The organism is Williamsia sp. D3, assembly GCF_000506245.1.
GTDB lineage: Bacteria > Actinomycetota > Actinomycetes > Mycobacteriales > Mycobacteriaceae > Williamsia > Williamsia muralis.
Map to the genome: position 1 here is coordinate 115,344 of NZ_AYTE01000031.1, position 57,117 is coordinate 172,460.

At 64.8% G+C, this 57,117-nt stretch carries 62 protein-coding genes and 2 pseudogenes (1 of these 64 cut by a window edge); 53 read left to right on the forward strand and 11 right to left on the reverse strand.

Going from position 1 to position 57,117, the window contains the following annotated elements; genetic code table 11:
* Window positions 1–7,996: pseudogene (locus W823_RS48645) on the reverse strand (fatty acid synthase subunit beta domain-containing protein) (it extends 1,225 nt beyond the left edge of the window).
* Between the two features lie 456 nt (window positions 7,997–8,452).
* Here W823_RS48645 and W823_RS48650 point away from each other — a divergent pair.
* Together W823_RS48650 and W823_RS48655 are read left to right on the forward strand one after the other, a co-directional pair.
* A complete protein-coding gene (locus W823_RS48650) occupies window positions 8,453–8,887 on the forward strand; it encodes an HIT family protein (RefSeq protein ID WP_023960493.1) in 435 nt (144 codons plus the stop codon).
* Window positions 8,880–9,650, forward strand: a complete 771-nt coding sequence (locus W823_RS48655; RefSeq protein ID WP_023960495.1) for an NAD-dependent deacylase — start codon at window positions 8,880–8,882, stop codon at window positions 9,648–9,650. The genes W823_RS48650 and W823_RS48655 overlap by 8 nt, the downstream gene beginning before the upstream one ends.
* Here the strand turns inward: W823_RS48655 and W823_RS48660 are convergent.
* From W823_RS48660 to W823_RS48670, 3 genes are all read right to left on the reverse strand, one after another.
* On the reverse strand, window positions 9,647–13,810 hold the full coding sequence (locus W823_RS48660) for an AAA domain-containing protein (protein WP_023960497.1): 4,164 nt from the start codon (window positions 13,808–13,810) through the stop codon (window positions 9,647–9,649). The genes W823_RS48655 and W823_RS48660 overlap by 4 nt on opposite strands.
* A gap of 127 nt (window positions 13,811–13,937) precedes the next feature.
* Complete coding sequence (locus W823_RS48665; protein WP_023960499.1) at window positions 13,938–14,279, reverse strand: rhodanese-like domain-containing protein; 342 nt, start codon at window positions 14,277–14,279, stop codon at window positions 13,938–13,940.
* Window positions 14,280–14,504: 225 nt separating this feature from the next.
* A complete protein-coding gene (locus tag W823_RS48670; protein ID WP_031332837.1) occupies window positions 14,505–16,283 on the reverse strand; it encodes a DEAD/DEAH box helicase in 1,779 nt (592 codons plus the stop codon).
* 187 nt (window positions 16,284–16,470) lie between these two features.
* Here W823_RS48670 and W823_RS48675 point away from each other — a divergent pair.
* Window positions 16,471–18,260 (forward strand): annotated as a pseudogene (locus tag W823_RS48675) (long-chain fatty acid--CoA ligase).
* A 106-nt stretch (window positions 18,261–18,366) separates the two neighbouring features.
* On the opposite strand, the gene W823_RS58190 reads toward W823_RS48675, so the two are convergent.
* The 7 genes from W823_RS58190 to W823_RS48700 all read right to left on the reverse strand — a co-directional run bounded on the left by W823_RS58190 (window position 18,367) and on the right by W823_RS48700 (window position 22,564).
* Window positions 18,367–18,534: a hypothetical protein gene (locus W823_RS58190; RefSeq protein WP_161634031.1), complete on the reverse strand. Its 168-nt coding sequence runs from the start codon at window positions 18,532–18,534 to the stop codon at window positions 18,367–18,369.
* 287 nt (window positions 18,535–18,821) lie between these two features.
* Window positions 18,822–19,148 carry a hypothetical protein gene (locus W823_RS48680; RefSeq protein WP_023960505.1) on the reverse strand — a complete coding sequence of 109 codons (327 nt, stop codon included), beginning with the start codon at window positions 19,146–19,148 and terminating at the stop codon, window positions 18,822–18,824.
* Window positions 19,149–19,398: 250 nt separating this feature from the next.
* Window positions 19,399–20,541: a site-specific integrase gene (locus W823_RS48685; protein WP_023960507.1), complete on the reverse strand. Its 1,143-nt coding sequence runs from the start codon at window positions 20,539–20,541 to the stop codon at window positions 19,399–19,401.
* 9 nt (window positions 20,542–20,550) lie between these two features.
* Entirely contained in the window at window positions 20,551–21,261 is a 711-nt protein-coding gene (locus tag W823_RS48690) for a hypothetical protein (RefSeq protein ID WP_152538115.1), read from the reverse strand.
* Window positions 21,258–21,485 carry a DUF3263 domain-containing protein gene (locus W823_RS57410; RefSeq protein ID WP_081729867.1) on the reverse strand — a complete coding sequence of 76 codons (228 nt, stop codon included), beginning with the start codon at window positions 21,483–21,485 and terminating at the stop codon, window positions 21,258–21,260. The genes W823_RS48690 and W823_RS57410 overlap by 4 nt, the downstream gene beginning before the upstream one ends.
* Window positions 21,486–21,494: 9 nt before the next feature.
* Window positions 21,495–21,869: a hypothetical protein gene (locus tag W823_RS48695; RefSeq protein ID WP_051406617.1), complete on the reverse strand. Its 375-nt coding sequence runs from the start codon at window positions 21,867–21,869 to the stop codon at window positions 21,495–21,497.
* A gap of 140 nt (window positions 21,870–22,009) precedes the next feature.
* Window positions 22,010–22,564, reverse strand: a complete 555-nt coding sequence (locus W823_RS48700; protein WP_023960513.1) for a hypothetical protein — start codon at window positions 22,562–22,564, stop codon at window positions 22,010–22,012.
* 222 nt (window positions 22,565–22,786) lie between these two features.
* Here W823_RS48700 and W823_RS48705 point away from each other — a divergent pair, with 222 nt between their 5' ends.
* The 50 genes from W823_RS48705 to W823_RS48920 all read left to right on the forward strand — a co-directional run bounded on the left by W823_RS48705 (window position 22,787) and on the right by W823_RS48920 (window position 56,961).
* Window positions 22,787–22,993, forward strand: coding sequence for a helix-turn-helix transcriptional regulator (locus tag W823_RS48705; RefSeq protein ID WP_152538116.1), 207 nt, complete (start codon window positions 22,787–22,789; stop codon window positions 22,991–22,993).
* Between the two features lie 52 nt (window positions 22,994–23,045).
* Window positions 23,046–23,273 carry a helix-turn-helix domain-containing protein gene (locus tag W823_RS48710; protein ID WP_023960517.1) on the forward strand — a complete coding sequence of 76 codons (228 nt, stop codon included), beginning with the start codon at window positions 23,046–23,048 and terminating at the stop codon, window positions 23,271–23,273.
* 103 nt (window positions 23,274–23,376) lie between these two features.
* Complete coding sequence (locus W823_RS58195) at window positions 23,377–23,544, forward strand: hypothetical protein (protein WP_023960519.1); 168 nt, start codon at window positions 23,377–23,379, stop codon at window positions 23,542–23,544.
* A complete protein-coding gene (locus W823_RS48715) occupies window positions 23,541–23,828 on the forward strand; it encodes a hypothetical protein (protein ID WP_023960521.1) in 288 nt (95 codons plus the stop codon). The genes W823_RS58195 and W823_RS48715 overlap by 4 nt, the downstream gene beginning before the upstream one ends.
* Window positions 23,825–24,031 (forward strand): hypothetical protein, encoded by a 207-nt coding sequence (locus W823_RS48720; RefSeq protein ID WP_023960523.1) that lies wholly within the window; start codon window positions 23,825–23,827, stop codon window positions 24,029–24,031. The genes W823_RS48715 and W823_RS48720 overlap by 4 nt, the downstream gene beginning before the upstream one ends.
* Before the next feature lie 171 nt (window positions 24,032–24,202).
* Window positions 24,203–24,442 (forward strand): hypothetical protein, encoded by a 240-nt coding sequence (locus W823_RS48725; protein ID WP_152538117.1) that lies wholly within the window; start codon window positions 24,203–24,205, stop codon window positions 24,440–24,442.
* The gene (locus tag W823_RS48730) at window positions 24,439–24,759 is read left to right on the forward strand and encodes a hypothetical protein (RefSeq protein WP_023960529.1); all 321 of its coding nucleotides are present in this window, start codon (window positions 24,439–24,441) and stop codon (window positions 24,757–24,759) included. The genes W823_RS48725 and W823_RS48730 overlap by 4 nt, the downstream gene beginning before the upstream one ends.
* A complete protein-coding gene (locus tag W823_RS48735) occupies window positions 24,756–25,130 on the forward strand; it encodes a hypothetical protein (RefSeq protein WP_023960531.1) in 375 nt (124 codons plus the stop codon). The genes W823_RS48730 and W823_RS48735 overlap by 4 nt, the downstream gene beginning before the upstream one ends.
* Complete coding sequence (locus W823_RS48740) at window positions 25,127–25,312, forward strand: hypothetical protein (protein ID WP_023960533.1); 186 nt, start codon at window positions 25,127–25,129, stop codon at window positions 25,310–25,312. Before W823_RS48735 ends, W823_RS48740 begins: the two co-directional genes overlap by 4 nt.
* The gene (locus W823_RS48745) at window positions 25,309–26,205 is read left to right on the forward strand and encodes a YqaJ viral recombinase family protein (RefSeq protein ID WP_023960535.1); all 897 of its coding nucleotides are present in this window, start codon (window positions 25,309–25,311) and stop codon (window positions 26,203–26,205) included. Before W823_RS48740 ends, W823_RS48745 begins: the two co-directional genes overlap by 4 nt.
* A complete protein-coding gene (locus tag W823_RS48750) occupies window positions 26,202–27,164 on the forward strand; it encodes a hypothetical protein (protein WP_023960537.1) in 963 nt (320 codons plus the stop codon). Before W823_RS48745 ends, W823_RS48750 begins: the two co-directional genes overlap by 4 nt.
* 125 nt (window positions 27,165–27,289) lie before the next feature.
* Window positions 27,290–27,646 (forward strand): hypothetical protein, encoded by a 357-nt coding sequence (locus W823_RS56760; RefSeq protein ID WP_152538118.1) that lies wholly within the window; start codon window positions 27,290–27,292, stop codon window positions 27,644–27,646.
* Window positions 27,643–27,939 carry a YegP family protein gene (locus tag W823_RS48755; protein ID WP_023960541.1) on the forward strand — a complete coding sequence of 99 codons (297 nt, stop codon included), beginning with the start codon at window positions 27,643–27,645 and terminating at the stop codon, window positions 27,937–27,939. Before W823_RS56760 ends, W823_RS48755 begins: the two co-directional genes overlap by 4 nt.
* A complete protein-coding gene (locus W823_RS48760) occupies window positions 27,936–28,436 on the forward strand; it encodes a hypothetical protein (protein ID WP_023960543.1) in 501 nt (166 codons plus the stop codon). Before W823_RS48755 ends, W823_RS48760 begins: the two co-directional genes overlap by 4 nt.
* Before the next feature lie 180 nt (window positions 28,437–28,616).
* Window positions 28,617–29,657, forward strand: a complete 1,041-nt coding sequence (locus tag W823_RS48765) for a site-specific DNA-methyltransferase (RefSeq protein WP_023960545.1) — start codon at window positions 28,617–28,619, stop codon at window positions 29,655–29,657.
* A 796-nt stretch (window positions 29,658–30,453) separates the two neighbouring features.
* Window positions 30,454–30,609 carry a hypothetical protein gene (locus W823_RS58200; RefSeq protein WP_161634032.1) on the forward strand — a complete coding sequence of 52 codons (156 nt, stop codon included), beginning with the start codon at window positions 30,454–30,456 and terminating at the stop codon, window positions 30,607–30,609.
* Window positions 30,606–30,911: a hypothetical protein gene (locus W823_RS48775; RefSeq protein ID WP_023960547.1), complete on the forward strand. Its 306-nt coding sequence runs from the start codon at window positions 30,606–30,608 to the stop codon at window positions 30,909–30,911. The genes W823_RS58200 and W823_RS48775 overlap by 4 nt, the downstream gene beginning before the upstream one ends.
* Window positions 30,908–31,501 (forward strand): hypothetical protein, encoded by a 594-nt coding sequence (locus W823_RS48780; protein ID WP_023960549.1) that lies wholly within the window; start codon window positions 30,908–30,910, stop codon window positions 31,499–31,501. Before W823_RS48775 ends, W823_RS48780 begins: the two co-directional genes overlap by 4 nt.
* Entirely contained in the window at window positions 31,498–32,457 is a 960-nt protein-coding gene (locus tag W823_RS48785; RefSeq protein ID WP_152538119.1) for a hypothetical protein, read from the forward strand. Before W823_RS48780 ends, W823_RS48785 begins: the two co-directional genes overlap by 4 nt.
* A gap of 237 nt (window positions 32,458–32,694) precedes the next feature.
* Window positions 32,695–32,985: a hypothetical protein gene (locus W823_RS48790; protein WP_023960553.1), complete on the forward strand. Its 291-nt coding sequence runs from the start codon at window positions 32,695–32,697 to the stop codon at window positions 32,983–32,985.
* Window positions 32,982–33,131: a hypothetical protein gene (locus W823_RS58205; protein WP_023960555.1), complete on the forward strand. Its 150-nt coding sequence runs from the start codon at window positions 32,982–32,984 to the stop codon at window positions 33,129–33,131. Before W823_RS48790 ends, W823_RS58205 begins: the two co-directional genes overlap by 4 nt.
* Complete coding sequence (locus W823_RS48795) at window positions 33,128–33,442, forward strand: hypothetical protein (protein ID WP_023960557.1); 315 nt, start codon at window positions 33,128–33,130, stop codon at window positions 33,440–33,442. The genes W823_RS58205 and W823_RS48795 overlap by 4 nt, the downstream gene beginning before the upstream one ends.
* A 485-nt stretch (window positions 33,443–33,927) precedes the next feature.
* A complete protein-coding gene (locus W823_RS48805) occupies window positions 33,928–34,428 on the forward strand; it encodes a phage terminase small subunit P27 family (RefSeq protein WP_031332842.1) in 501 nt (166 codons plus the stop codon).
* Complete coding sequence (locus W823_RS48810) at window positions 34,400–36,133, forward strand: terminase large subunit (protein ID WP_023960562.1); 1,734 nt, start codon at window positions 34,400–34,402, stop codon at window positions 36,131–36,133. The genes W823_RS48805 and W823_RS48810 overlap by 29 nt, the downstream gene beginning before the upstream one ends.
* 9 nt (window positions 36,134–36,142) lie before the next feature.
* Window positions 36,143–36,466: a hypothetical protein gene (locus tag W823_RS58980; protein WP_023960564.1), complete on the forward strand. Its 324-nt coding sequence runs from the start codon at window positions 36,143–36,145 to the stop codon at window positions 36,464–36,466.
* On the forward strand, window positions 36,466–37,764 hold the full coding sequence (locus W823_RS48815) for a phage portal protein (RefSeq protein ID WP_023960566.1): 1,299 nt from the start codon (window positions 36,466–36,468) through the stop codon (window positions 37,762–37,764). The genes W823_RS58980 and W823_RS48815 overlap by 1 nt, the downstream gene beginning before the upstream one ends.
* Window positions 37,761–38,582, forward strand: a complete 822-nt coding sequence (locus W823_RS48820) for an HK97 family phage prohead protease (protein ID WP_023960568.1) — start codon at window positions 37,761–37,763, stop codon at window positions 38,580–38,582. The genes W823_RS48815 and W823_RS48820 overlap by 4 nt, the downstream gene beginning before the upstream one ends.
* 19 nt (window positions 38,583–38,601) lie before the next feature.
* On the forward strand, window positions 38,602–39,915 hold the full coding sequence (locus tag W823_RS48825) for a phage major capsid protein (protein ID WP_023960570.1): 1,314 nt from the start codon (window positions 38,602–38,604) through the stop codon (window positions 39,913–39,915).
* Window positions 39,916–39,992: 77 nt separating this feature from the next.
* A complete protein-coding gene (locus W823_RS48830; protein WP_152538120.1) occupies window positions 39,993–40,268 on the forward strand; it encodes a hypothetical protein in 276 nt (91 codons plus the stop codon).
* Window positions 40,265–40,801 (forward strand): hypothetical protein, encoded by a 537-nt coding sequence (locus W823_RS0130080; RefSeq protein WP_023960575.1) that lies wholly within the window; start codon window positions 40,265–40,267, stop codon window positions 40,799–40,801. Before W823_RS48830 ends, W823_RS0130080 begins: the two co-directional genes overlap by 4 nt.
* Window positions 40,798–41,127 (forward strand): hypothetical protein, encoded by a 330-nt coding sequence (locus W823_RS0130085; RefSeq protein ID WP_023960577.1) that lies wholly within the window; start codon window positions 40,798–40,800, stop codon window positions 41,125–41,127. Before W823_RS0130080 ends, W823_RS0130085 begins: the two co-directional genes overlap by 4 nt.
* The gene (locus W823_RS48835) at window positions 41,127–41,456 is read left to right on the forward strand and encodes a hypothetical protein (RefSeq protein WP_023960579.1); all 330 of its coding nucleotides are present in this window, start codon (window positions 41,127–41,129) and stop codon (window positions 41,454–41,456) included. Before W823_RS0130085 ends, W823_RS48835 begins: the two co-directional genes overlap by 1 nt.
* On the forward strand, window positions 41,453–41,905 hold the full coding sequence (locus tag W823_RS48840) for a minor capsid protein (protein ID WP_023960581.1): 453 nt from the start codon (window positions 41,453–41,455) through the stop codon (window positions 41,903–41,905). Before W823_RS48835 ends, W823_RS48840 begins: the two co-directional genes overlap by 4 nt.
* A gap of 1 nt (window position 41,906) precedes the next feature.
* A complete protein-coding gene (locus tag W823_RS56765) occupies window positions 41,907–42,707 on the forward strand; it encodes a phage tail tube protein (protein ID WP_152538121.1) in 801 nt (266 codons plus the stop codon).
* Window positions 42,708–43,445, forward strand: coding sequence for a hypothetical protein (locus W823_RS48850; protein WP_023960585.1), 738 nt, complete (start codon window positions 42,708–42,710; stop codon window positions 43,443–43,445).
* Entirely contained in the window at window positions 43,429–43,863 is a 435-nt protein-coding gene (locus W823_RS56770; protein ID WP_023960587.1) for a hypothetical protein, read from the forward strand. The genes W823_RS48850 and W823_RS56770 overlap by 17 nt, the downstream gene beginning before the upstream one ends.
* Window positions 43,856–47,461 (forward strand): phage tail tape measure protein, encoded by a 3,606-nt coding sequence (locus tag W823_RS48860; protein WP_023960589.1) that lies wholly within the window; start codon window positions 43,856–43,858, stop codon window positions 47,459–47,461. Before W823_RS56770 ends, W823_RS48860 begins: the two co-directional genes overlap by 8 nt.
* Window positions 47,461–47,655: a hypothetical protein gene (locus W823_RS48865; protein WP_023960591.1), complete on the forward strand. Its 195-nt coding sequence runs from the start codon at window positions 47,461–47,463 to the stop codon at window positions 47,653–47,655. Before W823_RS48860 ends, W823_RS48865 begins: the two co-directional genes overlap by 1 nt.
* Window positions 47,652–48,020: a hypothetical protein gene (locus W823_RS48870; RefSeq protein WP_023960593.1), complete on the forward strand. Its 369-nt coding sequence runs from the start codon at window positions 47,652–47,654 to the stop codon at window positions 48,018–48,020. Before W823_RS48865 ends, W823_RS48870 begins: the two co-directional genes overlap by 4 nt.
* Window positions 48,020–48,850, forward strand: coding sequence for a hypothetical protein (locus tag W823_RS48875; RefSeq protein WP_023960595.1), 831 nt, complete (start codon window positions 48,020–48,022; stop codon window positions 48,848–48,850). Before W823_RS48870 ends, W823_RS48875 begins: the two co-directional genes overlap by 1 nt.
* A 2-nt stretch (window positions 48,851–48,852) precedes the next feature.
* Window positions 48,853–50,409 (forward strand): hypothetical protein, encoded by a 1,557-nt coding sequence (locus tag W823_RS48880; RefSeq protein WP_031332849.1) that lies wholly within the window; start codon window positions 48,853–48,855, stop codon window positions 50,407–50,409.
* Window positions 50,410–50,519: 110 nt separating this feature from the next.
* Window positions 50,520–51,611: an N-acetylmuramoyl-L-alanine amidase gene (locus W823_RS48885; RefSeq protein WP_023960601.1), complete on the forward strand. Its 1,092-nt coding sequence runs from the start codon at window positions 50,520–50,522 to the stop codon at window positions 51,609–51,611.
* A gap of 30 nt (window positions 51,612–51,641) precedes the next feature.
* On the forward strand, window positions 51,642–52,046 hold the full coding sequence (locus W823_RS48890; RefSeq protein ID WP_023960605.1) for a hypothetical protein: 405 nt from the start codon (window positions 51,642–51,644) through the stop codon (window positions 52,044–52,046).
* Window positions 52,046–52,435 carry a hypothetical protein gene (locus W823_RS48895; protein ID WP_023960607.1) on the forward strand — a complete coding sequence of 130 codons (390 nt, stop codon included), beginning with the start codon at window positions 52,046–52,048 and terminating at the stop codon, window positions 52,433–52,435. The genes W823_RS48890 and W823_RS48895 overlap by 1 nt, the downstream gene beginning before the upstream one ends.
* The gene (locus tag W823_RS48900; protein ID WP_023960609.1) at window positions 52,432–52,839 is read left to right on the forward strand and encodes a LapA family protein; all 408 of its coding nucleotides are present in this window, start codon (window positions 52,432–52,434) and stop codon (window positions 52,837–52,839) included. Before W823_RS48895 ends, W823_RS48900 begins: the two co-directional genes overlap by 4 nt.
* 34 nt (window positions 52,840–52,873) lie before the next feature.
* A complete protein-coding gene (locus W823_RS48905) occupies window positions 52,874–53,566 on the forward strand; it encodes a hypothetical protein (RefSeq protein ID WP_023960612.1) in 693 nt (230 codons plus the stop codon).
* A complete protein-coding gene (locus tag W823_RS0130095; RefSeq protein ID WP_023960613.1) occupies window positions 53,514–54,392 on the forward strand; it encodes a hypothetical protein in 879 nt (292 codons plus the stop codon). The genes W823_RS48905 and W823_RS0130095 overlap by 53 nt, the downstream gene beginning before the upstream one ends.
* Entirely contained in the window at window positions 54,392–54,658 is a 267-nt protein-coding gene (locus W823_RS48910) for a hypothetical protein (protein WP_023960614.1), read from the forward strand. Before W823_RS0130095 ends, W823_RS48910 begins: the two co-directional genes overlap by 1 nt.
* Window positions 54,658–55,305: a hypothetical protein gene (locus tag W823_RS48915; RefSeq protein ID WP_023960615.1), complete on the forward strand. Its 648-nt coding sequence runs from the start codon at window positions 54,658–54,660 to the stop codon at window positions 55,303–55,305. The genes W823_RS48910 and W823_RS48915 overlap by 1 nt, the downstream gene beginning before the upstream one ends.
* 12 nt (window positions 55,306–55,317) lie before the next feature.
* The gene (locus tag W823_RS48920) at window positions 55,318–56,961 is read left to right on the forward strand and encodes a polysaccharide deacetylase family protein (RefSeq protein ID WP_023960616.1); all 1,644 of its coding nucleotides are present in this window, start codon (window positions 55,318–55,320) and stop codon (window positions 56,959–56,961) included.
* The last annotated feature ends 156 nt before the right edge of the window (window positions 56,962–57,117 follow it).

Consider the following 57,117-nt stretch of genomic DNA (forward strand, 5'->3'; position numbering starts at 1 on the left):
TGAGTGTTGGCGACCAGGCCTGGATGCACCCACCGCATCAATTCCGACGGTTCGAATCCGGAAGCGAGGAAGGCGTCGACGGTGGCGATCAGGTTCCACAGCGCGACCCGATCGATCGACTCGGCCATGTCGGCCGACACACCCCAGCGGGTGGGATCGAACCCGGTCGGGATCTGACCACCCACGGTGCGGGTGAGCTTGAATCGACGCGGTACGCGGATCTCGGTACCGGCCTGACGTGTCACCTGCCATTCGCCACTGTCCGGGTCGACCTTGATCTTGGTCTTGTCCGGCGCGGCCGAGAGGAAGGAGCGTGCCTCACCCTCCGACGCCACCGAGAAGGTCAGATCGTTGTCGAGGTACACCGAGGTCAGCAACGGTGACGAGTTGTCGATCATGTCGCCGTCGTCGGCGTACCGGCGGATGCCGCAGCGTTCGACCACGGCGTCGTGGTAGCGATCGGCAATCTCCGATTCCGCCACAGGATCACCCGACTCGGCGTCGTACCAACCGGGCTTCGGTGTGGCCTCCCACGTGATCAGGCCTGTGCTCCAAGCCAGTTCGAGAACACCGGCCGCCGACAGTTCGTCTTCGACCTCCATCTCGAACCGGGTCCGTGCGCTGCCGTACGGTCCGAGTTCACCGGCACCGACGATCACGACCAGGTCCTCCGGGCGCGCGTCGATCTTGCCCCACGCAGGGGTGGTCGACTCGGGCGCCCGCGCCGGGGCAGGAAGGGCGGCCAGTGTCGGCTCGTGGGACTCGTCCTCGTCATCAGCTGCGGCCAGCGCGTCAGCCTGGGCCTGTGCCAGCGCCTTCATGTCGAGCGTCGCGTCGGCGAGTCCACCGGTCAGGTCGAGGTGCAACGGTTCGGTCCTGGCCTGGACCCGACTCTCGGGCGTCACCGCCGTGAGCAGCTCGGTGGCCATCTCGTGGGTTGACCAGGTCTTCACACCTGCGGCCTCGACAGCCTCGACGAGTCCATCGTTGTGGCCCATCAGCCCGGTGCCCGTGACCCACCCGATCAGCGCGTGCGCCAGGGTGACCTTGGAGTTCCAAGAATCCTCCGCGGCCCAGCGCTTCACCAGTGCGTCGAGCGCGGCCTTGGACTCGCCATAGGCGCCGTCGCCACCGAACATCCCGCGGTTCGGCGAGCCTGGCAGCACCACATGCAGCCGAGCCGCCAGATGATGGTCGGCCGCGATGTCGCCGAGACCGGCGATCAGCCGCTCCACCGACCAGAGCAACACCTTCATCTCCAGTTCGGCGCGGCCGCCCGCGTCGGTGAGGTCGCCAGCGACCCGCGGTGCGGCGAACGGGAACAGCAGGGTCGGCTTGAGCGCCGGCTTGAGCACTCCGGTCTTGCCGCCGAGGTTCTCGGTCTGCTCGCTACCGATCCACTCGACCAGCTCGTCGACGTCGGTGTACGACGACAGGTTCGCCGGGACAACCCAGAGCGCCGCGTCCCCGCGGGCACTACGGCGGTAGAGCGACTTGAAGAACGCCAGCCGATTGTCGTCGAGGCGCGAGGTCGTCGCGACCACAGTGGCCCCGCCGGCGAGCAGTTGCTCGACCACTGCGGCAGCGATCGAACCCTTGCTGGCTCCGGTCACCACGGCGATGTCGTCGGCGTAGGTCTCGGGCTGCGGATCTTCGGCCGCGTGGGCGATCTGCGCGTAGACCCGGGCGTGCACCTGGTGTCCGTTCGCGAGCGCCTTGCCCTGCCACCAGGTGGCCTGATGGCAGACGGTCTCGCCCGCGCCGACAAACTTCGCGCTGATGTCGTAGAACTCGTTGTCGATGACGTGCTCGTCCTCGAGCCACAGCCGTGCCAGGTCCTCGCGAGCACTGGCCCATCGGTCATCGATGAGCACCGCGCGGCGCTCGTCGAATGCCGGGGCCACCACACGCAGCCAATCCGAACCCAGTTCGGCGCTGACACGTTCGAGCACCGCGGTGTTGTCCTCGGCAGGTGCAGCGAGCTCGGGCTCGTCCGCCAGGCCGAGCTTCTGCAGGATTGTCTGCGCGGCCGAGGCCAGAGCGCCGGTGCGTCCGGTGAACTGCTGGGTGAGCTCCCCGAGAGCAGCAGCGTCGACCATTCCGCCTCCGCCGCCCCCGCCGACGGCAGGCTTGCTCACCGAGATGCCCTTGTTGGAGCCGACTTTCGCAACCGCGGCATCGATCAGAGCGTCGATACCGTCGGCGTTCGAAGGCGCCTCCGAGACCAGGTCGCCCAAGTCGCCACCGCGGACGCTGACGCCGTCGCGGCTACCGAGAGCGACCGCAACGCTGGTGTGCAGCGCCCAGCCGGGGCCGAGTTGCCACACCGAGGTGACGCGGTCTTCGATGTACGACGCGCGCTTGCCAACCGGTCCGAACACCTTGCGGATCTGGTCGCCGACGGCGTCGGTGAGCACCGAGCCGAGCGGCTTGTAGCCGCGGGCCAGCGCGTTCACCGTCGAAGCGAGCGCGGGCATCTCGGCCTCTGCGGCGCCGTCGATGGCACCGAGGCCCAGTTCGCCGCCGATGTCGAGAAGCAACTGGTTGCGTCGAGATGACACACCGTCACACAGTGCCTCGATGGTGTCCGCAGCGCCGATCTGATCGATGCGGATCTTTGTCCACAGCGCGATGACAGCGTCGACCGCGTCGGACGGGCCGAACGAGATGTCCTCGGGACGGGGACCCGAATCCGCGGGGGCCGCGACGGGAGCCGGTGCCGCGACCGCTGTTTCGGCGGCAGGCGCCGCTGCGGCAGCTGATGCCTCGACGGCAGGTGCTTCGTCTTCCTCCACATCCGGTGCGCTGTCCTTCGCCAGGATGACGTCGGAGTCACGCTCGATGTTGAGCACCTGAACGGCGGACTGAAGGTAATCGTCCAGCTTGAGGGTGTTGCCGGCCAGGCCACTGAGTGTCGGAGCCGACTTCACGCCCACCTCGACGAACCGCTCCACTCCGGCTCCGCCACGCTCGACCGGGGTGAACAGCAGGTCCTGTGTTTCGATCCAGCGCACCGGGCTGGCGAACTGCCAAGCGAGCAGCTCGATCAGCAACACGCGGGTCAGCTCACCGGGCTTGGCACTCCAGGTGTCCCAGTCGGCCAGCACATCGTCGAGCGGTTCGGACGGCACCAGGTCGGCGATCTCCTGGACGAAGTCGCGGCCCAGGTTGAACATGCGTGGGACCAGGTTCGGTACGTAGCGACCCACGAGGATGTCGGGGTCGATGTGCTCGGGAAGCAAGTCCTGCAGGCGATGCCGGAAGTCGGGTACACCCGCACGCAACACGGTGGAGTGGAACGGGACGTCGATCCCGGGAACCAGGATGAACGAGCGCTTGCCGCCCGCCTTGGCACGGAGTTCTTCGATCTCCTCCTCCAGCACCTCGAGTCCTCGGACCGTGCCTGCGATCGCGTATTGCGAGCCGAGCAGGTTGAGGTTCACGACCTCCAGGAACTCACCGGCGCGTTCGCCGACCTGCGAGACCCAGTCCATGACATCGGCGTCAGCCAGTCCGAACTGACTCGGCCGGATCGCAGCCATGCGATAATCGCTGCGGCCCTTCGCATCTCGCGGGACCAGGTGGTGCATGGCCTCGCCACGCTGGAACACGACCTCGAGGACAGCCTCCAACGGCAGCACCCCGGCGCACGCGGCGAGCGCGTTGTACTCGCCCACCGAGTGACCACAGGTGATGGCGTTCTCGACGAAACCGCCCGACTCCTTGAGTTCGGCGATCTGCGCGACGCCCAGAGTGGCCATGGCCACCTGTGTGAACTGCGTCAGGAACAGCACCCCGTCAGGGTGGTGGTAGGTGGTGCCGCCTGCCGAGAGTGTGGTCGGGTTGTCGCGGACCACGGCCAGGATCGAGAAGCCGAGAGCATCCCTGGTGTGCTTGTCCGCCCGGTCCCAGACCTTGCGGGCAGCCTTGGACCGCGACCGTGCGTCGAGTCCCATGCCCTTGCTCTGGATGCCCTGCCCGGGGAACGCGTAGACGGTCTTGGCAGGCGCCAAAAGACCGGTCGCGTTCATCACGAGCAGGTCGCCGACCTTCGCGCTGACCTCGATGACATCGCGGCCGGCGTCCATACCAACGCGGTCGACGCGGATGGTGACCTCGTCACCGGGGCGCACCATGCCCAGGAAGCGAGCGGTCCAGCCGAGCAGTGCGCGAGGCACCGGGACGGGGTTCTTGGCGTCGGTGGCGGTCACGACGTGCTGTGCAGCCGCGGACAGCCACATGCCGTGAGCGATAGGGCTGCCCAGACCGGCCATCTTCGCGGCCGACATGTCAGTGTGGATGGGGTTGTGATCGCCTGAGACGAGGGCGAATCCGTGCATCCGCGACGGGGTTGCGATGGTGACTTCACGGATCTTCTTGCGGGTCGCCTCGCCTGACTTGGCGCTCAGTGCACCACCGGCCCGGCTCGGATCGGTCAACTCGCCGTCGCCGGTGCGTCCGCGTACGGCGAACCGTTCGGTCATCTCGGCAATCTGGCGGTCGGCGTCGGAGATGGTGACCACCACGGTGACCACTCGGCCCAGGTCGGTGTCGACAACACCCGACAGCGCTGCAGTGACCGTCAAATCTGCTGCCACGCGCGGCAGTTCGCCGACGGTGGACGCAACATGATCGAGGTGGACCAGATCGAGCAGGCCTTCGACCACAGGCTCGCCGGACTGGGTCGTCGCTGATCCGATGACACTGAAGACGGCAGGCCAGCACAATCCGACCAGCGTGTCGGGGTTGGCGAACCCGGTGACGCCTTGCGGGACCGAAGCACTCAGATGCTCGGGAAGGGTGTACGCGGTGACCGCGGCGTGGTCGGCGACCAGGTCCGGGTCCCACGTGACGTTGCGTGTGGCCGCGCCATCGGTTACCGACGCCAGGGATCCACCGGCTGCGACCGCCAGGATCTGGCGCATCGCGCTGCGGCACCTTCGATGGTGACCTTGGGTGACCCACCGTCGAGGATCGACTCGTCGACGGTCATCGGGATGGCAACGGTCGCCTTGCCGATCGGCACGGTCAGGACGACCCCGTCGGAGGTGCGCTCCAGGACGGCCCCGGTCGGTTCGTGCTCACCACGCTCGGTGGAGGGGAACTCCCACGCATCCCGGTCACCCAGCAAGGCAACAGGATTCGCGACGAGACGCCCGGACCACTGCACGCTCAGCGACTCGACGACGGTACCGAGCACGCCTTCCACGTCGACCAGGCCCGCACGAAGTCGCGCGCTGACCGGGAAGGGCTCTACGCCGATGCCGTGGAGATCGGTGACCACCTGGGCTTCGAAGCGGTCGAGCAACTCGCCGACCGGTTCGTCGACGCGGGTGATGCCTGCGACGGCGACAGGTCCCGGGATGATGCACACCTCGTCTGCGCCGTAGCGCGGATCGTGGGCCTGCCACAGGGAGTCGCTGCGCCACCAGCGACGCACGTCTTTGTCGATGACCGGGACGAAGTTGACCGGCTTGCCGGGCGTACGGCACAGATCGAGGAAGAAGATCAGGTCGGCCGGGTGCAGAACGTCGGTATCGGCAGCCGGATACACCGCGACCAGTGCATCGATCGCTGCACCGGCATTGTCGGTGGCCGACGTGTGACCGAACAGCGTCGGGATCTGACCGCGGTCAGCGTCGTTGAGGCGGGCCTCGGCGCGCTGCAGCATCTCGATGAAGCGTTGACGCCAGGTGACATCGACCCATGTCGCCGGCCCGGTGGCCTCACCCACGGCGAGCTCGACATAACGCTCGAGCCACTGGCGGTAGGTCATCTGCGCCACATCGCCGAAGTACGGCTTCGCCGTTCCGGTGAGCGCCTCGATGATCTCGTCGCGACGAGCCTGCACGGCCTCTTCGTCACCGGCCACCTCGTCGAGCAGTCGGCCACATCGCGACGCCGCGTTGTCGACCTCGTGGATGTCGGCGCCGAGCTGGCTTCGGCCCGAGGCCATTCCGGCTGTTGCGTAGCCTGCGCCGATCCACTCGTCGCAGCCCGGGGTGTTGACCAGGAGTTCTTTGACCGCCGGCGACGTGGTCGCCTCCTTGGTGGCCATGGCGGCGGTCCCGATCAGGATGCCGTCGAGCGGCATGAGCGGGTAGTCGTGGGCAGCTGACCAGACTCCGGTGAGGTATTCGCTGGCCCGCTCGGCTGTCCCGATTCCGCCGCCGACGCAGATGACCACGTTGGGGCGGGCGCGCAGCTCGGCGTAGGTGGCCAGGAGGAGGTCGTCGAGATCTTCCCAGGAGTGATGGCCTCCTGCGCGGCCCCCCTCGATCTGGACGATCACCGGGTAGTGCGGTACCTCGGCAGCAATGCGGATCACCGAGCGGATCTGTCCGATGGTGCCGGGCTTGAACGAGACGTACGGGATCTGCGCGTCGGCGAGTTCGGACACCAGCGCCACGGCCTCGTCGAGCTCCGGGATGCCAGCCGAGACGATGACACCGTCGATCGGCGCGCCGTTTGCACGTGCCTTCTGCACGAGGCGTTTGCCGCCGATCTGCAGCTTCCACAGGTAGGGGTCGAGGAAGAGGGTGTTGAACTGCGCCTGACGGCCCGGCTCGAGGAGTTCGGTCAGCTTGGCGACGTTGTCGGCGAAGATGCCCTCGGTCACCTGTCCGCCACCGGCCAGCTCGGCCCAGTGCCCGGCATTGGCGGCCGCGGCCACGATCGCGGGGTCGACCGTTGTCGGCGTCATTCCGGCGAGGAGCATCGGCGATCGCCCGGTGAGACGGGTGAACGCGGTCTCCACCACGTGGCGACCGTTGGGAAGCTGAACGATCTTGGGGCTGTAAGTACTCCACGGGCGCTGGACGTCGGGGATGCCTCCGGGCGCGAACAGGTTGCGCTGCCCACCGCGTTGGCTCACCGAGATCAGGCCGACGCCCTGCCCGCGGACCACGGGAACGCTCAGCCGGGTGGCGACGTCGCCGGGGCCAAGGTCGAGGATCCACTTGGCGCCGGCACTGACAACGTCGTCGAGGGCGTCGACCCAGTCGACCTTGTCGACCAGCACTGCCGCGGCGAGTCGTCGTGCGGCCACAGGGTCGATGCCGCACACGGCAGCCCAGTCGGCGACGAGATCGCAGGCGGCCTCGAGCGCCGGATGGTGGAAGGCGATCGACACCGACAGCGGATCGAAGACCGGCGCGAAGGCGGTGCCGCCGGTCGTCTTCTTCTTGCGTTCGGCGGCTTCTGCGGCGGCGAGCGTCTCGCACTGGCTGACGAATGCCGACAGGTGGCGCGGAGCTCCTGAGAGGACCACGGAGCGTCGTCCGTTGACGATCGAGAGCACAGGAGCCGATTCACGGTCCGATTCGCGCAGCGTCAACGCGTAGTCATCGACGAGTGTCTGGATGCGGGCCGGATCGACCTGCGCGACCGACAGCATCGGGCTTCCGGCAGCGTCGGAGGTGAGGCCTCGTCGACGGGCGATGAAAGCACCCGCCGCGCCGATGAGATGCGCTACGGCCAGTAGCGCGCCGTCGCCCAGACCGCCGTCCTCGGCTGCGGCCTTGATGGCCTCGGTGCCCAGCACACCCTGCGAGTGACCGATCGCCGCAACAGGGGTCAGTTCGCCGAGATCGAGTCCCTGCTTGCGAGTGGCACTGATGGCCGCCAGCTGAGCAAGCAGGATGCCCGGCACCGACACCGGCGCCGCGGCGAGAGCATTGTCGGCAGGTACCGATTCTTCGGCGTTGTGTGCGTGCACCCAGCTGAGAGGATGGAAGCCGTCGGGCCGGACCGCGGCGAGGCGGTCGGCAACCGGCTCGATGAGCCGCTCGGCGGCATCGACGATGTTGGCGATGCTGCGGTCGAGGTCTGCGTCGATGACCAGTTCGGCAAGAATCGGCAGCCAGGGTCCGCCTTGTCCCCCGAAGCTGACCGCGTACGGCTCACCTTCTCGCAGTCGGTCGATCAGGATTCCGTCGGGGCGTGCGGCCCACGCTGAGTTTTCTTCGGATCCGGTGCGGAACTGGTGAATCGTCACGAGGCTCCCTCATGTAGCTGTGGTGTTCGTCGGTCGGCGGGCGTGACACCGCGGTAGGTCTTCGTCGGCCACTCGATGTCTGTGGCGGCGCGTGGACGTCTGGAGTCCACCCGTTGGCGGTCGCGATGACCCGATTCTCGAATCACGCTGCGACGCACTCCTTTTCATCCCCGGACGCACGGCGTCGATGCCGCGGTCTCCTGATGCGCACGATGACCATGTTTGCACACGAAAATGAGGTTTTCCTCATGTTTCAATGTGACCCGTGGGTATACCGGCGAGTAACCCCCGAGGCCGCCACATCGCCGCTTCCGCCCTTTGTGCCGACCTGCCGCCAAACACCTGCTCAGACACCCCGAACGAGCGCTCACCCGGGCTCTGAGCAGCCAATTCAAGTCGTTATTGAATTGTTACAATCAAATTTGCCGACTCTCGCGCGCCCACTAGGCTTGGCGCATGAACGAGTGCATCTTCTGCGCCATCGTCGCCAGGACGTCCCCGGCCCACGTCGTCTACGAGGACTCCGAGATCTTGGGGTTCCTCGACATCCGCCCGGTCCGGCCCGGCCACACTCTGCTGGTGCCCAAGCGCCACGCCGCCGACCTCTCGGAACTCGAACCCGAACAGGGCGCCAGACTGTTCCGGGCCGGCCAGCTCGTGGCAGCCGCTCAGCGAGCATCCGCGATTGCCGCCGACGGCGTGAATTTGCTGGTCAACGATGGTCGCGCCGCATTCCAGACCGTGTTTCATTCACATCTGCATGTGGTCCCGAGGCATTACGGCGACAAGTTGACCTTGGCAAAAGGCCTCCTGACCAGGCGTGACAATGATCTTCCCGGGACTGCGGCAATCTTGCGCGCACAGCTGAAAGACCACGCCGCCGATGAGTGACCTCCACCTGGACAGCGATCTGGTGGCGTTGGTGCGAGGCGCCGAATGGGTGACCGTGTGCTCCGGCGCGGGGATGTCCGCCGAGAGTGATGTACCGACGTTTCGCGACGCCGAGACGGGCCTGTGGGAGCGTTTCGACCCGACCACGCTGGCCACCCCGGAAGCGTGGTCGGACGACCCGGCTCTCGTGTGGGCCTGGTACCAATGGCGTGCTCATCTCGTGCGGCGTGCGTTTCCCAACCCCGGGCATCATGCGGTGGCCGAGTGGGCCCGGCGCAGAACGGTGATGGTGGTCACCCAGAACGTCGACGATCTACACGAACGGGCCGGCAGCGAAGTGACCGCCCATCTGCACGGCAGCCTCTTCGAACCCCGGTGCTCGCATTGTGGACTGCCCTACGCCGGTACCGACGCCGATCCTGACAGCGCCACCGAGTCCCTCCGGGTGGAGCCGCCCATCTGCCCCAATTGCCTCTCCCCTGTCCGACCCGGAGTGGTCTGGTTCGGCGAGTCGCTGCCCCAGGACGCGTGGGAGCGTGCCGCAGACGCGAGCGCCGGTTGCGATCTCCTCATCGTGGTGGGCACGTCGAACATGGTGTATCCGGCAGCATCACTCCCCGAACGCGCACTGGCCGCGGGAATACCGGTGATCGAGATCAACCCTGAGCCAACGCCGTTGAGCCGCAACGTCACCTATTTCCTTCAGACCACCGCGGCGGTCGGGCTGCCCGCGCTACTGAACGTGATCGCAGACGACGCCTAGTCCGCGCCGGATAAGGTCACCGGAGTCCAGGGCTCAGCAGACTCCTGGCCCGCCAAGTCCGGACCGACCGAGTTCGGCTGCACCCCTCGCCGTTCGAGTTCGTCCCACAGACCGTCGAGGGCATGTATCGGGTCGAGCAGGTACTCCGACTCGCGAACCCTCCAGAAACGCCATCCGCACCGGCGGAGCTCCCGTTCCCGTTCCATGTCTGCGCGGGCCTGCTCCGGGGTGCTGGTGAACTCGTCGCCGTCGCACTCCACGGCCAGCCGTGCGTCGCTACCGGTGACCACCAGATCGATCGTCCGGTTGTTCACCACCACCTTGGGGTTCACGTAGTACCCGCGATCCACCAGTTCGACAAAGATCTGCTGCTCGAACAGCGAATCGAACGGTTCGGTACGAGACGTGGTGCTGACCTTGGTGGGGACCGGGTCCACCAGCGCGCCTTCGGTTTTCTGCATGTAGGTCAGCAGCGAGTACCGGAGATCGTTGGCCTTGAGGTCGTCGGGTTGTACAGAATGCACAAGCCAGAGTTGCTCCATGGCCCGTGACGCCGCGACGTTGATGCGTCGCTGGGACTCGCTGCGCGTCAACGCGTTCACATTGGTGTCGGGACAGACCACCATCGACAAGAAGATGACGTGCCGTTCGTCTCCCTGGAAGTCCGGGGGTGTTCCGACGCGCAGATTGCGGTCACGCCAGACCTGCGGATCCAGCGCCTCACGGAGGGCCTGCGAGATCAGCTCCACCTGACGTTGGCCCTGCAGCACCACCACCCCGAATGACATCCCGTCGTACCGCGGGTCCTCGATGCATCCGGCCAGCAGTCCCACCAATGCACCGGCCTCGTCGGCATTGACCAGCGACGAGTTCGATCCTGCACTGCGTGCGCCTTCGACGAAGTGGGTACGCAACGGCGCCAGACGGTCCGCACCGAATTGACGTACCGGGATCAGTGGCGAATCGGGGTAGAACTGCCGGCTGGAGAACTCGATGATCTCGGGCATCGACCGGAAGTGCTCGCGAAGCCGGACCACATGTCCGAATCGCGTCCGGAGCATCGAGAACAGACTCGACCGCGGCGTGAGACTGTCCCGCATGTACTGCGGGATGTCCGGCAGGTAGGTGTCGAGTTTGGTGAACACCTCGTCCATCCCGGAACCACCGAAACCTCCGGGTGCACATTGACGGTCGTCGCCCACCACGATCACCCGCGGCGCCAGCCACAGCAGGAACAGACTTGATATGTCCGCCTGGCTCGCTTCGTCCACGATGACCACGTCGAACGAATTCTGCGCCGGCGCAACGGAACTGAGGACCTGGGAGATCGGCATGATCCACGCCGGGACTGCGGTCTGTGCCTGCGCCATGGCGGATCGGGCCGCGAGCCTGAACCGCTCGGCGTGCTTGCCCGAACCCTTGCCGATGTTGGTGATGTGATCGCGGTAGGACTGCAGTGCCTGCACCTGACTAACCGTCATGTGCTCGAGACATTCGCGCCAGGCACACGCGGCGGCGAGCCGGGCGGTGAAGTGGGTGATGTCTGCCTCGACCTCGTCGAGGTCGGCTTCGAGCCGCGTCTCCCGTTGGGGGTCGCTGCGGTCCTGCGCCCATTGATAGGCCCGTCGCCACGACCACGCGGCGTCCAACTCGGCCAGTCGCTCGTCCCAGACCGGGTCGTCTGCTGTTTCCTCGAGAAGCTTCACGAGAGCGGGCGCCTTCTGCTTGAGCCGAAGCTCCAGCAGATCAAGCGCGCCCTGGCTTTCCCGCTCGGCACTTGCGGTGTGCCAGGCGCGACGGGTTTCCAGGATGGCGTCTGGGTCGGCGGCACGCACCGCAGCGAGAAGCGCATCGCCTTCAGGCGAGGGGCCCTTCTCGATCTCGGTGGAGAGCGCGCGGGCGATGTCGTCGAGTTCACGACGGGCCAACGTGCCGTCGTTGGCGGCGGCGATGGCACCGGCCTGCCGGGCGACCTCCTCGACTTCGTCGATGCTCTTCGGTCGCGGACCCCCGGGACTGATCGCGTTGAGTTCCCGGACCAATTGGTCGCGACCGGTGAGCAATTCGGACACCCAGGCGAGCTGACCGTCGAGCTGTACCAGTCGGCCGAGCTGAACCGAGCGGGTACCGGTGGTGTCCATCGGTACGTTCACCTCGGCCAGGATCGCCTGTACGCGTGCGACGGCGTCCAGTACACCGAGGTGGTCGGCGACCAGGCGCATCGATGCGGCGTCGGTCGGAGGCCGGCCGTCCACCAGATACTGTCCCGGCAGCTCTTCGACCGCTTTCTGCTCGGGCGCCTTCCGGAAGCGACCGCGCCACTGACCACCTGCATCGAGGTAGTCGGTAGCCTTCTCGAACACCAACGAGTCACCGGTGTTCGCGCCGCTCGCCTCGACCGTGTGGGTGCCGATCCTCTTGTCACGTTCGGTCGCGTCGTCGATCACCTCGGACAGCGCCGTCACCCTGTTCCACAGGTACGACGCCTCGCCAGAGAGCAGCCGTTGCGCCATCTGCTGCAGATGCGGCGGGAAGGTGCGCACCTCACGGACGGCGGCACCGAGCCGGTCACACCGAGTCTTCACCCGGAGCAGGCGGGCGCTGTCGACGTCGGCGAGAATTGCCAGGAGCGAACCGCTGCCGACCATTTCCTCCGACGGACGGTCACGGACGCGCGTGCAGATCCGTTCGAGCTCGACGGTGTCGGGCAGCACGTCGTCGAGGTCGGGCAGATGCTGGGCCAGTCGGTCAGACCAGTTCTTGCCACGCTTGCGGAGGAGATCCAAGAGCCGTTCGAACTCGCTCGGTTCCAGTGGCGAGATGGCGCTGTGTAGTGGCCCGGGAAGCCAATCATACTCCGCGGCAACGTCATTGCACTGACGGACGATCTCGGCCGCCGTCCCGCTGTATCCAGCGGCGACCCACTCGTGCTTCTCTGTCTCCGACTCGCGCAGTTGCCAGATCTCGCGAAGGATCTGCTCCCGCTTGGCCCGCGCCTGATCCCGTTTGGACCGCACGTTCTTGATCTCGCTCGTCGCGACCCGGGACTGGAAACTGCCCTTGCGGTTCGCGATTGCTTCCACGCTGTCGATGAGCGACTGCGAACCGTCCTTGGTCACGTCGGTGATCGATACCGCGAGTTCCTGCAATTCGGCGGGCAGTTTGTCCCGCAAGACATGCAGCGCCTGAGCCTTTTCCGAGACCACCAACACGCGCTGCCCTTTGGCCAGCAGTGCAGACATCAGGTTGGCGATCGTGTGCGTCTTGCCGGTGCCGGGTGGGCCCTCGACCACAACACCACTGTCGAGTCCCAGCTGAGCCAGGATGTCTCGTTGCTCGACGTTCGACGGCAACGGGTACAGAGCGTCCTCGACCAGTTCCTCCGCCGACATCGCGCCGCTCTCGTGCAATCGCAGCACACGCTCGGAGGCTTCGACAGGCTCGACCAGTTGCGCCAGGCCGATCGGGATGTCGTTCTTTTCGTCGCGAACGGCGGCCATCATGGCCTCGTAGTAGTCGAGCAGCGGTGCTGAGCCACGGCGGCGCAGCACCAGGGCCGGCGCGAGGTCGACCGAGACCGACGCCGGGTCGTCGACCACCGCGCGACGCCATTTGCTGAAGAACTTCTCGATGGAATCGGCGACCGGGGACCGCGTGGTTGCGAGTTGCTCGGCCAGGTCGGCCGAACCAGCCAGGTCAAAACCGTCGACACCGGTGAGAAGGTGTCCTGCGTGCAACTCGGGTTGCGATTCGCCCGCAAGTGTCACCCGGATGATGCCCGCGGCGTGATCGTGTTCGGCGACGACCGCCTGAGTGACAAGGTGCTCGCGGATCGATACCGGTGATTGCACGGTGAGCAGTCCGGACGCGATGACCAGTTCGAGCGACTCGGGGCGTTCAGCGAGTTCGTCGATGGCCTGGGCCAGCGCGTCGTATCCGCTGCTCTGCAAGGTGTTGTCGCGAGCGATCTCCACGATCACCTGGCCGACTGCGGCGTCACGGATGATCGGGATGTTGTGGTCGTCTCCGAGCCAGACCGTCGCAGCGTGGTCCGACACATCACGGATGACCGTGGATTTGGCGCGAATCAGCTCGTGCAGGAACTGCAGCAGGCGCAGCACTCGCGCACGCCGGTCGTCGCCGGGCACCGATTCGGTCATCACGTCCTCGAGTTCAGCCTCAGGTTGACACTCTTGTTCACGTGAACGCTACCCGTTGCGGCCACGAGCTTCACAATTTGAGCGTCGTTTGCCCCGGACAGATCTCGGTGGCATGTAAAGCGAACGGTCAGCGCGGGAGGGCTGACTGCAGCGCCCTGAATCCACCGTCGACATAGTGGACGTTGGTGTACCCCATCGCGGCGATCTGCTGGGCGATGCGGGCAGCTTGGGAATTGACCGAGACCACATCGATTTCGGTGTCCAGCCCGCGGATGGCAGGTATTCGCTTGTCGGAGTCGGGACTGAATGCGGTGGTGAGCTCGCTCGGCTCCACCACCACAGCTCCGGGCAGACTGCCCTGGTGCCGGACCACCTGAGGCCGCATGTCGACTACAACTGCTTCGCCGCGATCACGATGCTCGGCCGCGTCTTGTGCCGAGATCGGATCAGCCATCGCTACTGGACTCATCACCGTTTCCTAATGCTTTCTGCTTCTCGTCCCTCTGGTACGTCGCCGCCCGCAACGCAGGCGTTACGAGAGGGTGGCCGGGAATTGAACACGATTCCCGCAGAGGTCATGCCGATGCCGGATATTACTGGCCGTCGACGTGATGTTCCAGTCGAGATTTGCGCAGCTCACAGGTCATGGTGTAGGCGAGTGAGACAAGCAGGTCAGGCGTGTGATCAGCGATTATCAGGGCCGAGCGCGGCCGGCGACCTTCTGCGATCCGCGACGGTCACGGCTGAACGACTTTCCACTGCCGCCACGCGCGGAGGACGAGGAAGAACGTTGCTGACGCGGTGCGCCGTCGTCCTTCTTGATGCCGATGGGCACCCCGCTGATCCGCGTGCCGCGAAGCCGTGTCAGCGTCTCGCGATCCAGGTTGCGGGGCAGTTCGACGAGTGAGTGGTCGTTGCGGATGCTGATGTGACCGAAGTCGCCGCGGGACAAGCCGCCCTCGTTGGCGATGGCACCCACGATCGCTCCCGGGGTCACGTTGTTCTGCCGGCCGACTGCGAGACGGTACGTCGCGAACTCCACGTCACCGCCGCGACCGGAGCGCTCTGAACGCTCCTTGCGGTCGCGTTCCTTGCGCTCGCCTGCGGGCGGATCCGGCGACATCAGGAACCCGCCGTCCCGCGTCTCGAGAGCCAGCGCGGCGGCGATGTCAGCCATCGTCACGTCGTTCTCGCGGGCGTAGTCCTCGATCAGCTTGCGGAAGAGGTCGAGGTTGTCCGAACTCAGATTCTGGGTGATCGATTCGGCGAACTTGGTGACCCGCTGCGCGTTGACATCGTCGACGCTGGGCAACCCGATCTCGTCGAGTGGCTGACGGGTGGCCTTCTCGATGGCCCGGAGCAGATGCCGCTCACGGGGCGAGACGAACAACAGTGCAGTGCCCGATCGACCCGCCCGGCCGGTGCGCCCGATCCGGTGCACGTACGCCTCGGTGTCGTGCGGGATGTCGTAGTTCAGGACGTGCGAGATCCGGTCGACGTCGAGACCGCGCGCAGCCACGTCGGTGGCCACGAGGATGTCGACCTGCCCGTTCTTCAGCTGCGCGATGGTGCGCTCACGCTGCGCCTGAGCGATGTCGCCGTTGATTGCAGCTGCCGAGAACCCACGCGACCGCAGCCGCTCGGCCAGGTCTTCGGTGGCTTGCTTGGTGCGTACGAACACGATCATCGCGTCGAACTGCTCGACCTCGAGGACACGGGTCAGCGCATCCAATTTGCGCTGGTGAGAGACCTGGAGATACCGCTGCGTGATGTTCGACGCGGTACCGGTCTTGGCCTTCATCGTGACCTCGACCGGATTCTTGAGGTACTTCTGCGACAGCCGGCCGATCGTCTTGGGCATGGTGGCCGAGAACAACGCCACCTGCTTGGACTCCGGCGTATCGCGCAGGATGCGCTCGACGTCTTCGGCGAAACCCATGTTCAGCATCTCGTCGGCCTCGTCGAGGACGAGGTAGTCCAACTCGGAGATGTCGAGGGTGCCCTTGTCGAGGTGGTCGATGACACGGCCAGGCGTTCCGACGATGATCTGTGCGCCACGGCGAAGTCCCGACAGCTGCACGGTGTAGCTCTGACCGCCATAGATCGGCAGCACCTTCACACCGGGCAGATGTGCCGAGTAGCGGCCGAACGCCTCGGCCACCTGCAGCGCGAGTTCACGCGTCGGAGCCAGGATGAGCGCCTTCGGTTTGCGCGCCGACGAGTCGATGCCCGAAAGGATCGGAACGGCGAATGCAGCGGTCTTACCGGTGCCGGTCTGTGCCAGACCGACCACGTCGCGACCTTCGAGCAGAGGCGGGATGGTTGCCGCCTGGATCGGAGAGGGGGTCTCGTAGCCCACGTCCGTGAGTGCCTGCAACACTCGGGGATCCATCCCGAGGTCGGCGAACGTTACGGTGTCTTCGCTTAAAAGGGCCGCGTCACGCACGGGGGGCCCATCAATACTGTCTGTCATTACTACCTACTGTAGCCGTGAACAGCTCAAATCCGTTATTCGCACGACAAAACCCCGCCGCAGGGGAATCGCTGTCAGGGTGCCCTACTGACGAGTAGGTTCGAAAGGTAACCTAACCCACAGTTGACGGGTTCCGAGTGCCTCGGTTACCCGCCTCTCCGACACTCCCCTGCCGCAGGAGGCCCTTGTGCAAGAAGTTTCAGTGCCGTCCGACTTCGTCGTTCCGGAAAAGGCGTCCATCGTTGACTCGATGTTGCGGCACCGCGACGAGTCACCGACCAAGGGGCTGTTCAAGCGTCGCGGTGACGACGGCTCCTGGACTCCGATCACCACAAAGGAGTTCGCCGACCTGGTGGACAAGGTTGCCAAGGGTTTGATCGCGTCCGGCATCAAGCACGGCGACCGGGTCTCGATCTGCTCGGCCACCCGCTACGAGTGGACAGTCCTCGACTACGCCGTGTGGCGCGCCGCGGGAACCACGGTCGCCATCTACGAGACCTCCGCCCCGTCGCAGGTGCAGTACATCGTCGAGAACTCCGAGACCTCCCTGCTGTTGGTCGAAACATCCGCCCAGAAGCAGCAACACAGCTCGGTACTCGCCGATAGTGCGGATCTCAAAGAGATCCTGGTGATCGACGAAGGTGCCATCGACGAGCTCGTTCGCCGTGGCGAGTCCGTTGACGATTCCGAGCTCGATCAGCGTCTCGCCAACACCCTGTCGAGCGACATCGCCACTCTGGTCTACACATCCGGAACCACGGGCAAGCCCAAGGGCGTCGCACTCACCCACGCGAACTTCCTGCACGAATGCCACGGCGTGCGTGTCACACTCGGCGACCTGATGTCCGAAGGCAGTTCGACCCTGCTGTTCCTGCCGCTCGCGCACGTGTTCGCCCGGATCATCTCGGTCGCCTCGATCGTGCACCTCGTTCAGCTCGGCCACACCACCGTGGGGCCGACACTCCTCGATGATCTTGCGGCCTTCAAGCCCAGCTACCTCCTGTCGGTCCCCCGCGTGTTCGAAAAGGTGTACAACAGCGCCAAGCAGAAGGCCGAGGACGGCGGCAAGGGCAAGATCTTCGGGGCTGCCACCGACACCGCCATCGAGTACTCGAAGGCACTGGAGAACGGCGGAGCCGGGCTGGTCCTCAAGGCCAAGCACAAGGTGTTCGACGTGCTCGTCTATTCCAAGCTCCGCGCGGCGCTCGGTGGCGAGTGCACAAGCGCAGTCTCCGGCGGGGCCGCCCTCGGCGCCCGACTCGGACACTTCTTCCGGGGCATCGGAATCCCCATCTACGAGGCTACGGCCTGAGTGAGACCACCGCTGCCGTCACGGTCAATGCCGAAGGCGCACAACGCATCGGAACAGTCGGCCGTCCGGTGTACGGACAATCGGTCGCCATTGCCGACGACGGCGAGGTGCTACTGAAGGGCCCCGTGGTCTTCGGCGGGTACTGGAAGAACGAGCAGGCCACGGCCGAGGCCATCAAGGATGGCTGGTTCCACACCGGTGACATCGGGACGCTTGATGACGGCTACCTGTCGATCACCGGCCGCAAGAAGGAACTCATCGTCACCGCCGGCGGCAAGAACGTCTCCCCCGCGCAGATGGAAGATGCGATCCGCGCGCATCCGCTGGTCAGTCAGGCGCTGGTCGTCGGTGACAACAAGCCCTTCATCGCCGCTCTGGTCACCCTTGACCCCGAAGCATTGCCCGGTTGGCTCGAGCGCAACAACCTCCCCGCCGACACCGCGGTCGCGGATCTCGTCGATAACAAGACGTTGATCGCCGACATCGACGTGGCCATCAAAACCGCAAACGACCAGGTGTCAAAGGCCGAGGCCATCAAGAAGTTCCGGATCATCGAGAACGACTTCACCATCGAGACGGGCGAGTTGACGCCCACCCTCAAGCTCAAGCGCAACGTCATCCATGACTCCCACGCCGACGAGATCGAGGGCCTCTACACCAAGTAGCGGCAGAGACCACGCGAGCGGTTGGCACCCACAGGTGCCAACCGCTCGTCTATTTTTCCGGAGGTTATGCGGACTGCTCTGGCAGCCGGGAGTTACGTGTCGACGGCTACTTCAGGACGAGTATTAGAACGACAACCGCCAAGATCGCGGCGAGGATGAGCCACTCCCACTTGTCGCCGCCGTTCTTGTCTCCACTGTTCTTCCGTTCGGGCTCAGGTCTGTTGAGTGCACGGAATCCACTCGTCCATGGCGGCGGGGGCGGAAACGGACTCACAACAAACACCTTTCGAAGACTGCACTTTTTGGTCTGTGGGGCAAACGATCCGTGCCGGCGGTTTCGTTCCCGGTGGCGATCGACGTCACACCACAGCTCAGCCGACGCCTGGTGCTCAATCCGTGGCAGTCGCGACATGTCCGAGAGATGTTGTCGCTGTGCGACACATCAGTGGAGCTGCCCGCGTGAGTCCAGCGACATCGTGTCGTTGTCTGCGAGAGACAACGCGGACCGACTGCCGACGCCACGGCAGTCAGGCCGTCGCGCGACGTCGCCGGCCAGAAGACTCACGGATCACGTTCGCCGACAACCCCTTCCGCCGGTCGAAGCGCCCATCCAGGAACCCAATGGGTCACCTTCTCCTCTCTCCCCTTGGCCGGGATGGTGTAGGTGACCTTGCCGAACCATTCACCCCATTCGGTCATGCCCCACTCGGTGAGCACTCCCATCGTCTTCTTCCGGAATTGGAGTCCGTCGGGGTGATAGGACCCCGAGTGGTGGGGTTGGTAGGCGTACAGCGTGATCAGGTCAACCGTCACCGCCATATGCCCGACCCTCACAAAGGCCGGACGGCGCGGTTGCCCGCTGTCTCCTCCGATTCCGGCCGTCTTCATGGTTCGACCATACGTTCGAATCGGTGCTAGTCTCAAGCCCGGCGGGGCGGTCACCTGTGGACGTGGATTTCGGACATGGAGGAGCCGCCCTGTCTATCGGCAACGCGTACGCCTCGAACCAATTCGCCGCGGATCTGCGTCAGTTACGACGACGCCGACGTTTGCGTACGAAACTCCGGCGGCAGCCGGCGCAAAGATCTGTGGTGCGCGAGGGGGGACTTGAACCCCGGCTTTCATGCAGGTCAGCCAGTCACTCAGCCCGTTTTGCCCACATAATGCCCACGGCTGAATCCAAACGATTCGCCACATCATCGAGATCATCGTCGAAAAGATCGGCGTACACATCGAGCGTCATCGCCGCCGACGAGTGCCCGAGCATCTTCTGAATCGCCTTCACATTGGCCCCGGCTTGGACCGCGAGAGACGCTGCAGTGTGGCGCAGATCATGCGGGGTGAACCGGGGAAGGCCGGCCGCGATGATCGACTGCTGCCACCAACCGCGGGTGTACGGCGGCAACGGCAGGTGCTTCCCATCCTTCGACCACACCAACTCGTGGGGCCCCTTGCCCTCGCACAGTGCGGCGATGCGGCCCATCAGAAAGGCCGGCACCGGCACGGTGCGCTCGCGGTGACTTTTCGTGGTGCCCTCGATGATCGTGCCGTCGACCTCGACCGCGTTGTCCCGAACCACCAAACGCTTGCGGAGCGCGTTCACACCGCGCACCCGCAGACCTGTCGCCTCACCCCACCGGATGCCCGTGTAGCCGAGCGTGAGGGCCAGGACCGCGCGGGCCTCAGCGTCGATGGACGTCTGCTCGATCGCCTCGGCGAACGCGTGCAGCTGCTCGTGCGTGAGGTAGAGCTTGCGCTTGGACCCCTTGCGCGGCAAATCCATCCCGTCGGCCGGGTTCATGCCGATCAGTCGATCTCGGACCGCATCGGCCAGGATGCCGTGAAGCACCTGGTGCGCGTAGATCACGCCGGTCGCGGCCAGCGGCTCGAGGTCCTCGGCCGCCGTCTCCTTGCGCGGCATCTTCTTCAGCGTCGACAGCCAGTCCTGCACCTCGGTTGGCCGGATCTCGCCGATCGACACATCACCCCACCGAGGCTCCACCCGATGCCGCCACGCGATTGAGATGGGTTTGCGCGCCGACGGCTTGAGCCCGGACTGCCGGGCCACCCACTTCTCGCCCAGCTCCCCTACCGTCACCCGGCCGGCCAGCGGATCAATCCACGTCCCCTGCATCAGCTTCAGGAGGTTGTCTGCCGCCCATGCCTCGGCCGCCTTCTTCGTGAGAAAGCCGCGGCGGTCGGTCTGCGTGCCGTCAGGCTTGCGATACCGGACGCGGTACCGCTTCCCCTTCGCCGTTGAGTAGGACTGGATGCTGGCCATGGCTGAACCTCAGAACGTCCAGCTCGACGAGGCGTTGCCGATCTCGTACCGCAACGTGCCCGAGGTGTTCTTGGAGTCGAGCGCAATCTTGTACGTGTACTTCGAGCTGGGCGAGAAGCCATCAGGCACCTGATTGTTCGTGCAGCCATAAGACGACACAGTCCAGTTGCCGGTCTCGGTCACGCCGTCCGGGCCGACGATCGCGAAGTCCTGAGGGTCGAGTATTGACGCGTAGTCCTCGGTGTAGTTCGCCGTGGTCTGCACATCCAGGGTCACGACGATCAGATGCCCATTCTTGGGCTCACTGACGTACGAGTCAGTGCAGTCGCCGTCGACCTCAATTGACGTAACGGCGTAGTCGAGAATTTCGGTGCCGTCACCAGTCAGCGTGATGACCTCGCCGAGACCGCGAACCGGTCTAGTCGGAGAAGGCGCTGTCGTCCGAGCGGCGGTCGTCTCGGCGGCCGCGGGTGGCGTGTACGTCTGGAAAGTGCGGCTTGCGCCGGCCGATTTCGAGCCCGAGTTGCTCGCCGCCAGCATCACGACAGCTACCACCAGACCGATGATCACGACCAGCGCAACGCAGCTACCCCCGATCAGGAGGCGTTTGTTACGACGTCGCTGGCGTTCCAGCTCTGCGTTGATCATGGCGTCCGTAACCGGTGGTGGCCCCTGGTTCCATTGGGGGCCTTGCGGTGGCGGGTTGTACGGGCCGGTCATCGTAGGTCTCTCCTCTGTCGCCTGGCCGCCTCTCGGCCGTCTCGTATCCGACGAAGACGTTTCACCAGGTGGGGATCGTGTGCGTGAGCTTCGGGATCATCTAATACTGCGTTGAGACGTTGCGCGTACCGAATGGGGCCCCATCCGAACTGGTCGCGGATCGCCGCCTCTTTGTTGCCGGCATACCTCCACCACTTCCCCTCCGAATTCGAGTATCTGGCGATCGAGGTCTGTCACAACGCCCCCTGCGTCCAGTCGTCGCCCAGCGCGTCCTCGAGCTCGGCCACTTCGATCGGATCCAGGAAGTGCAGCCGGTCGGCCAGGATGTCCCGGGTCACCCACAGCTCCTCGGCCATCTGCTCGCAGCTGTCGTGGCGCCAGCGGAACGCGGCGGCCAGTTCGTCGATCGTGATGAGCTGGCACGCGGTGAGCCTGCGGACGATGAGTTCCTCGGCGTGGGTGATCGGGAACGCGGCCCGTTCGTAGTGGAACAGCTCGTGCGTCAGGGCGCAGCGTCGTTGGCGCTGGTTGAGCGCTGAGCTGATCCAGATGGTGGCCCCCTCCCGGTACCCGTGCAGACCCTTCGGGAGCCTGACCGTGGTGATCACCCGGACCTCCGGGTACCTCGTGCGTAGCGTGCGCCAAGGGTGCCATCGCTGACTTGGCATAGTCCCGGTCGTCATGGGCCGAATTCATATCGGACACCTACGACAATCGTTGTGGGACAACCGAATAACACGATTGTTATTCAGTCTGGCGGTTGCTCCGTGTATCCCGCATCGTCGATCTTCGGCCGGTACGCTGCGCCGCGCTCTTCCCAGTCCTCAGGGAACGGCGGGTCCTCGTCCTCGGCAAGGTCCTCGCCTTGATCGCCGGGTATCAAGGTCAAGCCCTTGCGCCGAGCCTCCTGGTCTTCGTTCGCTTCGCCCGGTGTTCGCGGTGCCGGCGCAGGCGTTTGTAGGTCTTCGGCATCAGTAGCTCCTCGCGACGCGACGATGCTGCGGATCAGCTCGTCTACGGCGCGGCGCTGGCGCTGATCGAGAAGGTTCGCCTCCTCGGGCGGGCGGTATGGTTCCCGCTCCCCGACTGGCTTGCCGGCTGCTTCACGCAGCTCCTCGATCCGGATATCCAGCACCGCCGCGAGCGCAGCCAAGACCTTCTCTGGAGGTCGGGTGCCGTGCTTGCCACTGAAGTACGGAATGACGGTGCTCTCGCCCACCCCGTAGTTGGTGGCAGCGCGGCCGATCTCCCGCACGCTGCGGTCGCCGCGGCGTCGGTTGAGTAGGTCGGAAAGTGCGCTCACGGTTACGGACGCTCCCTGTTTTTCAGCCTGTTCGAATAGTGGGAGAGTAACTGACCCAGTTACAAACTACGCGCATGTAGTTTCCTGACCTGCACGTCAGGCCCAGCCTTTCCGATTGCGCCGGTAACCGCTACCGGTTACATTGATTGACAGCTGGACAGTCATCAATCACTCGGTTACCGTGAGGAAGTCAACATGACAACAAGCCACAGGAGGCTCCTGGTGAAGCTCATCAGCCACCAAGTCCTCGACCAGTACATGGTCTTTCGAGAAGAATCGAACCGCTCCCTCGCCGAGAAAGTTGGGGTCAGCGTCTCGGTTATTGCGCACCTCCGACGCGGCGCGCGTACCTACTGCAAGCCTGCGGTAGGCCCCAAGATCGAGAAGGTTCTGAACGCCCCGCCCGGCTCTCTTTTTTGGCCGAAGTGATTGACGACTTGGCAGTCACCAACCGCAACGGGCACCCAGTAAAGGCGGCGTCATGACCGACTCTCCATACCTCTCGATCGAGGGTGCCGCTCGCTACATGGGCTGGGAAGGCCCCGGCACCCACACCAGCCCACACCCGCGCACAGTCAGCGACTGGTGCGCATCGCGGGAATTGCCTGCGACACAACGCAAACGGGGCGGCGTCTACAAGATCCACCGCGACGACATTGACCGCTTCATGCGCGCACTACGACAGACGCCCGATCGGCGCTCTGCATGACTTCCGCGCCGCCTGGGGTTGGCGGCGCGGGGACCAACCAAGAAAACGAACCCGCCGAGTGCCAGCTCGACGGGTTCCCGAGAAGGACTGACAAGGAGTCCCAGTGATTAACCACGATAACGCAGATGTCTTCGGCATCTACTTCGTGCTCGCGATGGTGGTGCTCGTAGCGCTGTCCGCGCTCGTCATCGCCTGCCGTCGAGACAAGAAGGCCGACGAGGACTTTGACCGCTACGAGGTCACCGAGGTCGACCGGGGTGAGATCCGATGACCACCACCCAGGCCCGCTACGGCAACCTCGCCGACAGCGTTCGGAAGGCCGGCCAGGCCCAGCTCGACCGCGAGCGCATGAAGGCCGGCCAGCTCCTGCTCGATCTGCAGGCCCGTTGTGCCGAGCAGCTCATCGACGCCACGATCACGTTCATCGGCGGCGGTCGGGTCCGCGTCACGCTCTACGGCGTCGACTGGGACCTCAACGTGCAGGAGATGGGCGAGGACGTCTCCGACGTCATCGACAAGGCGCTCGACGAGCTGAACCGCAAGGGACGCTCATGAACCTCACCGAGGTCGCCGAAGCGATCCCCGCGCCTGACGGATACGCCTGGACTGTCGTGTCCTACGACCGATACAGCCTGGCCGAGCGCAGCGCCGCACCCACGCTCTACCTCGAGTACAGCCACGACGGCATGACCAAGATGGTCTACCTCGTCGGCCAGCATGATCTCGCGCCGGAGGTGGTCACCAATGGCCAGAGCTGACACCGTCCAGGAAGTCATCGACTGGCTCCTCGCCGAGGGCCACATCACTGAAGCCGATCTCGTCGGCGCCAAGATCGTCGTCTGCTCGCGGGGCGGTGATGAGTGATGCAGTGCATTCGTTGCGACCGGCCACGGCGGAAGAGCGGCGGCGGACCATTCTGCTCAGTGCACATGGTTCAGGACTGGGTGTACCGCACACCGCAAGGTGACGAGATCGTTGACGAGTTCGCCATCGAGCGCGCAATGGCCGGGCGCCGCGTTGAAATCACCACTACCGAACGAACCGAGGCGGTTCGTCGACTCACTGAGCAGGGTCATTCGGCACGCGAGATCGGCCTTCGACTCCGCATTTCGGAGCGCCACGTCCTGCGATACCGGAGCCGTATCCGGTGGCTGGCGGAGGCGTCATGAGCGCCCAGGACGCCTTCATTCCGAACCCGCGGTCGATCACCCGATGCCGCGGCTGCAAGGCCCGCATCTTCTTCGTGTCCACCGACCGCTCCGAGAAGATGCCCGTCGACGTTGCCCCGGTCCCCGACGGCAACCTCGCGATCACCGAGGCCCCGCCGACTCGTGGCCGCGACGGTCCCCTGCCGACAGCTGTGGTGCTCCGCAAGGGCCAGGCACTCGGCATGCGCTACGCGGGACTTCCCGTGTACCAGGCCCACTTTCGCAACTGCCCCAACGCGGACGAGTTCCGCAAAGCAGCCAGGAGTCGACGCAAATGACCGAGACCACCATCACGGCCGCCGACATCGTCACCAAGGTGCGCGAGGTCGCCGCCCGTGAACCCCACCGCTACTACCGCGTGCCCCTCGGCGGCGAGCGCTACTACGTGTACGACGACCAGCCCAGCTCGCTTGAGGGTATGGCGCTCTGGGAGCTAGGCCTGATCGACACCACGATCCAACGCCGGTTCATGAACGAGCTGAGCATCCGCGACCTGATCGTCTCGCTCGGGATCGAAGCCGACGAAGCAGATATCAACTGGCTCCGCTGGTCCCAGCACTACGGCGACCACCTGGACCCCTGGGCCACAGCCGTAGAGAAGGCGGACCAGAACACCGCGCTTGGCCTGAAGTACGGACTCGCGTCATGAGGGGCCAGGTGCTCTACGAGAAGGGCGTCGGCGGCAAGCAGGAACCCATTAACGGCGAGGTGCTGATGGAGGACCCAAACGTCGTCTACGTCGTCACCGAGACCGCCTCGCACTACATCCCCTGGGCTCGCGTCATTCACATCGTCGAAGCCCATCCCACCAACGAAGAGGACACCCAGTGACGTTCATTCCGCCCGGGTCAGCTGAATGGCTCAAGCTGATCACGCCGTCGAAAGTGCCATCTATCCTTGGCGTCTCGCGGTTCAAGTCGCAATTCACGTTGTGGCACGAGATGGCCGGCATAGTCGAGCAGACGCCGATCAAGGACGCCCAGCAGGACGACTTTGACTACGGCCACGCAGCCGAGATGGCGGCCGCCGAGTACTGGAAGTACAAGAACCCCGGATGGCTCATCTCGCGGGGTGAGGTCCAGACGAGCAACCCCGCGCTGCCGTTCGCCAACCTCGCGACTGTCGATCGCCGCGGCGTCCGTGGCAGCCTCCGCCGGGTCGTCGAAGTGAAGACCGCGCGTGACCTCTTGGAGTGGGGCGACGACGGGTCAGGCATTGTCCCGCAGGACTACACCGCCCAGGTCATCACCCAGCAACTGATCACCGGGTGGACCGACCCCGCCAACATCGTCCTCTGGCCCCAGTACGGCAAGCCGAAGATCTACGTCATCGAGTACGACCAGCAGATCGCGACCGCCATCATCGAGCGCTGCCAGCAGTGGATGACGTCACTGACTGAGCTGGTCCGTCCGCCTCTCGATGACTCGATCAGCTGCTACGAGACCGTCAAGGCACTGCACCCCGACATTGACGACACCGACGCGCCGATCGACCCGGAGCTCGCCGCCGATTACCTCGCGACCAACGCCGCTCTCAAGGCGGCGAAGAAGCGCGAGCAGGGCCTCAAGACCCGCCTGCTCGACGCGATGGGCAGCAGCCACTACGCCGTCGTCGGCGACCAACGAATCGCGGATCGTCGTCCAGCCCGTGGCGACTCCGTTGCGCTCTACCCGAATCCGAAGATCGACCCGCAATCCCTCCTTACGAAAGGCGTCGCAGCATGACAATCGAACAGAGCACCGAGATCACAACCCTTCCCGCCCAGCAAAACCCGATCAGCAGCGGCGCCATCTCGCAGCTGGCTGAACAGGCCGCCGCCATGCAGGCCGCCAGCCAGCTCGGTGAGGCGCTCGCCGCGTCTGATCTGGCCCCAGTGGACTACAAGCGCAAGGCTGGCAACGCGACCGTCGCGATTCTGTACGGCGCCGAACTGGGCCTGTCCCCCATTCAGTCGATCCAGCAGATCTTCGTTGTTCACGGCAAGCCAGCCATCTACGCCCGGACGATGGTCGCTCTGGTCAAGACCCGCGGGTACGCGGTGCAGACCGTCTCTTCCACCGATGAGTCCGTGACCGTCAAGGCCGTCGACCTGAAGACTGGGATCGAGGAAGCGTCGACATGGGACATCGCCCGTGCCCGAAAGGCCGGCTACCTCACCAACAAGAAGTACGAGAGCGACCCTCAGGCAATGCTGTACGCCAAAGCTGCAACCGAGGTGTGCCGCAAGATCGCCCCCGAGGTGCTGCTCGGTATTCCGTACAGCCGCGAGGAACTCGAACTCGAAGACCAGCCAACGCCCATTCGTCGGGTCCGCAACGAGAGTGGCGTCGACGGACTGCGAAACGCACTTGGCGTCGGCCCTGAGGCCACCTCGGATTCGGTCGAGAAACAGGACACCACGCAGGTCAAGGCACCAGCCAAGCCGACGAAGAAGCAGGCCGACGAGCTTGACCGACTATTCGCTGATGCCAACCTCGAGACCAACAACTGGGCTGCCAGGTACGTCGTGATCAACAGGACGGTCAACCGGGCGGAGCCCGTCACCGACATCCGAACCCTTACCCGTGACGAAGTCGCAGACCTCATCACCACGCTGGGCGGCCTTCAAGCAGAGGGAGTCCTGGTCGAGACGGTCGAGAACATGCTCCTCGAGGACGCCCAGGCCAAAGACGCTCAGAACTAATCCCCTGCCTCCGACAACACCAAGGACTGAAACACCATGGGACACATTACTGAAGCACCCGAAAACCTGGCCGTCGCAACCCGCACCCGCTCGTCAAAGCGGCCAAGGTGAAGATCGTCGGCGGCATGAGCGAGTACGCCCTCGACGATCCGCCCGAGTACGGCGAATACCGCACCTACGTCGTCAAGGCATGGTGCAAGAAGGTCCACCTCGACCAGGTGGACGGCGAGCCCCGCATGGTCGTCGACATGTGCCAGGTCTCGATGTACGAGCAGGGCAAGGTACCGATCGTCGACGAGAAGCAGCCGGGCCTGTTCGACGCCGACGACGAGACCAGGACCGACGGCGAGGGCGACGAGCCCCAGACGCTCGGCGACGCCATGGGCCTCGTCTCGGTGCCCGAGCTGCCAGGTGACGACGAGCAGCCGAACGGCGAGGAGCGCAAGGCAGCGATGTTCTCCGACGGTGGTGATGAAGCGTGATCGTCCACGACAATCCCGCGGGCAAGATCACGCGCGGCACCATTGTTGTCTACTCCGGCGTCATCGCTGGGCCAGGGATGGCCGATTGGTACTGGCGGGCGAAGGCCAGGAACGGCTCGACCCTGGCTCAGGGTGAGGGATACGCGCGCCGTGACCGCTGCCTGTCGACACTCGACTCGCTCTTCGGAACACGGTCGACCTTCTTCGACCTGGGTAAGGCCCCCGTCACCCCGTGGCGTTTGGTTGTCGAGAAGCGTGACGGCACGGTCGACTGGATCGGGCAGATCCAGTGAGCGCGCCCCACCTGGAGGCCGTCGCCAAGGCGATGTGGGGAGGCCGAAACAACCAGGGCCCCAGGACTGCAGCGAACAGCGCTGCCGACTCCGATGACTGGGTCACGGCGCAGCACTACTGGATTCCACGCGCAGCAGATGCCATTCGTGAGTTCACCAAGAACGGCCCGCTACCCGCACCTGACATCACCGACGCCGACCACGGCAACTTCGTGCGCGACTGGTTCGGTCAGGTCTCAGACGAAGAGCTGGGCGGCGAACGCCAGTGGACTGACGGCGCTGAAGGTCTCGGCGAATTGGTCCGAGGTCGAGGACTCGACCTGATCGACAAGATCGAGGAGCGCGGCGACTTGATCGAGACGGTCGCCGAAGTCATGCACAACAACTCTGGCACGTCCGCCGCGTGGCCCAGCCAGTACGCCCACGAGTACCGAGCCCGGGCTAAAGGTCTGCTCGCGAGCCCTCGCATCAAGATCACCCTGGCGGATGGCTCATGACCACTGAGCCGTGCTGGATCTGCGATCGCGACGAGGACAGGGAGCCCGACGCGTGATCGCCTACCTCGAAATGTGCTGGCACCGTTGGGCCCTCCGCCACTGGCAGAGATCCCGGCTCAACGGTGCCCAGCCACCCGCTGTCATCTGTGGGTGCGGTGTGGTGTGGGAGGACGCGCCGACATGAGCCTGCACTACCGAGACGACTCCGCGACCCTCTACCTCGGCGATGCGCTCGCCGTCGCGCGCGAGCTGCCGGCGCAATCTGTCGATTGCATCGTCACCAGCCCGCCATACTTCGGACTTCGGGACTACGGCGTCGATGGGCAATACGGGCTCGAAGAGTCGCCCATCGAGTATGCCGAGACGTTGCGAGCGTTGTTCTCCGAGCTGCGTCGTGTGCTTGCCGACGACGGAACACTCTGGTTGAACCTCGGTGACAGCTATGCCGGGTCTTGGGGCAACCAGGGGCACAACCCCCATCGCGACGACTTCCATACGAAACAGCGAGCGGCCGACGCGTTCAGGCACTCGGCGTCACGCACCGGCGCCATTCGCCCTGGTGGCCCACCTGCGAAAAACCTATTCGGCATTCCCTGGCGCGTCGCGTTCGCGCTCCAGGACGACGGCTGGATTCTGCGCAACGACGTCATCTGGTCAAAGGCGAACGGTATGCCGGAGAGCATTACAGATCGGCTCAGTAAGCGGCACGAGCACGTCTTTCTGTTGACAAAATCGTCACGCTACTTCTTTGACCTCGACGCTATTCGGGTGCAGTACGACGGCGACCGTGATCTCTCCCGCCGATCTAGGTCTGGTGGCGTCAACAAAGAGAACTCCATCGCGCGTCGATGGGGTCGGCCAGAGGCCACGCCGCCAGGCGCGAATCCGCAAACTAATGGTGGCCCCACGGGGGAACGGCACACCGCCGCTCATCCACGCGGTCGCAACCCGGGTGATGTGTGGACCATTGCAACGCAACCGTTTCCGGGCGCACACTTCGCCACCATGCCGGTGACTCTGGCCGAACGATGCATCCAGGCCGGATGCAAACCCCGCGGCACTGTCCTCGACCCGTTCAGCGGAAGTGGCACCACGGGACTCGCAGCAGCCCGCCATGGGCGGAAGTACGTCGGCATCGACATCAACCGCGAGTACCTCGACCTGTCGCTACGGACGCGGCTGCAGGCCGCCACGCTCGACTTCGAAGGGACTGGTACCTGATGGCCAACTCTGCAGGAATGCTCAAAGAATCGATCTGGCGCGACAAGGACTTCCGCGCCATCAGCCGCACCGCACAGACCACGTACGGTCAGCTCCTCAGCCAGAAGGAGCTCGACCGCGCGGGCATTCAGCCGCTCCAGGTCGCCAAGTGGGCCAAGGGTTGTGACTCGATCACCAGCGAGGACGTCTGGTCCGATCTGAAGGAGCTGGAAGCCGCCCGTTTCGTGTTCGTCGACGAGGACACCGATGAGGTGTTCGTGCGCTCGTACATGCGTCAGAGCGACATCACCCGCTACCCGAACATCCTCAAGAACGCTCTGCGCTGCGCCACCATGGTCGCCTCGGAGAAGCTGCGTCACGAGCTGGCGGTCGAGCTGAGGCGGTTGCGTCGAGCGGAGGCCACGAAGGTGGCTGACGAGATCGATCCCATCGAACCGTCAGAGAACCGTTCCCACAACGGTTCTGAAACCGTTGTGCAAACCGTTCCCGAACCGTCTAACCCTTCCGAAACCGTTTCGGAACCCCCGGGAGTGGGAGAGGGAGTGGGAGAGGTTACGTCTGTAGGTGGTTGGGTTGGGGGGTCGCGTACGCGCGAGGCCGACACCGACACGACGGGCGAGCTGAGCAACGACCCCCACCGCCCCGCTGCCCGAAGCACATCCACGAACCGACCGACGCCCCGTGCCGAGCCTGCGGCGTCGCACGGCAAGACCGCGAAGCGTGGGACCTCGGCCAGTCTCGGCGTGAGGGCCTGGCGCGATCCGAAGCGGCCCGCACCGCTGCCGAGACCCGTGCGTTGGCGATCGCCAACTGCGACCTGTGCGACGAGGACGGCTACCGCGCCGGCCGATTGTGCTCCCACGACCCGGCCGACGACGAGCGCGCTGCTCGCGGCATGGCCATGGTCCGGGCCGCCATCGGCGGCAAGTCCGAGCGAGAGGACGAATCATGACCGCTCCCACCGAGTCCCCCGTCGACCTGGACCTGCCATCGGTCGACACGTCCCCGGCCTGCGACGTCGAGAGTTGTGACGCATCGGCTGACCTCCGAGCGAGGTACTTCCACATGGAAGACGACCCCGCCACCTGTGACACCGGCCGGTTGTACCTGCTCTGCCGCAAGTGCTTCGACGCATCTGTCGATCGGCACCGCGCCGTCTTCGAGCGCTTCGCCGGCCACCACATCGAGTGCGGCGGCTGTCACGAGCGCCTGACATGCGTCCACGACCTGATCCGCTCCGTGGTGCCACTGTGAGCACCATCGTGGGCCTGGACCCATCACTCACCAGCTGCGGAATCGCGGTGCTACGCCAGGAGACCCGGATGCACATCCCGTCCGACGGATACGTCGAAATGGCCTACGTCGCGCAGCTGCTGTCAGTTGGACATCCCGGCAAGGACTCGGCGAGCTGGGACGACCGCAGCAACCGCATCGTCAGCCAGACACGCCTCGTGCTGAGCAAGATCCCGCGGGCCACAGGCCTCGTGGTCATGGAAGACCTGCCGTCACACGTCAGGCTCCTGCCGAGCTTCCGTGACCGGTGCGTCCTCTGGGGTGGCCTGTACTCGGCACTTCGTGCCCGAGACACCGAGGTCGCCGTGTGCAATCCGAAGACCCGAGCAAAGTGGGCCACCGGCTCTGGCAACGCCGACAAGAAGCTCGTTCTGGCCTGTGTGCGTGACCAGTGGCCCAACATCCGCATCCCCAACGACGACTGCGCCGACGCGCTGACCATGGCCGCGATGGGCGCACTCAAGCTCGGATGGACTCTGCCGTTCGAGATCAAGGATCGCCACCACGCAGGGCTCGATGTGGTGGCCTGGCCGAAGGAGCTATGCGCGTGACCCCATGCCGGAAGTGCGGCGGCCGAGCTGATGCGTTCCTCTGCACCAACTGTGGTCAAGCCCTCCTGCACGATCTGAGCCTCGTCCCCTGGCTCGCAACACGACTCGGCGAGTCAGCCCTCAAGCTCACCGCCCTCGCTCAGACCGTCAGCCCACCCCGACGCAAGGTCACCGAGGACGAGGAAGAATCGCCCGTCCCGTTCAACAGCTGGGCCCACGGGCTCTACGACGAGCTGCGCACCGTGTGCATGCGCTGGGTCCGCGACCTGTGCGACACCAACGGCGTCGGCTTCTGGCCCATCGATGCAGTCCCCCACGACTTCATCGGCCCACTACCCAAGCGCGGCATCCGCCGGCTACCCGCCGCCGGATACAACCCCACCACCCAGGATCTCTCGCGATGGCTGTCGGCGAACTACCTGTCGATCATGAATCACGAAGACGCGGCTATGTGCGCCAACGAGATTCACACCACCATCAGCCGAGCCCTGACCGTCATCAACCCCCGTGTGCCACCCGCATATCGAGGACCCTGCCCCACCCCCATCGGTGATGGCCCTCGAGGTGAACCACAAACCTGCGGCATCCCGCTGTACGCGCCACGCCAGAACGACACCGACCCTGACTCACCCATCGTCGACCGCATCACCTGCCCACGATGCAAGGTCGACCACGACACCCGCGTACTCGAACAGCAGCTGCTCAACGACGTCGGCAAGTACCTGATGCCGGCCAGTCAGATCTTCAAGGTGATGCGCGAACTCGGTGAGCCCGTTGCCAAGTCGACGTTCTACCACTGGCGCGACACCCACCGCCTGCAGCCGCGGGGCTGGCGTCACGACGGCCGGATCGTCAACTACTGGATCCACCAGAACGACACCCCGATGTTCTCGATCGATGACGTTCGCAGGCTCAGGCGCACCAGCGACAAGCCGAAAGTGGGTGCACGCCGATGACCAGCACTTTGTGTATATTGGACCTCAATCCGCCACTGACGACCCCTGCCCAGGTGCAGGATTCCAGTCTGGATCACACCCCCTCATCGCAGCGCGTGAACGCTGGTACTCGCGCACTCGCCAGCAAAGCCCACCCCTTGCGACACCGGTCATGCACCGGCCCGTCCGAACCCTCACCTTTCAGGGCGAGGGTGACGCTGCGCGCTGCGATCAGGCCCCCACGAGAGGAGCGGCGTGATGGCTGACCTCTGCTCCCGCTTCGCCGAGCCCACCGAACGCACAGGCCCAGGCCGATGGGTCATCGTGCGAGGCCTGTGCCACGGAACCCTGTGGACCAACGAACGCACCATCGGCTTCCAGGTCGTACCCACACCAGGTGCTGATCCACTCCCCGTCCTCGACGCCATCACGGCAACACCAGGCACCACGAGCGAGGCGTTCGACCAGCTCGCCGCGATCTACGGCGAGAGCGCCATCGTGGCCGGCAACCTCGACAACTGGCGACCCGACAAGGTGAGCAAGCGATGAGCTATGACGAGCTGGTGGCCAAGGCCGCGGTGTACCGAGGCGAGGACTGCTCGACGTCGCCCTTCATCGAGCACAGCTGGGTCGACACACCCGAGATCGGTAGCGATGACCTGAAGACCTGCACCACGTGCGGGGCCGAGCAGTGACCCAGCGCCTACCCGAGTCCGACATCATGGCCGAGTTCCGCCTCCTCATCGCTGGCGTTGCATGCGCAGTCGAAGAGCAAGGCGACCGAGCACAGCTCGAGCAACTGCAAAGACTGCTACTCCCCCGCATCCAGCACATCAAGGCGATTGGCGGTAAGCCACGCAAGCGCGACCAGCTGGTGCGTGCTGTCGCTGACGCACGCGAGACGTTCATCAAGATCATGGGCCCCGACTGGAAGCCCAGGCTCGACACACAGACAGCCCGAGCCATGAAGGAACGCGGCGTCGACCCCATGTCCATCGTTGCCTGATGCCAACCCGACCACCACGCGTCTGCAACCGCTGCCGCAAGCCCGCACCAGCCAACGGACGATGCCCATGCAAACCAGCATGGGAAGGATCGAGCTACGGCAACAGCGGCACCAGCCGCCGGCAACAACGCATGCGAGCCGCCCAGCTCGAAGCACACCCCATCTGCCAATGGCCAGGCTGCACAGCACTCGCCACCGAAGGCGATCACATCGTCAACGTCAAGGCCGGCGGAGCCAAGTACGACTTCGCCAACTACCAATCCCTCTGCACTCCCCACCACGAGCAAAAGACCAGGTCAGAAGCCCAGCGGGGGGTAGGGGGTCGAGATCTCTAGCCGGGGTGAAGGTGGAGCCCGACTGGTTGGTCTTCTTTTTTGCCGCTCATGTTGCGCGCCATGGGGGGTATCCCGGAATGCGCACCAGCGCAACGACTTTCAGACACGAAAGTCACTGAAAACCAACGTCTTTCGTCGAGGAGGTGCATGATGCCTGGTCCAGCGGCTGCACCTCCGAGCTTGAAGCTCCTGAACGGCAGGGCCGAGGGTCGCGATAGCGGTGGCCGGCCGGTCGCGCCCCCTCCCGACTTCCGACGCATCCCGCCGAAGCCGCCGACCTGGCTGTCTCGCGAGGCGAAGGCGGAGTGGAAGCGCGTGGTGCCTGGCCTGTCTCGGCTGGACCTGACGAAGGAAGAGGATCGCGCATCGTTGACGGCGTACTGCGAGACGTGGGCGACGTACAAGGACGCGATCCAAGAGGTCCGCAAGAACGGGATCGTCGTCAAGAACCACTCGCTTCGCAAGGACGGGACTGAGACGACCTGGATGACCAAGAATCCGGCGATGGCGGTGGCTGAGCGCGCGTCTCAGCAGTTGCGGATGTGGGCCGGCGAGTTCGGGCTGACTCCATCGGCCGAAGGGAAGCTGTCGGCGGCGTTCGGTGCGGTCGAAGGGGCGCCGGATGACGAAGACGCCAACCCTTTCGCCTGAGCTTGATCTCGAGGAGCTCGACCGGCTGAAGATCTCCCCCGAGGTCGGTTGGTATCTGGCGAGTCGTGGCATTCCCCTTCCGGATTGTCCGCCGCTGATCAAGACGCCCGAGCCTCGGGATGTGCCTGGCGCTCGGTTCGATGCGGCCCGGGTGGACAAGGTGCTGACCTCGTTCGGGCTACTGCGCCACACGAAGGGCCGGCTGGCGGGCAAGCCGCTCAAGCCTGACCCGTGGCAGGTGGCGTACGTTCTGGCACCGACGTTCGGCTGGGTCCATATGGACGAGGATCTGGGCATCCTGGTTCGGATCATCCGCACGCTGTACGTGGACCTGCCGCGAAAGAACGGGAAGTCGACGCTGGCCGGCGGTATTGGCCTGTACCTGACGTGTGCTGACGGTGAGGCTGGCGCTCAGGTGATCGCCGCGGCGACGCGGAAGGAACAGGCGCAGTTCGTCTTCGACCCGATCAAGCTGATCTGCGAGAAGTCGCCCGCGCTGCGGCCGTACACGAAGACGTTCACCGGCAAGGTGACTCATCCGAAGTCAGGCAGCTACTTCCAGGCGGTGGCCTCGGCGGGCGACGCGCAGCACGGCGCCGACTTGCACGGCGGCATCGTCGACGAGCTGCACCTGCACAAGACCTACGACTTGGTCGAGGCGATCGAGACCGGCACGGGCTCTCGCTCTCAGCCGCTGATCCTGTTCATCACCACCGCGGACTCGGGCAAGCGGCACACGCCGTATGACCGGAAGCGGACGATGATCGAGCAGCTCGCCCGGGGCGCGCTGAAGGATCCGTCGACGTACGGCGTGGTGTTCGCGGCGCCTGCGGAGATGGACCCGCTCAGTGAAGAGGCGCAGCGCGCTGCGAATCCCGGATATGGGATCTCGCCGACCAGGGCGTACCTGCGGGACGCTGCCACGAAGGCACGGAACTCACCGGCCGACATGGCGAGCTACCTGCGGCTACACATTGGCCGGCGAACCAAGCAGGACACGAAGTACCTGAAGCTCGAGGCCTGGGACGACAACGCGTCGATCGTCGACGAGACCCGGCTGAAGGGCCGCACTGCCTATGGCGGACTGGATTTGGCGTCGACGTCGGACCTGGCGGCGCTGTGTTGGGTGCTGCCGGACGAGGAGCGCGGCGGGTTTGACCTCGTGTGGCGCGTCTGGACTCCCGAAGCGAACCTTGAGGACCTGGACGCACGGACCGCTGGCGAGGCGTCGGTGTGGGCGAAGCAGGGCATTCTGACCGTCACCCCGGGCAACGTCGCGGACTACGACTTCATCAAGGGCCAGATCAAACGCGACTCGGACTTCTTCGACGTCCAGGAGATCGCCTACGACCGATGGAATGCCACCCAGCTCGTCAACGACCTCACTGCCGACGGCGCTCCGATGGTCGCGATGGGCCAGGGCTTCGCATCGATGTCCGGCCCGACGAAGGAGACGCAACGGCTGTCGCTGCAGGGCACGCCTGAGGTTCCGATCCTGCGGCACGGCGGCAACCCGCTGGTGCGCTGGACGGTCGACAACTTCGCAGTGGTGCTCGATGACGCCGGAAACGTGAAGCCGTCGAAGAAGGATGCGGCCGACAAGATCGACCCGGTCGTCTCACTGATCATGGGCCTCGCCCGGGCGATCGAGGCTGCACCTGATGTCGAGAGTGCCTACGAAGACAACGACCTGATGATCGTGTGAGGAGACCTGGTGCTCGAAGTTCTTGCAGTGGTGGCCAGTTGGGCCGTGATGGCTGCAGTTGTCGGCGTCGCGACGCTGGCCTACTCCCGACGGGAGCGGCGGCAGGCGCTAGCACTGGAAGCAGCGCATGAGCCATCCTTGGTCGTTCTGCAACGCGTTGTTGTGAACCTCAAGTCCGGTACGGCAGTCACGGGTGTGGTGACCACCGAGAATCCGGACCGACTGGTTCTCAAGAGTGCCGCGGTGATCGAGCCTGGCGCGTCGGCGCCGGTGCCGGCTGATGGTGCGATCCTCGTGGATCGCGATCACATCGACTACATCCAGGCGCCCTGATGTCGTTCATCGTGTCCGAAGGTTCGCTGCAGGGTCTGTCAAGGCCATCGCTGCCGTCTGCGACCACCCTCAACTTGTCAACGCCGGTCACGTTCGCCAACGACTTGGCTGTCGACTACTACGAGATGTGGCGGAAGCAACGCTCGGTTCGGACCGCGGTGTCGTTCCTGGCGCGCAACATTGGGCAGCTGGGCATCCACGCCTTCCGTCGCAAGGGTGACACCGACCGCGAGCGTCTGGGTATGGACCACCCACTGGCGCGGGTGCTGTGGAAGCCGAACGCAGTGACGACAAAGTACCGGCTGTTCGATGCGCTCGTCCACGATCTTGGGATCTACGACCGCGGCTATCTCCTCAAGCTGGGCACGGCTGCTCAGCCGCAACTGGTGCGGGTGCCGCCGGCGATGATCACCCCGCTGGGCGACAACTGGCTGACCCCGGAGAAGTTCGAACTCAAGGGCAGTAAAGGCAAGAAGGTCTTGGGTCGTGAGCAGCTGGTCTATTTCCGTGGTTACGGCGGCTCAACTGATTACGGCGAGTCGCCGCTGGAGTCACTGCGTCAGATTCTCGCCGAAGAGCACCTGTCATCGAAGGCGCGAGCAGAGGTTCTCGACAAAGGTGCGCGAGTTTCGGGCTACCTCGAGCGCCCCGCTGACGTCTCAGGCTCGAAATGGAGCGCGGAGGCACGTGAACGGTTCCGGCGGTCCTGGCAGGCGCAGTACGCCCGGGGTGGCGCGGAGGCCGGCGGCACACCGATTCTCGAAGATGGCATGAAGTTCGTCGATGCCAACCAATCGTCGAAGGACCTGCAGTACATCGAGGGCCGCAAGCTGACCCGTGAAGAGGTCGCCGCGGCGTACTTCATCCCACCGCCGATGATCGGAATTCTCGACAAAGCGACGTTCTCGAACATCACCGAGCAGCACAAGATGCTCTACCAGGACACCCTCGGTCCGTGGCTCACGATGATCGTCGACGAGATTGCACTGCAACTGATTCCAGACCTCGCGCCGAATGAGGCCGATGAACTGTATGTCGAGTTCAACCTGCGCGAGAAGCTGTCTGGCAACTTCGAGCAGCGCGCCGCGTCGGTCATGGCGGCCGTCGGCGGCCCGTACATGACCATCAACGAGGCCCGCGCCCTGGACAACCGAGCACCCATCGACGGTGGCGACGAGCTGATTCGCCCGCTGAACGTCACCCAAAACGGCACCCAGGAACCCATCCCCGCCGAAGAGGCGCCCACACCTGATGACGAGCCCGATGAGGACGTCGACCCTGACCAGGAGGACGAATGAAGACTCGAACGGCCGGCCCCGGTCAGATCAACGTCAAGGCTCGATTCAAGGCAGGCGCGGACGCTGGACTCGAGGAGGGTGAGTTCATCGCTTACGCCTCGGTGTTCGGTAACCGCGACAGCTACGGCGAGGTTGTCCAGAAGGGCGCGTTCGCCGAGTCGCTCGCCGATTGGGCGAAGAGCGACAACCCAATCCCCCTGCTCTGGGGTCACAACTTCGCCGACCCGGACTACAACCTCGGCTTCGTCAAGGAGTCCGAAGAGGACGACCGCGGTCTGAAGGTTCACGCGGTACTCGACTTGGAATCCCCGAAGTCGGCCCAGGTGTACCGGCTACTCAAGTCCGGCCGCGTGGCTCAGATGTCATTCGCGTTCGACGTCGAGAAGGAAACCTACGTCGAGGCCGAGTACCAGGACAACGGCGACGGTACCAAGACCGTGACCCCGGGCTACTGGTCACTCGAGAAGCTCAAGATTCACGAGGTGTCTGTCGTGCCGCTGGGCGCGAACCAAGAGACCGAGGTCTTGGCAGTGAAGTCGGCAACCGACGCACTGCGCATGAAGGCGGGCAAGGCGCTCTCGGCCAAGAACGAGACCGTCATCCGCGACACGATCGAGCGTCTCGAGGACAGTCTCGACGCTCTGAAATCAATACTTCCGGCCGACGACGATGACTCGTCGGACGAGAACGAAGACCAGGACCAGACCAGCGGTAAGGGAACCGTCCCCGGCACCAAAGCCGGTGTGACCACGCCCAATTCGTCCGTCTCCCTGGCGCAGTTGGACGCGCTCGAGCTGGATCTGGCCGCGAGCGCATAACACCTCACCAAGGAGAATCATGAAGACACGACTCGTACAACTGAAGGAAGCGGCCGAGGCCGCAGCGAAGTCCGCTCGCGGCATCGCGGAGAAGGCCGCCGCGGAGAACCGCGACATGACCGAGACCGAGCGCAAGGACTTCGACGACGCGCTCGCCAAGGGTTCCGAACTCGTCGAGAAGTTCAAGACCGCCAAGGCCGACGAAGATGTCATCAACGCCGCACTCTCCCTCGCCGGTGACATCGGTCCGGATGCCAAGGGCGACCTGGAGTCGCAGGACGGCCAGACGCTCCCACCCCGCGAGCGCGCAAAGTCGCTCGGCCTGCAGATTGTCGAGTCGACGCAGTTCAAGTCGGCAATGGAGCAGTTCAAGGACGGTCGGATCCCCGAGGGTTCGCGCGTGCACACCTCGCCGATTCAGGTCAAGGGCCTGTTCGTTGGTGGCGCCGATACCTCGGCGGGCGCGTTCGTGGTCAACGAGCAGACCGGGATCATCGAGCCCCTGGGTCGCAAGGAACTCAAGATCCGCGATCTGGTGTCGGTGCGCCGCACAGGTTCTGACACGGTCGAGTACGTCGCGCAGACCTCGCACACCAACGCCGCCGCGGTGGTGCCCGAGGCGACCAGCTCGGCTCCGCCCACCACCGGCTCGGCCCTGTCCGGTCCGTTGATCAACAACCCGAACGGCGGCTACAAGCCCGAGGGTGCCTGGGCGTACGAGCGCAAGACCGCCGTCGTCAAGACGATCGCCGAGTGGGTGCCGGCCACCAAGCGCGCCCTCGCCGACGTCGCAGCTCTCGAGGGTCTGATCAACGACGAGTTGCGCCTGGATGTCGCAGAGGCCGAAGAGGGCCAGATCCTCAACGGCAACGGTTCCGGCGAGAATTTCACCGGCATCAACAACTGGTCCGGCGTGCAGACCCAGGCCTTTTCGACCGACCTGTTCGAATCCGTGCGCAAGGCCATCACCAAGGCCCGCACGGTCGGCCGCGTCAACCCGACCGCGATCGTGGTCAACCCGTCCGACGCTGAGGTCATCGACCTGGCCAAGGATCTCAACGGCGTGTACCGCTACGGCGGCCCGCAGGTCATCGGCCAGCGCACCCTGTGGGGCCTGCCGGTCGTCGAGTCCGAGACCCAGGGTGCCGGTGAGGCACTCCTCGGCGACTTCTCGAAGGCCGTCGTGTGGGATCGCGAGCAGACCACGGTCACCATGACCGACTCGCACGCGGACTTCTTCATCCGGAACTTGGTCGCGATCCTCGCCGAGGAGCGCCTGGCGTTCGCTGTCACCCGACCGACCGCGTTCGTCAAGGTCGACATCGCTGCCTGATGGCACTGATCAGCTCCCGCTCGGCCGGTGGTGACATTCGCCGGCCGAGTGGGGCTCCACAGCCTGAGGAGGCTCACATGCTGGACATTTACGAAGTCGAGATCAACGGCTATCCGGCCACCCTGCAGCTGACGGAAGAAGACGCCAAGTTGCGTGGTCTGAAGAAGTCGGACACCGTCGAGGCAAAGCGCGAGGCGGCAGAACGACGCGCCGAAGCCGAGGCCGAAGCACGCGCCAAGGCGGACGCCGAAGCCAAGGAGAAGGCCGAGGCCGCCGCCAAGGCCAAGTCCGAGACCGCGAACAAGGCTCGCACTGCCCCGGCAAACAAGGCCGCGGGGTCGGACACCAAGTGATCGACTTCTCGGACTACGACCCGCTCGTCACTCCCGATGATCTGCCCGACGGTCTGACGGTCGAAGACTCCGACTTGGAGTCCGCGTGTGACGACGTGCGGGGCGCATGCGGGTGGCACATTGCCCCTCGCAAGTCCGAGACGCTGGTCGTCGACAGCGACGGCGGCGCGTTGCTCACGCTGCCGTCGCTGTTGATCAGCGAGCCGACCCTGATCACCGACAAGAACGACGTTCCGATCACAGACTGGACCTGGTCCGAGGTTGGCCAGCTGTACCGGGCATGCAACTGGCCGAGCGGCTTCCGGGCCGTGAAAGTGACTCTGGCGCACGGGTTGCAGGCCACTCCCCCGTCGATCATCGCGGTGGTCGCTGACATCCTGCGAGACCGGGCCCGGGCCAGCTCGGGCGTGTCGTCCATCAAGTCGGCGTCGCTGGACGGCGCAGCAATCACTTACGGCGACAGTGACTCGGCAGGGATTCGGAGAGGGCTGATGGGTGCCTACGGCCACGTCCTCCGCAGGTACTCGCTGTGACCGATCCGTTGGCGGTGTTCTACACCTGGCCGCTGAAGATTCGACGCAAAGGCGGTCAGACCGCGAAGGGGTCAACCTTCGAGCCAGAAGTGACCGTGCTCTCGCGTATTCGGATGGTCAGCCAGCTCGCGACCGACGCAGATGGGCGTGAGGTGATGTCGATCGCAACAGCGTCGATGGCTGCCGATACCCCGCATATCCCCGTGGGGTCGAAGGTCACCCTGCCTGCCGAACTCGGCGGCGCGGAGGCGACTGTCGAGATCGCTGGGCTGCACGACACGAAGATCCCCGGGATGCCTGCGTACTACCAGGTTTCGCTCGTCTGATGCCCGTCAGCTTCCGGGCCTGGCCATCGTTCGGTGGCGGGCGACGTAGACGCGCCCTGCGTCGCGCTGGCGAGGTTCTCGCCGATGAGGCCAAAGCGCTGTCACCCGACGAGACGGGCGCCCTCGACGAGTCCGTTCGCGAAGACCTCCTCGACGACGACTCGATCCGGGTCAGCTTCAACACGGAATACGCAGTGCGCCAGCACTACAGCAAGAAGAACCGCCACGACAACGGCGAGCGCCTGTTCCTCCTGAAAGCGACGGAGACGGCAGCCCCGCGCATCGAGCAGATCCTTGCAGACGAGATCCGAAGGAGCCTGGGCCGATGAGCGAACCGACCGAGGGCGAACTGGTCGATTCGCTGGCCCAGCGGCTCGCCGCACTCGGCTTGGTGCGCTACAGCCTGACCGAGCCGTATGGCGCTGACGATCCCACCTTGCCAGCGTTCATCGACGGCAATCTGCCTCCCGATCCCGACACTGCGCTCGCAGTGAAGATCCTGGCCGACCGACGCGACCGCGACGAGTACAACCCGGACATCGACATCCGGCTCCGCTTCCGGGCCGTCGGTGAGACCGCCTCGTCCGTCAGCGATCACGCGGACGCGGTGTACATGCACCTGCACGTGCCCGACCACCAGTACCGCCCCCAAGTTTGGCCCGGTGGCATCCGGGTCATTGATGTCCGCCGCATTGTGCGGGCGCCGTCCACCCAGGACTCGAACGGCCGCTGGATGCGTCCCGACGACTACCGCATAACCCTCAACCCAAGGAGTTGAAATGACTGCACCAAAGCAGCCGACGGACACCTCTGATCTCGATGTCACTCTCGCCAGACATTGGGGAATGGACGTCCGCAAGAGCCCGTCTGACCCATGGACCCCCGTCCGCTCGATCCAGTCGCTGAACCCGACTGTGAGCAAGACGCGTCAGGACGGCGGCGACTACCACTCGGGCAACTACACCCAGCAGGTGGCGACCGAAGCGTCGTGGGGCCTCGAAGTCAGCGTGGGCCGCAAGCTCGACGCGGCTGGCCTGCCCGATCCCGGCGTCGAGCTGCTCCGCTCACTCGACGGTGAACTCGGTAGCGACGAGCTGGTCTACGTCCGGTGGTGGCGCACCGATGGCCTGCCGGACTCGTACGAAGGTCGGGCCGGTGTCGACTTCTCTTCGGCCGGTGGCGAGAAGGCATCGCTGCAGGGCGCGACCATCACGCTGACGGGCTACGGCCGACGGTTGGCTGTCGCGAAGCCGACCGCCGCTGCTGTCAACGAGATCCAGCGTCTGCAGATCAACGAGCTGGTGACCAGCTTCAAGCTGAAGCTGCTCTCGGGCACCACAACCGCGCTGACGGTCTCGGGGCTGACGGCCGCCGCGCTGCAGACTGCACTCGCTGCACTGCCTGCCATCGGCAATGGCAACGTCACGGTCACCGGCAGCAACGCCGCTGGCTACAGCATCACGTTCGGCGGCGCCCTGGCGGGCCTGAACGTGCCGACCCTGTTGGTCACCGACATCGTCGATGGCGACCCGGGTGACGTGGTGGTCTACGCGACCACCGAGGGTCAGCCGGCCGGGTAGTTGTTCGACCAGTTCGACGAGTGGCTCGACTCTGGGCTCATCCTGCCGATCGGCGGGCGTGAGTTCTGGGTCGAGCCACCGTCGGCTCTGACCGTCTTGCGGCTACATCGTCGACTTGCTGGCGAGAATCGCTCCTGGACATCGACCGAAGAGCGCGCAGAAATCGAACGCTTCCTCGGTGCCACGTGGGGCGAGATGGTCGCCGCCGGTATCCCTGAACTCAAGGCGATTCACGCAGGTCGCACAGCCATCACCCACTTCGCCGACAGCGCCGCAAATGCGCTGGCAACGTGGAAGTTTCAGCCCACCACCGATCGCGTCCCGCCAGTGGCCACGCCACGCCGCAAACCCACCGTGTGGATGGTCGACACCACCGACCCGAACGTCGAAGACCCTCCCGGAACCATCAACGAGATGGACCCCGGCGGCGGCCCATACCGCCCGGAATACGGCGACCGGCTCTGGTATCGGCCGGCGAAAGACGCTCCCGCGTACCAACCTGCCGCCAAAGATGACGACCTCGACATCCGATGGGCAGACATCCTCGGCGCCTGGGACGCAGTTTGCATCGACTTTCAGATGCACCCCTGGAATATCGATCTCTCGTCCGGAGTGCTCGAGCAACGCCCGTGGCAGTGGCTCGCTGTCCGGCTGCAAGTCATTCTCGGCGAACCCACCTCACGGGCTCGCCGCACCATCGAAGCGCGAAAGGCGGTCCCTGGTGGCAACTCGGTATGACGACCTCGATGAGCACTACGACCCCGATCTGTACCTGCCGATTGACGGCGTGGTGTACCAGATCCCGGCGCCGCCCATCGCTGAGGTTGATCGGATCCGACCGTTCCTCTGGGGCGACAAATCCGAAGAGTTCGACCCCCAGCTCGAGCAGGCCGAGGTCGAGAAAATACTTGGCCCTGCCTACATGGAGATGACGACGAACAGCGTTCCGGCCCCGTACGTCAACCACGCGGGCCGCACCGCGCTCATCCACTTCTGCTCTGGGCCACAGGGCCCCGAGCTTGGCCGTGCGCACTGGGCGTTCGCGCATCTGTCCGAGCGCATCGACGCACCCAAACTGTTGGCTTTCATGCGCGCCGAGCGCGACAAGAAGCGCAACGCCGACGCCGCTCGTGAAGCAGTGAAGGCCGATGTCTGAGCGCGTAGCAGATCTCTACGCGGACATCTCGATCCGCGGTGGCGAGGACTTCGATCAGCGCCTCGAGTCTGGCCGGCAGAACCTTGTCCAGATGGGTCGGGCCGCCGACTCGTCGAGCGAGCAGGTCCGCCGGGCCGCGTTGCGTACGTCGACGGCGTACCAAGAGGTCCAGAAGGAGCTCGAAAAGGCGCAGCGCCAGGCCCGCACGCAGGCGCAAGCCGCTGTCGACGCTGCCGATCGAGAACGTCTTGCAGTCGACCGTCTGGCTGAGACGCGCCAGCGGTATGGCAACGAGTCCGCTCAGGCGCGCCGTGCTGAAGAGAACATGGCTCGCGCACACCGTGAGACCGAGCAGGCAGCTCGTCGAGCAGAGCGCGCCACTGATCAGCTGACAGTCACACAGCGCCGTGCAGGCGCTGTCGCTCAGCAGGCAGCGGATGACATGCGCCGTGCTGGTCAGGACATGGAGTCCGCTCTGCCCGGTGCCGACGAGACGACTGCCGCCGGCGAGGAGGGCGGCGACGGTTTCGGTGGCGGGTTCCTCGCTGGTGCTGCCGGCAAACTGAAGGGACTCGCCGGCAAAGGCGGACCGATCGCGGCCGCCGTCGTGGGCGTCGCTGCCATCGGCCTCGCGGCCGGCCAGATGCTCGCCAACGCGATCGCCGAGGGCGCCGAGCGCGAGAAGATCCAGGACACCATCCAAGGGCAGCTCGGTATCGACGCCGAGTCTGCAGCTCGCATGGGCCGTGCCGCCAGCGAGGCGTACATGGACGTCTGGGGCGAATCAGTCCAGGGCAACATGGAGTCGCTGCGGTCGCTGGCCGAGTTCAAGCTGATCGATCCTTCGGCTTCCCAGGCCGACATGGAACGCCTCCTCGCCACGGTCGAGACGCTGAACGGCGTTCTCGGGACTGAGACGAGCGAGAGCTTGCGCGCGGTCAACGGTTTGGTCAAGACGGGTCTCGCCGATGACATCGACGACGCGGCGAACATGATCGTCCGGGCCAAGCAGCTCGGCATCGATGCCCAGGGCGACTTGATCGACTCGATCTCTGAGTACTCCGCGGGCTGGAAGCAGACTGGCTTCTCCGCCGAGTTCACGCTCGGCCTGATCAGCCAGTCGATGGACAACGGCGCCGACAACTCCGACCGCGCAGCGGACTCCATCCGCGAGTTCGGCCGCCGCGTGGTGGAAGAGGGCGACACGCTTACCCAGACGTTCACCGACCTTGGCTTCAACGGCGAGGAGATGTACCGCAAGTTCGTCGAAGGTGGACCGGATGCTGAGGCCGCGTTCGATGAAGTCTTCGACAGTATCCGCAAGATCGAGGACCCCGCGAAGCGCGCCGCCGCCGCTCAGGCGCTTCTTGGTGACACCTCGGGTGACTTCATCGACACAATGGCCCGTTGGGATCCATCCGAGGCCTCAAAGAAGTTCGAAGGGTCAGCCGATGCGCTGAGTAATGCGTCGAAGACCATGGGCGACAACGCGTCCACCACGTGGGAAGGCATGCGCCGCACCGTCGAAGAAGCGACGATGGGCATCAAGCAATCGATGGCCGAGGCTTTCGGTCCCGCAGTCGCCGACATGGCGGCCGGACTCATCGAGAACAAAGACGAGATCATTCTCTTCTTTTCCGAAATCGTTTCCGCTGCACTCACATTTGGCATCGGAATCGGAAACGTTGCGGCTGGCGCTCTGCACACGCTCGGATGGATGTCGACCTCTGTTGGCGACTTCATGGGCACGATGATGGAAACCATTGGCGGAGCTACAGAAGTCCTCGGTGAACTGATCGGCGCGATCCCCGGCATGGGTGGAGTTGGCGACTTCCTCAAGGAGGCCGGTCAGTCCGCGAAGAACTTCCGCAGCACCATGCACGAGACCGGCGACACGCTCCATGGCATGGCCAACACGATCGCGGACACGGTCGTCCCGGGGCTGACCTCGATGCGTGACGGGGTCGACGAGAATGCTGCCGCCATCCTCCGCGAGGCCGCCGCGTCGGAGCAACTCGTCGAGACGCTGAACACCTTGCCTCGCGAGAAGCCGATTGACGTCACCACGCCTGGTGGTGAGCTGGCGCTGCAGATCCTGACCAACATCGGCGCGAAGGTAACCACCGACAACTACAAGAACATCGTTGTCGAATCACCCCTTGCGCCTGCCGTGTTGGAGGATCTGCGGCGGTTGGGCATCGAAGTTGTCACCAACAACGGCAAGACGATCCTCGTCACCTCGAATGCGCCCGTGGTCAAGGCTGACATCGACAACCTCAACAACTCGATCAACGGCATCGCGGGCGTCAAGAACATCGTGTTCAACATGACCACGACAGGCGAGCTGCCGCCGACCACCCCCGGGTATCGCATCGGCCCCGGTGGGCAGCTCGTCCCCCGCGATCAGAACGCCGACGGTTCGATTCGCCAGTACGCCCAGGGTGGCATCGACGGGTCACTCCCCGATCAGGCGATCATCCAGCCGGCCACTCGCGGCAAACGCGGATTGGTCCAGTGGGCCGAGACCGACGCGGGTCCGTGGGAGGCGTTCATCCCGGGCGCTGCATCCAAGCGGGCGCGGGCGACGAACATCCTCGCCGAGGTAGCAGATCGGTTCGGCTACAAGATCTTCAAGATGGCTGAGGGTGGCATGTTCGACCGCAACGCTGCCATCGCCACCGCCCAGGCCCACGACGACGAGCCGTATGTCTACGGCGCGCTCGACTGCTCCGGTTACCTGTCCGAGATTCACTCGAAGGGCACCGGCCAGCAGGTCCGGTTCACCACCGACAGCGACTTCGCTGCATTGGGCTGGGTCCCGGGTGATGACCCCAATGGCTGGACGATCGGAACGAACAACGGCAGCGGCGAGAACGGTCATATGTCCGGCCGCCTCTTCGGTGTGCCGGTTGAGTCCGGCGGCAACGGAATCCAGTACGGCGAGGGCGCGCAGGACCCGACGAACTTCCCGTCGGTCTGGCACTGGCCTGGCGCGTCGGGAACACAGGACCCGAACGCGGTAGCAGCAGACAACCGAACCGAGCGCGAGAAGATCATCGACACGGTCGTCGCTGAGGGTAAGCGCCGGGGCAAGTCCGACAAAGAGATCAAGTCCGCAGTCATGGCGACGCTCGCCGAGACTGACGCGCAGAACCTGGATCACGGGATGGACGGCGACAACGCCGGCATCCTGCAACAGCGAGACAGCTGGGGAACCCGCGAGCAGCGGATGGACCCCGCCTTCGCGGTCAACGCCTACTACGACGCTCTGGAGAAGGTCGGCGACACCGAGGGCATGAGCGAAGCTCAGATGGCGCAGGCGGTTCAACGATCTGGCACCGCGGACGGATCGAACTATGCGGCGAAGGCCGACGAGGCTGATGCGGAGATCGCGGCGAGCCTTGCCCGGCAATCGGCCGCAGGAGCGGGTTCGACAACAGCATCCGGCGCGCCAGCTGGTGTGCAGCAGGTCTACGTCGTCGGAGGCAAGCTCGACGGCGCATCCGCCACGTCAGCAGCAACAGTCGACTCGTCAACCCCTGCGGAGGCGGCCCCGCCGGCAGACAGCGGCGCGGCGTCAAGATCACCTCTCCGCTGATGCGTGGCCGCGCGCCGATCAAACTGTTCGCCCACGGTGGGATCGAAGAGCATCAGGCACAGATCGCACGCCCGGGTGACTACCGCGTGTGGGCCGAGCCCGAAACGGGCGGCGAAGGCTACGTGCCCCTCAGTCCTGCCAAGAGGCCCCGTTCACTGCGCATCTGGCTGAGATCGGCCGGCGCCTGGGTGTGAAGGGCTTCGGTGAGGGTGGGTTCGGCGGCTACACCGTTGACACCCGCGATGCGATGAAGCCGCGTAATGCCAGCGATGCGTTCGCGCTGCTCACCGGCCTTGGTTTCACCGCCGCCTCGGGCATCGCGCCGTACCTCGGCATGACCCAGAGCGGCAAGTTGGATCTGGGCAACCTCGCTCCCACTTTCGACACGGGCGCCAACGATATCCCCGGTCTGTCGGGCGTGATCGGCGACTACGCCGGTCAGATCTCGCAGCAGCTCGACGCCATCGTCCAAGCCGTAAGGGAGGGCAAGAACATCACCGTGACCGTCGAATCGGATGAAGGCCCCGCCAGCATGATCATGCAGAAGAGCGGTCGGTGATGGCCGGACCTCTGGTCATCCTCACCGGTGTCGACGGTGAGACGTGGGAGTTCGGCGACCCTCAGTGCCCGGTCCGGCTCAAGTACGTGAAGGGGCTGGGCGGCGCAGACTTCGAAGTGGAGGACGCCGACGAGGGCGTCGGCCAAGCCGGTGTCACGTTCGTGGCCCGCAACGACAAGCCCAACGTCGTCACGCTGGGCGCGAACCTGGGTCCGGTCCCGAAGGTCGAGGGTATGGACCTGCTTCGCCGGTGGCGTCGCACCCTGGGCCGCGCGACGAGTTTGCTGCCTGGCGGCCTGCTCCTCAAGCTGGAGGTCATCAACGAGCTCGGCGAGCCCGGGCGGTATCAGTGGATGCGACGGATCAACAAGCTCGAGTCGCCTTATGAGCAGATGGCGAATGTCGGCTGGATGTTCGAGGATGTTGACCTGCGGTCGGACGAGACGTGGTGGCGGACCGATCCGGTTGTGCAGGAGTTCACCGTCGCGCAGTTCGCAGGTGCGAAGATCACCAACTTTGGCACCGAACCGGTGTGGCCGCACTTCCGTCTAGATGGTCCGATCACCTCGCCGACGCTGTCATGGGCTGGTCAGCCTGCAGTGTCTCTGCCATCGCTGACCACCGGCCAATGGCTGGAGATCGAGACAGACCCCAACTGGTGGGCAATCACCGATCAGGCGGGCCTCGACCGGTCGTGGATCGGGAACCGCTGGTATGTCCAGGTCCCCGCCGAGACAGACGATGTGCCAATCACCCTTACTGGCTCCGGGGCATCAGCAGCCACGAAGCTGAAAGTCACTCTGCCGCAACTGTTCGAGACGGCCCTGTGACCATGGGTACGCCGGGGTACGCCCGGCCCAACACGACGCCCGTCACCCCGTTCCCCATCGAGATCGGCCGACGCAACAATCCGGTCATCGAGTGGCGGCCGGTGGGCGGCTACCAAGAGGCGGCGTTCGACTGGACCTTCGGTCTCGAACCGAACGCAGGTGCGTTCTCGCTGCACCCTGACCACCCGCTGGTCTCGCAGATCACCGACGTGAAGCGCCGCTGCTTCCATGTCCGCACCATGCGTAACGGAAAGCCATGGACCGGACGAATCATGAAGCGCGGCATCATCGCCGGTGGGACCCCAAGAGAACGGCGCACCTATACCTGCATCGGCAACAAATACCTGATGCAACGGTGGCTCGCCTGGGTCAATCCCGGTCTGCCGCCGTGGATCCAGGTAGGCCTCACAGGCAAGCAGGACGTCATCGTCGGAGCCCCGGACCCTGTGTTCAAGTACTACTTCGCCAAGAACATGACGCGGCTCAACTTCCCGGCATTTTGCAAGCTCCCGCTGCACTGGCCGGCCGAGTGGACCATGCCAGATCTCAGCGACATCGACAGTTTCGACGACCTACTCGACCTCATCGCAGACGTCACCGATCCGATCGCGGCCCTGCAGGCCCGATTCCCTCGAGGTGCAGACCTGTTCGAGCCGACGGTCAAACGCCTGGAGATGGGCATCTCTGTCGATTTGTGGGACGGGCGCGGCACCTCCCCGAAGGTGTTCAACACGTCCACCCTCGGTGCGCTGCAATCGATTATCGACGCATCGTCCGATCACTTCCTCGACCTGTCGCAGCTGATGAAGCCGATCAACAACGGTTTGTGGTCCGACAGCATGGACCGAGCGGGCATGGTGTTCGACACGCAGACGCAGCGCGACAACCTCAAGGTCCAGTTCCGCACGGACGCACCAGGTCAGGTCGACTCATACGACTACGAGGAGTCACACCCGGAAGCGGGCAAGGTGATCGTCGGGGGTAAGTCGCCGGCCATCCTCAACGACGTCATCGAGATCGGCGCGAACCTCGCCATCCAGTTGCTACTCAACCTCATCGCTCCAGGCCTCGGCCTCGGCGCGGTGGTGGGCGACCTGTTCGACGACATCTTCTTTGCCTACCAACAGTTCTGGGACCAAGACCTCATCAACGACGTCGGCGAGGACGACCTGTGGCCCGAGGACTTCGTCGACAACACTGCGGCGCACTCGCTCGACTCGTACGCCACCGGCATGACCGGTCTGAAGGAGCGGGGCGGCGGCGAGAAGCTGACCATCAACGCGACCTCCGGTGGTGCTGACGGCCGCGGCATGAGCTTCGGCGCAGACAACGGCACAGCGCGTCGGTTCGACGTCGGTGATCGGATCCAGTTCTGGGACCACGGCAACATCGTCGAGCAGTACGTGTCGAAGGTGGCGGTCGCCGATCGCAACGACGGCCGGATGGTCGAGCAGATCACCCTCGGTGAGTCCGAGCGCCTCAAGGGCCCGTGGGATCGCACCATCACCGGCCTCATCGGGCTCGGCGCAACGTCCCGGGCCTTCGCCAACTCGGTCTAGTGAACCGCCTGTACGAGCTGCCATTCGAGCTGCTCGCACTCCTGTGTCAGTGGCTCGACCGCCGAGCTGCCCAGCGCAACAAACCCAATCCTCGACAAGGGAGATAGACCATGGCAGATCCCATCTGGCTCGCCGACGAGCTTCGTCGCGGCGGCCTCACGGTCGTTGAGTACGGCGACTGGAAAGACATCGGGCACGGCGACTTCGGAGAGATCTGGGGCATCGTCGCTCACCACACCGGTGGCAACTCGAGCGCGAACGCGATCCAGAACCACCCTGACCTCGGGCTGTGCTCCCAGATCTTCCTGCGACGCGACGGCACGGTGTTCGTTGTCGGCGCGGGTATCGCCTGGCACGCCGGCAGCGGCTATTACCCCGGCATTGCCCGGGACAATGCGAACGCCGTCACGATCGGCATCGAGGCCGAGAACAACGGCACCGAAGGCTGGTCGGCCGCGCAGTACTGGGCCTACGTCAAGACCTGCGCCGTCATCCTCAACAGGCTCGGCAAGACATCCGCCCACGTCATCGGCCACAAGGAATGGGCCGGTGCCGCGCAGGGCAAATGGGATCCGGGCGGCATCGACATGAACAAGTTCCGCGGTGACATTGCCGCCGAACAGGCCCGCCTCCGCGCACCACAGGCACCGCCCAAGCCGCCTGAGAACCAGATCGACCGGATCTACGGGTTCAGCCCGTGGCTCGGAAAGCGAACCAAGCCTGGCGAGTTCGACACCCGCAAGATCAAGGGCAAGGTCGCCAACTTCGAGAACGGCAACATCTACTGGCGCGCTGACGTCAACCGCACCATCCCGGTGCCGGCCAACATCATGCGGGTCTACGCCAATTACGACTTCGAGGCCGGATTCCTTGGCATGCCGCTGAAGTACCACGCGGTCATCTTCGACAAGCCCGGAGCACCCGACGCGAAGGCCATCGGCGACGCGCAGGGCTTCGAGGGTGGCGCCATCTACGCGCGGTACGGCCAGCCCGGGTTCGCGGTGCGCGGCCGGATTGGTGATCGCTGGTTCAACCTCGAGGGCGCCGAGAAGGGGCACCTCGGCTGGCCCATCTCGGACGAGTACAACGCCGGTGAGGTCATCGTCCAGGACTTCGAAAACGGTTCGCTCGCTTTCGATCCCGACGGCACGTTCAAAGTCGAGCGCGACCCGAACAAGCTCTACATCCCCGCCGGCCGCTGAGCCCGGCGAACACCCCGACAAGGAGAAGTCATGACCACACACACCCCTACCGCCCGCCTCATCTTCGGACGCGAGCCCGCCGCCTGGGCAGGCGCGATCATGGCAGCGGTCGCGCTGCTCGTCGCCTTCGGTCTCAACATCACCACCGAGACACAAGGCCTCATCCAGGCTGCAGTCAACGCGGTGCTCTCGCTGATCGTGGTGATCAGTGTCCGCGAGACCGTGCTCCCCGCCATCCTCGGCGTCGTGCAGACCGGTCTTCCCCTGGTCGTCGCGTTCGGCTTTCAGGTCACCGAAGCTCAACAGGGCGCGATCCTCGCTGCCGCATCGTTGTTCCTGACCCTGATCGCCACCCGGCCCCAGGTCACGCCGAAGGTATCGCTCGGTATCGAGGTGCCTGCGGACGGCATCGAGCGCGAACACTACCTCGGCTGATGCTCGGTGCGCGGCTGGCGGCCGCGGTCACCGGCTGCATGAACGTGACGGTCGGCGTGCTGTACATCTCCCCGGAGGAGTTGGTACGCCGACCTTTGCAGCCCGGCCAAGTCTCTGCGGTGGTGTGGGTGGAATCGGTTGGCCCGCTGTGGTTCTTCGGATTCGTGCTCACTGGTCTGGCGCTCCTGCTTGCCGCGGTGCGTCAACGAGGGTTTGTTGCTGCGCACATTGCGGCAGGAACGATGGGCGCGTTCTACGGCGGGTGCATCCTGTTCTCCGCCTTCCTCACCGAGCCTCCCGTGCCGATCGTGCACGGAACCTATGCGGCGTTCGTTGCCGTACTCAATATTGCGATCGCCCGGGGCGACGCGGAAAGGGGTCATCGGTGAACTCCGACTCAGTGAGCCCCCATTTGCTCGCGTCAGTGAACTCGGGGTCAGTGAGTCCCGAGTTGATTGCATCTTTCGGTGGGCTCCTCGCGGCCATCGGCGCGCTGATCACAGGCGTCCTGGCGACACGTTCCAAGGTCAAGCTCGACGACATCGCCAAGCTCCACGCGAAGATCGATCAGCTGGAACAGGACCTCGAACAGGAGAAGGCTGCCCGGGACCGGGACGCGACGAGGCTCGAGCCCGCCACTCACGGACCATCGCCGACTACGAGGCCGAACTGGCTGACCTCAAAGAGCGGCTACGTCAGCGAGATAAGACGATCACCCACCTGGACCGGGTTGTTCTGGCGTTGCGCGCATTCGTTGCCCGGCTGCGTCGCAAGCTCATCGACCACGAGATAGAGCTGCCAGAGGAGCCCGAAGGGATGAACGACTGATGCTGACGGTGCGAGTTCGTGGGGCTGGTGAGCCGGTCGGCCCAAACCAGATGCTGGCCGGCGTCACCCAAGGCATGTCGGATGTCATCGACTTGGACTTCCGACCCGAGATCCGGCCCATCGGCACACTCAGGCTGCCCGAGTCGGTGGTGATTGGGCGTGCAGCTCTGCGGTCGATTGATGCGCTCGGGCGCCCATGGAAGGCCAGTGGGTTCTCACTGGGCGCCTACATCCTGGGCGAGTACGTCATGCTGGACCGTCCGAAGAACCTGAAGGGCATTGTCCTGTTGGCTGATCCGCTCCGGGCCCGCAATCAGATCGCGCACGGTGGCGTGCCGACGAACCGCTTCGGCCTGGCCGGTGAGCGCTTCATCTCTGGTGTACCGGTGCATTCGTTCGCAATACCTGACGATCCGATCAGCTCATGCCCAGCCGACAATGGGCTGCGACTGATCGCGAACGGCGTGACTGGTCGGCGACAGCCCGACCCGGCGCGGTGGTGGGATGCGTTCGGAACAATCGAGTGGGCCAAGAAGTACCTCATTGGCGGGCGCCATAACGCCTATGGTTCCGAGCGCATGCCTGGCGACAGCCGCACCTATGTGCAGGCGGCTCGGGACGCCTGGCAGGAATGCCGTAATGCCGGTCGAGATTCCGAGCAGGCCTGGCAAGGGTCGTCGGCCGCGAGGTGACGAGACTCTGCTCGAGCAGCTCTTGAACTACTGGTTCGGCAACCTCTTCGCCGCACTGCGCGGCGACGGTGGCGGCATTCTGGCGGGCGCCATCGACGGCATCCAGGATTTGTTCGAGTTCTTCAACACCAAATGGGAGACCGTTGAGGCGCACACCGAGGCGATCACCAAACTCGAAGATGTGGCAGCCACTTTTGCGGTCACCCCTGCCTATATCGCCGACATCCAGGACATGGCGTCGTGTCCGCGGGGAAGCCTGGTGAAGTACAACAGCGACGGTGACGTGGTGTTTCCTACGTTCCTGCCGCAGACATATGCGTTCTCGTCAACGGGCCGTGTCTATTTCACCCCGATCATCGTTGACCGGGCTGGCACGGTGGAGAAGATCCGGTGGGTGGTCGGCTCCCAAAGCTCCATCCTGTCCATCGACGACTATCGCCTGGGCCTGATGGTTTACAACCCGGCCAACGGGAACCTCGAAAAGGTTTGGGACTCAGGGAATCTCAAGGACGCGCAGCCAGCCGCGACGGATCTCAAAGAGGTATGGATCGACATGGGAATCGACCAACAGTGCACGCCCGGTCAGTTGCTGTTTGTGGCGCACATGCAGGTGGCGCCCGGCCTGGCGCAGGGGCCGCGTGCCTTCGCGATGATGCCCCAGGCTGGCGTCGGTCGACCCCCGGACCTTCTGCTGGATGCGTCGAGTTACCGCACCAACAACGGCCGTTCGGGCATCGCGAGTTCGATCTCGCTTGCCTCTTTGGAGCGGGTCAACGACATGGTCCCGTGGGCAGCGGTGTCCGTCGCGCCTCTGGTGGGACCGTGATGCGCGGCGAAGACGGAACGTACTCGATCAACGGCGACGAGTTGGCAACCCTGATCACGGGGGGCGAAGTGTGGTGGCTGCTGCCAGACGGTTCGACCATAACCACCGTCGAACGCACACCACCCGAACCGAATGCGCTGTACCTGATGTCCCGCTCGCAGCCCTGGATCGACCAATGGGGTGGCGACTGGCAACGCGCCTGCGATGAACAGCTCAACCCGGCCCTGCGCGCAAACGCGCACGTCCTACCTTCCGAGGAGTCCTGATGCCCACCCTGAACTACGGCTGGCGCGACGGCGACGGCGGCGACCCGCCCCGTGTCCGCGTGCGCCTCACTCCCCCGGCCGTGCGTCCGTCAGTCCTGGTGCCGGGCAAGACGGTGTCGACCAACACCGTCACACAGGAATCGGCGACCGGGGCGGGCTCATTCGCCGACTTCGAGCCCGGGCCGTACGACGTCCTCGTCACGTTCGGTCGGCCTGGCACGAAGTACTTCAGCGGTGTCGGCATGATCCAGGCGACGATCGAGATGCCCAACGCAGACGCCGACCTCGGTCCGCTGATCGAGGCCGCCACCGTGACGCCGCCGGTGGGGTCCACTTGGGTCTCGGTGGTGTCCGGGATGATTGCGGGACTTGCGAACACTTATGCCCCGCTCTGGCAGGCGAATACGACCTACTCTGCGGGCGCTCCTGTTGTCCTCCCGAACGGCACGATCGGCAAGCGCACCACCTCCGGCACGTCACGTCCATCGTTCGATGCGACAGAGATCGCCGCGTGGACAGTCACATCGGGCGGCGGCGGTAGTGGCGGCTTGACGGTCACCGACAACGGCGACGGCACTCTCACCCTGACCTCCGGTGGCTCGTCCACCGTCACCGATGCCGGCGACGGCACCCTCGTCTTCAGTTAAGGAATCCCGATCATGGCCAAAGCCCTCGCTCCGCTCACTTCGACCGCCGCTCTCACCACCACCACTCCTCCGGTGGTCGGCAAGATCAACCGTTACAACGCCACCGCCGGTAACCTCGCGGTCACCCTTCCCGCACTGTCGGGCCTGGCGGACGGCGCGGTCGTCGCTATCCAAAAGGATGATGCTGATGTCACCGCGAACACGGTGACCGTCAGCCGTGCTGGGTCCGACATCATCGACGCCGCAGCAACCTCGGTGGTCCTGCGGATGTCGGGGTCGCTGCGGACGCTCCAGGTAGTGACCGTCGGCGGCACCAAGACGTGGCGCACCATCAGTAGCCACGATCCGCTGACCGCCCTGGACAGCCGGTATGACGGCAAATATCCGTTGAAGTCTCAAGTGGTCACTCCCACCGAGTTCAAGAAACGCCGGCTGTCGACTACCAAGACGATCATGGGCTGGTACTTCTACACCGCCGGCCACGGGTTCGGCCTCGAAGGCGCCGGCCTCGACGCCGCGAACAGCAACCTCAACGACACCGCCGACGTCATCCGTGGCAGCCAGTCGGCGAAAGTGGTCACCCTGTCGTCGGGCGGTTCTGCCAGCCTGTTCAAGAACATCACAGCTGTCGACCTGTCCGCGGCAACCGCGATCCGCCTATACCTCAAGTACGACCAGTACGGAGCGGGCCAGAGCCTTGATCTATACATGGGCAAGTCGAACTTCTCGGCCTACTTCAACAAGAACACCATCCTCGCGGGCGGCGGCAACGCGGAAGGGTCGAACTTCCCGTGGCAGGCCGGACGCTGGGAGATCGTAGACATCCCGCTCTCGGACTTCGGTGCGAATGGAACAGCACCGACCTGGACAGACATCTCCCGCATCCAAGTGGGCTTCACCGGGCCAAGTGGTGTAGCAGGCACCCTCCACATCGCGAGCATCGAAGCGATCGCACCACCGCAAACCGTCAGCCCCACGATCATCTTCACCATGGATGACACGTCTCTCACACAGAAAACGATCTGTGCGCCAGACCTGAACTCACGCGGATGGCCAGCGACCTTGTACCCGATCCTCGACCAGATCCAACCGGTCACACAGAGTTCGACGAACTGGGATCTCCCGTGGGCCAAGAGCATGCACGACAACTACGGCTGGGAGATAGGGGCTCACGCCTGGTCTGCCGCCGCCCACGGTGTGGGTATGCCTGCGATGAGTGCGGAACGCCGGATCGTGGAGATCGAGAGCATGGCCTCTTGGCTCGACGCGAACGGGTTCTCGGCGAAGACATTTGCATGGCCGATTGGCAACCATTCGAAGGCATCCGAGGACACGGTCCGCGAGTACTTCACTGCCGCATTCACTGCGACTCGGGTGCTCAACGAATCGGCGTGCCCCCCTCGTCGGTATGCGATCCAGCGATGCAACGCTGGATTCGAGCCTCTCGCTGACATCCAAGCGGCGATCAACAAGGTCGTCGCGGATAAGAGTGTATTGATTCTGTGCATCCACGACATCGTGTCCGGTGCGGCTGCATCGGGTGGCAACGTCATGCCGCCCGCGAAGTGGACCAGCATCGTCACCGCCGTCGAAGGCGCAGTTGCGGTCGGCGCTCAGGTAAAGACGGGCGACAACTGGGTCAGCAACATCCGGTAACCTCCCCGATTGCGGGCCGCCACGGGGTAGTGGATCATCACGCCTATGGATAACGGGGGTGCTGACCCAATCGCTACGACGATTGTGAAAGTCGGCCAGTTTGCGCGGCGAATCCACGACCGAATGGGCCGGGCAAACTTCTGCCAGCAATGCGGA

Coding starts and splice junctions, on each gene's coding strand:
- W823_RS48895 (WP_023960607.1), top strand. CDS start 52,046: ATGCTCGGTGCGCGGCTGGCGGCCGCGGTCACCGGCTGCATGAACGTG.
- W823_RS48840 (WP_023960581.1), top strand. CDS start 41,453: ATGAGCGAACCGACCGAGGGCGAACTGGTCGATTCGCTGGCCCAGCGG.
- W823_RS48740 (WP_023960533.1), top strand. CDS start 25,127: ATGAGGGGCCAGGTGCTCTACGAGAAGGGCGTCGGCGGCAAGCAGGAA.
- W823_RS48875 (WP_023960595.1), top strand. CDS start 48,020: ATGGCCGGACCTCTGGTCATCCTCACCGGTGTCGACGGTGAGACGTGG.
- W823_RS48915 (WP_023960615.1), top strand. CDS start 54,658: ATGCCCACCCTGAACTACGGCTGGCGCGACGGCGACGGCGGCGACCCG.
- W823_RS48910 (WP_023960614.1), top strand. CDS start 54,392: ATGCGCGGCGAAGACGGAACGTACTCGATCAACGGCGACGAGTTGGCA.
- W823_RS48880 (WP_031332849.1), top strand. CDS start 48,853: ATGGGTACGCCGGGGTACGCCCGGCCCAACACGACGCCCGTCACCCCG.
- W823_RS0130095 (WP_023960613.1), top strand. CDS start 53,514: ATGCCGGTCGAGATTCCGAGCAGGCCTGGCAAGGGTCGTCGGCCGCGA.
- W823_RS48730 (WP_023960529.1), top strand. CDS start 24,439: ATGAGCGCCCAGGACGCCTTCATTCCGAACCCGCGGTCGATCACCCGA.
- W823_RS48905 (WP_023960612.1), top strand. CDS start 52,874: ATGCTGACGGTGCGAGTTCGTGGGGCTGGTGAGCCGGTCGGCCCAAAC.
- W823_RS48810 (WP_023960562.1), top strand. CDS start 34,400: ATGACGAAGACGCCAACCCTTTCGCCTGAGCTTGATCTCGAGGAGCTC.
- W823_RS48735 (WP_023960531.1), top strand. CDS start 24,756: ATGACCGAGACCACCATCACGGCCGCCGACATCGTCACCAAGGTGCGC.
- W823_RS48765 (WP_023960545.1), top strand. CDS start 28,617: ATGAGCCTGCACTACCGAGACGACTCCGCGACCCTCTACCTCGGCGAT.
- W823_RS48710 (WP_023960517.1), top strand. CDS start 23,046: ATGACCGACTCTCCATACCTCTCGATCGAGGGTGCCGCTCGCTACATG.
- W823_RS48820 (WP_023960568.1), top strand. CDS start 37,761: ATGAAGACTCGAACGGCCGGCCCCGGTCAGATCAACGTCAAGGCTCGA.
- W823_RS48920 (WP_023960616.1), top strand. CDS start 55,318: ATGGCCAAAGCCCTCGCTCCGCTCACTTCGACCGCCGCTCTCACCACC.
- W823_RS48670 (WP_031332837.1), bottom strand. CDS start 16,283: ATGACAGACAGTATTGATGGGCCCCCCGTGCGTGACGCGGCCCTTTTA.
- W823_RS48790 (WP_023960553.1), top strand. CDS start 32,695: ATGGCTGACCTCTGCTCCCGCTTCGCCGAGCCCACCGAACGCACAGGC.
- W823_RS48720 (WP_023960523.1), top strand. CDS start 23,825: ATGAACCTCACCGAGGTCGCCGAAGCGATCCCCGCGCCTGACGGATAC.
- W823_RS48715 (WP_023960521.1), top strand. CDS start 23,541: ATGACCACCACCCAGGCCCGCTACGGCAACCTCGCCGACAGCGTTCGG.
- W823_RS48775 (WP_023960547.1), top strand. CDS start 30,606: ATGACCGCTCCCACCGAGTCCCCCGTCGACCTGGACCTGCCATCGGTC.
- W823_RS48665 (WP_023960499.1), bottom strand. CDS start 14,279: ATGAGTCCAGTAGCGATGGCTGATCCGATCTCGGCACAAGACGCGGCC.
- W823_RS48860 (WP_023960589.1), top strand. CDS start 43,856: ATGTCTGAGCGCGTAGCAGATCTCTACGCGGACATCTCGATCCGCGGT.
- W823_RS48685 (WP_023960507.1), bottom strand. CDS start 20,541: ATGGCCAGCATCCAGTCCTACTCAACGGCGAAGGGGAAGCGGTACCGC.
- W823_RS48725 (WP_152538117.1), top strand. CDS start 24,203: ATGGTTCAGGACTGGGTGTACCGCACACCGCAAGGTGACGAGATCGTT.
- W823_RS48680 (WP_023960505.1), bottom strand. CDS start 19,148: ATGAAGACGGCCGGAATCGGAGGAGACAGCGGGCAACCGCGCCGTCCG.
- W823_RS48750 (WP_023960537.1), top strand. CDS start 26,202: ATGACAATCGAACAGAGCACCGAGATCACAACCCTTCCCGCCCAGCAA.
- W823_RS48890 (WP_023960605.1), top strand. CDS start 51,642: ATGACCACACACACCCCTACCGCCCGCCTCATCTTCGGACGCGAGCCC.
- W823_RS48835 (WP_023960579.1), top strand. CDS start 41,127: ATGCCCGTCAGCTTCCGGGCCTGGCCATCGTTCGGTGGCGGGCGACGT.
- W823_RS56765 (WP_152538121.1), top strand. CDS start 41,907: ATGACTGCACCAAAGCAGCCGACGGACACCTCTGATCTCGATGTCACT.
- W823_RS58205 (WP_023960555.1), top strand. CDS start 32,982: ATGAGCTATGACGAGCTGGTGGCCAAGGCCGCGGTGTACCGAGGCGAG.
- W823_RS48885 (WP_023960601.1), top strand. CDS start 50,520: ATGGCAGATCCCATCTGGCTCGCCGACGAGCTTCGTCGCGGCGGCCTC.
- W823_RS48650 (WP_023960493.1), top strand. CDS start 8,453: ATGAACGAGTGCATCTTCTGCGCCATCGTCGCCAGGACGTCCCCGGCC.
- W823_RS48805 (WP_031332842.1), top strand. CDS start 33,928: ATGCCTGGTCCAGCGGCTGCACCTCCGAGCTTGAAGCTCCTGAACGGC.
- W823_RS56760 (WP_152538118.1), top strand. CDS start 27,290: ATGAGCGAGTACGCCCTCGACGATCCGCCCGAGTACGGCGAATACCGC.
- W823_RS48690 (WP_152538115.1), bottom strand. CDS start 21,261: ATGACCGGCCCGTACAACCCGCCACCGCAAGGCCCCCAATGGAACCAG.
- W823_RS48655 (WP_023960495.1), top strand. CDS start 8,880: ATGAGTGACCTCCACCTGGACAGCGATCTGGTGGCGTTGGTGCGAGGC.
- W823_RS48825 (WP_023960570.1), top strand. CDS start 38,602: ATGAAGACACGACTCGTACAACTGAAGGAAGCGGCCGAGGCCGCAGCG.
- W823_RS48865 (WP_023960591.1), top strand. CDS start 47,461: ATGCGTGGCCGCGCGCCGATCAAACTGTTCGCCCACGGTGGGATCGAA.
- W823_RS48830 (WP_152538120.1), top strand. CDS start 39,993: ATGCTGGACATTTACGAAGTCGAGATCAACGGCTATCCGGCCACCCTG.
- W823_RS48815 (WP_023960566.1), top strand. CDS start 36,466: ATGTCGTTCATCGTGTCCGAAGGTTCGCTGCAGGGTCTGTCAAGGCCA.
- W823_RS48660 (WP_023960497.1), bottom strand. CDS start 13,810: ATGACCGAATCGGTGCCCGGCGACGACCGGCGTGCGCGAGTGCTGCGC.